At 49.8% G+C, this 57,671-nt stretch carries 60 protein-coding genes (2 of these 60 cut by a window edge); 33 read left to right on the forward strand and 27 right to left on the reverse strand.

Translation table 11 applies throughout. From position 1 onward, the window contains the following. From ABI361_12915 to ABI361_12945, 7 genes are all read right to left on the reverse strand, one after another. On the reverse strand, positions 1–1,357 hold the 5' portion of the coding sequence (locus tag ABI361_12915) for a threonine--tRNA ligase (protein MEO9321560.1). The gene continues 560 nt to the left of window position 1, outside the view; 1,357 of the gene's 1,917 nt are visible here — the first part of the coding sequence; its start codon is at positions 1,355–1,357; its stop codon lies beyond the left edge, outside the window. A gap of 50 nt (positions 1,358–1,407) precedes the next feature. Then, a complete protein-coding gene (locus ABI361_12920) occupies positions 1,408–1,614 on the reverse strand; it encodes a hypothetical protein (protein MEO9321561.1) in 207 nt (68 codons plus the stop codon). Between the two features lie 56 nt (positions 1,615–1,670). Next, entirely contained in the window at positions 1,671–1,844 is a 174-nt protein-coding gene (locus ABI361_12925; protein MEO9321562.1) for a hypothetical protein, read from the reverse strand. Between the two features lie 25 nt (positions 1,845–1,869). After that, a complete protein-coding gene (locus ABI361_12930) occupies positions 1,870–2,655 on the reverse strand; it encodes a sulfite exporter TauE/SafE family protein (protein ID MEO9321563.1) in 786 nt (261 codons plus the stop codon). A 286-nt stretch (positions 2,656–2,941) separates the two neighbouring features. Then, a complete protein-coding gene (locus ABI361_12935) occupies positions 2,942–3,226 on the reverse strand; it encodes a winged helix-turn-helix domain-containing protein (GenBank protein ID MEO9321564.1) in 285 nt (94 codons plus the stop codon). Next, positions 3,216–3,863, reverse strand: coding sequence for a hypothetical protein (locus tag ABI361_12940; GenBank protein ID MEO9321565.1), 648 nt, complete (start codon positions 3,861–3,863; stop codon positions 3,216–3,218). The genes ABI361_12935 and ABI361_12940 overlap by 11 nt, the downstream gene beginning before the upstream one ends. 39 nt (positions 3,864–3,902) lie before the next feature. Further along, positions 3,903–4,073 (reverse strand): hypothetical protein, encoded by a 171-nt coding sequence (locus tag ABI361_12945; protein MEO9321566.1) that lies wholly within the window; start codon positions 4,071–4,073, stop codon positions 3,903–3,905. A gap of 136 nt (positions 4,074–4,209) precedes the next feature. Between ABI361_12945 and ABI361_12950 the strand changes: the two genes are divergently transcribed. Beyond that, a complete protein-coding gene (locus ABI361_12950) occupies positions 4,210–4,896 on the forward strand; it encodes a hypothetical protein (protein ID MEO9321567.1) in 687 nt (228 codons plus the stop codon). Positions 4,897–4,946: 50 nt separating this feature from the next. Here the strand turns inward: ABI361_12950 and ABI361_12955 are convergent, their stop codons facing one another. After that, on the reverse strand, positions 4,947–5,117 hold the full coding sequence (locus tag ABI361_12955) for a hypothetical protein (GenBank protein ID MEO9321568.1): 171 nt from the start codon (positions 5,115–5,117) through the stop codon (positions 4,947–4,949). A gap of 88 nt (positions 5,118–5,205) precedes the next feature. Continuing rightward, entirely contained in the window at positions 5,206–6,594 is a 1,389-nt protein-coding gene (locus tag ABI361_12960) for a hypothetical protein (protein MEO9321569.1), read from the reverse strand. Positions 6,595–6,973: 379 nt separating this feature from the next. Here ABI361_12960 and ABI361_12965 point away from each other — a divergent pair, with 379 nt between their 5' ends. After that, on the forward strand, positions 6,974–7,300 hold the full coding sequence (locus ABI361_12965) for a hypothetical protein (protein MEO9321570.1): 327 nt from the start codon (positions 6,974–6,976) through the stop codon (positions 7,298–7,300). Between the two features lie 195 nt (positions 7,301–7,495). Here ABI361_12965 and ABI361_12970 read toward each other — a convergent pair whose 3' ends face one another. Next, positions 7,496–7,762: a hypothetical protein gene (locus ABI361_12970; GenBank protein ID MEO9321571.1), complete on the reverse strand. Its 267-nt coding sequence runs from the start codon at positions 7,760–7,762 to the stop codon at positions 7,496–7,498. A gap of 171 nt (positions 7,763–7,933) precedes the next feature. Between ABI361_12970 and ABI361_12975 the strand changes: the two genes are divergently transcribed. After that, entirely contained in the window at positions 7,934–8,200 is a 267-nt protein-coding gene (locus ABI361_12975) for a Fe(2+)-trafficking protein (GenBank protein MEO9321572.1), read from the forward strand. Here the strand turns inward: ABI361_12975 and ABI361_12980 are convergent. Next, complete coding sequence (locus tag ABI361_12980) at positions 8,197–8,679, reverse strand: hypothetical protein (GenBank protein ID MEO9321573.1); 483 nt, start codon at positions 8,677–8,679, stop codon at positions 8,197–8,199. The two genes, ABI361_12975 and ABI361_12980, sit on opposite strands and share 4 nt — an antisense overlap. 112 nt (positions 8,680–8,791) lie before the next feature. Here ABI361_12980 and ABI361_12985 point away from each other — a divergent pair, with 112 nt between their 5' ends. Further along, positions 8,792–9,802: an adenylosuccinate synthetase gene (locus tag ABI361_12985; GenBank protein MEO9321574.1), complete on the forward strand. Its 1,011-nt coding sequence runs from the start codon at positions 8,792–8,794 to the stop codon at positions 9,800–9,802. Here ABI361_12985 and ABI361_12990 read toward each other — a convergent pair. Beyond that, positions 9,766–10,239: a hypothetical protein gene (locus ABI361_12990; protein ID MEO9321575.1), complete on the reverse strand. Its 474-nt coding sequence runs from the start codon at positions 10,237–10,239 to the stop codon at positions 9,766–9,768. The two genes, ABI361_12985 and ABI361_12990, sit on opposite strands and share 37 nt — an antisense overlap. A gap of 49 nt (positions 10,240–10,288) precedes the next feature. Here ABI361_12990 and ABI361_12995 point away from each other — a divergent pair, with 49 nt between their 5' ends. Continuing rightward, positions 10,289–10,981: a hypothetical protein gene (locus ABI361_12995; GenBank protein MEO9321576.1), complete on the forward strand. Its 693-nt coding sequence runs from the start codon at positions 10,289–10,291 to the stop codon at positions 10,979–10,981. Further along, entirely contained in the window at positions 10,974–11,759 is a 786-nt protein-coding gene (locus ABI361_13000; GenBank protein ID MEO9321577.1) for an orotidine 5'-phosphate decarboxylase, read from the forward strand. Before ABI361_12995 ends, ABI361_13000 begins: the two co-directional genes overlap by 8 nt. An 8-nt stretch (positions 11,760–11,767) precedes the next feature. Here ABI361_13000 and ABI361_13005 read toward each other — a convergent pair whose 3' ends face one another. Then, positions 11,768–11,920 (reverse strand): hypothetical protein, encoded by a 153-nt coding sequence (locus ABI361_13005; GenBank protein ID MEO9321578.1) that lies wholly within the window; start codon positions 11,918–11,920, stop codon positions 11,768–11,770. Positions 11,921–11,956: 36 nt separating this feature from the next. Here ABI361_13005 and ABI361_13010 point away from each other — a divergent pair, with 36 nt between their 5' ends. Continuing rightward, the gene (locus ABI361_13010) at positions 11,957–12,397 is read left to right on the forward strand and encodes a DUF6659 family protein (protein ID MEO9321579.1); all 441 of its coding nucleotides are present in this window, start codon (positions 11,957–11,959) and stop codon (positions 12,395–12,397) included. Positions 12,398–12,642: 245 nt separating this feature from the next. On the opposite strand, the gene ABI361_13015 is transcribed toward ABI361_13010, so the two are convergent. Then, on the reverse strand, positions 12,643–13,632 hold the full coding sequence (locus ABI361_13015) for a zinc ABC transporter substrate-binding protein (GenBank protein ID MEO9321580.1): 990 nt from the start codon (positions 13,630–13,632) through the stop codon (positions 12,643–12,645). Positions 13,633–13,955: 323 nt separating this feature from the next. On the opposite strand from ABI361_13015, the gene ABI361_13020 reads away from it, so the two are divergent. The 9 genes from ABI361_13020 (at position 13,956) to ABI361_13060 (ending at position 22,467) form a co-directional block, all read left to right on the forward strand. Then, positions 13,956–14,603 (forward strand): DUF4443 domain-containing protein, encoded by a 648-nt coding sequence (locus ABI361_13020; protein ID MEO9321581.1) that lies wholly within the window; start codon positions 13,956–13,958, stop codon positions 14,601–14,603. A gap of 80 nt (positions 14,604–14,683) precedes the next feature. After that, positions 14,684–15,466, forward strand: coding sequence for a hypothetical protein (locus ABI361_13025; GenBank protein ID MEO9321582.1), 783 nt, complete (start codon positions 14,684–14,686; stop codon positions 15,464–15,466). A 390-nt stretch (positions 15,467–15,856) separates the two neighbouring features. Further along, on the forward strand, positions 15,857–17,125 hold the full coding sequence (gene glp / locus ABI361_13030) for a gephyrin-like molybdotransferase Glp (GenBank protein ID MEO9321583.1): 1,269 nt from the start codon (positions 15,857–15,859) through the stop codon (positions 17,123–17,125). Positions 17,126–17,159: 34 nt separating this feature from the next. Beyond that, entirely contained in the window at positions 17,160–18,152 is a 993-nt protein-coding gene (moaA, locus tag ABI361_13035) for a GTP 3',8-cyclase MoaA (protein MEO9321584.1), read from the forward strand. Between the two features lie 8 nt (positions 18,153–18,160). After that, positions 18,161–18,442, forward strand: coding sequence for a MoaD/ThiS family protein (locus ABI361_13040; protein ID MEO9321585.1), 282 nt, complete (start codon positions 18,161–18,163; stop codon positions 18,440–18,442). A 29-nt stretch (positions 18,443–18,471) separates the two neighbouring features. Then, positions 18,472–18,870, forward strand: a complete 399-nt coding sequence (locus ABI361_13045; protein MEO9321586.1) for a molybdenum cofactor biosynthesis protein MoaE — start codon at positions 18,472–18,474, stop codon at positions 18,868–18,870. A gap of 1 nt (position 18,871) precedes the next feature. Further along, on the forward strand, positions 18,872–19,807 hold the full coding sequence (gene moaCB / locus ABI361_13050) for a bifunctional molybdenum cofactor biosynthesis protein MoaC/MoaB (protein ID MEO9321587.1): 936 nt from the start codon (positions 18,872–18,874) through the stop codon (positions 19,805–19,807). A 4-nt stretch (positions 19,808–19,811) separates the two neighbouring features. After that, positions 19,812–20,597 carry a sulfite exporter TauE/SafE family protein gene (locus ABI361_13055; GenBank protein ID MEO9321588.1) on the forward strand — a complete coding sequence of 262 codons (786 nt, stop codon included), beginning with the start codon at positions 19,812–19,814 and terminating at the stop codon, positions 20,595–20,597. A 232-nt stretch (positions 20,598–20,829) separates the two neighbouring features. Then, the gene (locus ABI361_13060; GenBank protein MEO9321589.1) at positions 20,830–22,467 is read left to right on the forward strand and encodes a molybdopterin-dependent oxidoreductase; all 1,638 of its coding nucleotides are present in this window, start codon (positions 20,830–20,832) and stop codon (positions 22,465–22,467) included. Between the two features lie 27 nt (positions 22,468–22,494). Here the strand turns inward: ABI361_13060 and ABI361_13065 are convergent, their stop codons facing one another. The 5 genes from ABI361_13065 to ABI361_13085 all read right to left on the reverse strand — a co-directional run bounded on the left by ABI361_13065 (position 22,495) and on the right by ABI361_13085 (position 27,755). Next, a complete protein-coding gene (locus tag ABI361_13065) occupies positions 22,495–23,184 on the reverse strand; it encodes a redoxin family protein (GenBank protein MEO9321590.1) in 690 nt (229 codons plus the stop codon). Positions 23,185–23,375: 191 nt separating this feature from the next. Further along, the gene (locus ABI361_13070; protein ID MEO9321591.1) at positions 23,376–23,534 is read right to left on the reverse strand and encodes a hypothetical protein; all 159 of its coding nucleotides are present in this window, start codon (positions 23,532–23,534) and stop codon (positions 23,376–23,378) included. A 74-nt stretch (positions 23,535–23,608) separates the two neighbouring features. Then, the gene (locus tag ABI361_13075) at positions 23,609–24,283 is read right to left on the reverse strand and encodes an MOSC domain-containing protein (protein ID MEO9321592.1); all 675 of its coding nucleotides are present in this window, start codon (positions 24,281–24,283) and stop codon (positions 23,609–23,611) included. Between the two features lie 77 nt (positions 24,284–24,360). Next, the gene (locus ABI361_13080; GenBank protein ID MEO9321593.1) at positions 24,361–25,386 is read right to left on the reverse strand and encodes a zinc-binding dehydrogenase; all 1,026 of its coding nucleotides are present in this window, start codon (positions 25,384–25,386) and stop codon (positions 24,361–24,363) included. After that, positions 25,383–27,755, reverse strand: a complete 2,373-nt coding sequence (locus tag ABI361_13085) for a valine--tRNA ligase (protein ID MEO9321594.1) — start codon at positions 27,753–27,755, stop codon at positions 25,383–25,385. The genes ABI361_13080 and ABI361_13085 overlap by 4 nt, the downstream gene beginning before the upstream one ends. 147 nt (positions 27,756–27,902) lie before the next feature. Between ABI361_13085 and ABI361_13090 the strand changes: the two genes are divergently transcribed. From ABI361_13090 to ABI361_13120, 7 genes are all read left to right on the forward strand, one after another. Then, a complete protein-coding gene (locus tag ABI361_13090; protein ID MEO9321595.1) occupies positions 27,903–28,652 on the forward strand; it encodes a 6-hydroxymethylpterin diphosphokinase MptE-like protein in 750 nt (249 codons plus the stop codon). A 2-nt stretch (positions 28,653–28,654) separates the two neighbouring features. Further along, positions 28,655–28,846, forward strand: a complete 192-nt coding sequence (locus ABI361_13095) for a hypothetical protein (GenBank protein MEO9321596.1) — start codon at positions 28,655–28,657, stop codon at positions 28,844–28,846. A 53-nt stretch (positions 28,847–28,899) separates the two neighbouring features. Next, positions 28,900–29,535 carry a hypothetical protein gene (locus ABI361_13100; protein MEO9321597.1) on the forward strand — a complete coding sequence of 212 codons (636 nt, stop codon included), beginning with the start codon at positions 28,900–28,902 and terminating at the stop codon, positions 29,533–29,535. A 6-nt stretch (positions 29,536–29,541) separates the two neighbouring features. After that, positions 29,542–31,074 carry a glutamine-hydrolyzing GMP synthase gene (gene guaA, locus ABI361_13105; protein MEO9321598.1) on the forward strand — a complete coding sequence of 511 codons (1,533 nt, stop codon included), beginning with the start codon at positions 29,542–29,544 and terminating at the stop codon, positions 31,072–31,074. 82 nt (positions 31,075–31,156) lie between these two features. Further along, entirely contained in the window at positions 31,157–31,294 is a 138-nt protein-coding gene (locus ABI361_13110; GenBank protein MEO9321599.1) for a hypothetical protein, read from the forward strand. A 709-nt stretch (positions 31,295–32,003) separates the two neighbouring features. Continuing rightward, complete coding sequence (locus ABI361_13115) at positions 32,004–33,224, forward strand: YncE family protein (GenBank protein MEO9321600.1); 1,221 nt, start codon at positions 32,004–32,006, stop codon at positions 33,222–33,224. 356 nt (positions 33,225–33,580) lie between these two features. Further along, positions 33,581–34,540 (forward strand): hypothetical protein, encoded by a 960-nt coding sequence (locus tag ABI361_13120; protein MEO9321601.1) that lies wholly within the window; start codon positions 33,581–33,583, stop codon positions 34,538–34,540. A gap of 422 nt (positions 34,541–34,962) precedes the next feature. On the opposite strand, the gene ABI361_13125 is transcribed toward ABI361_13120, so the two are convergent. Beyond that, complete coding sequence (locus ABI361_13125) at positions 34,963–36,258, reverse strand: glycosyl hydrolase (GenBank protein ID MEO9321602.1); 1,296 nt, start codon at positions 36,256–36,258, stop codon at positions 34,963–34,965. Positions 36,259–37,009: 751 nt separating this feature from the next. Between ABI361_13125 and ABI361_13130 the strand changes: the two genes are divergently transcribed. Both ABI361_13130 and ABI361_13135 read left to right on the forward strand, forming a co-directional pair. After that, positions 37,010–37,228 carry a hypothetical protein gene (locus ABI361_13130; protein MEO9321603.1) on the forward strand — a complete coding sequence of 73 codons (219 nt, stop codon included), beginning with the start codon at positions 37,010–37,012 and terminating at the stop codon, positions 37,226–37,228. Between the two features lie 215 nt (positions 37,229–37,443). Next, complete coding sequence (locus ABI361_13135) at positions 37,444–37,797, forward strand: DUF1801 domain-containing protein (protein MEO9321604.1); 354 nt, start codon at positions 37,444–37,446, stop codon at positions 37,795–37,797. 607 nt (positions 37,798–38,404) lie between these two features. On the opposite strand, the gene ABI361_13140 is transcribed toward ABI361_13135, so the two are convergent. Next, complete coding sequence (locus ABI361_13140; protein ID MEO9321605.1) at positions 38,405–38,902, reverse strand: hypothetical protein; 498 nt, start codon at positions 38,900–38,902, stop codon at positions 38,405–38,407. Between the two features lie 376 nt (positions 38,903–39,278). On the opposite strand from ABI361_13140, the gene ABI361_13145 reads away from it, so the two are divergent. Beyond that, the gene (locus tag ABI361_13145) at positions 39,279–40,934 is read left to right on the forward strand and encodes a matrixin family metalloprotease (protein MEO9321606.1); all 1,656 of its coding nucleotides are present in this window, start codon (positions 39,279–39,281) and stop codon (positions 40,932–40,934) included. Positions 40,935–41,239: 305 nt separating this feature from the next. Here ABI361_13145 and ABI361_13150 read toward each other — a convergent pair whose 3' ends face one another. The 3 genes from ABI361_13150 to ABI361_13160 form a co-directional block, all read right to left on the reverse strand. Next, the gene (locus ABI361_13150) at positions 41,240–41,635 is read right to left on the reverse strand and encodes a hypothetical protein (GenBank protein MEO9321607.1); all 396 of its coding nucleotides are present in this window, start codon (positions 41,633–41,635) and stop codon (positions 41,240–41,242) included. A 436-nt stretch (positions 41,636–42,071) separates the two neighbouring features. Continuing rightward, complete coding sequence (locus ABI361_13155) at positions 42,072–42,530, reverse strand: SRPBCC family protein (protein ID MEO9321608.1); 459 nt, start codon at positions 42,528–42,530, stop codon at positions 42,072–42,074. Positions 42,531–42,887: 357 nt separating this feature from the next. Next, positions 42,888–44,033 carry a hypothetical protein gene (locus tag ABI361_13160; protein ID MEO9321609.1) on the reverse strand — a complete coding sequence of 382 codons (1,146 nt, stop codon included), beginning with the start codon at positions 44,031–44,033 and terminating at the stop codon, positions 42,888–42,890. A 1,576-nt stretch (positions 44,034–45,609) separates the two neighbouring features. On the opposite strand from ABI361_13160, the gene ABI361_13165 reads away from it, so the two are divergent. The 3 genes from ABI361_13165 to ABI361_13175 all read left to right on the forward strand — a co-directional run bounded on the left by ABI361_13165 (position 45,610) and on the right by ABI361_13175 (position 48,201). Beyond that, positions 45,610–46,731 (forward strand): PQQ-binding-like beta-propeller repeat protein, encoded by a 1,122-nt coding sequence (locus tag ABI361_13165; protein ID MEO9321610.1) that lies wholly within the window; start codon positions 45,610–45,612, stop codon positions 46,729–46,731. Between the two features lie 538 nt (positions 46,732–47,269). After that, positions 47,270–47,629, forward strand: a complete 360-nt coding sequence (locus tag ABI361_13170) for a hypothetical protein (GenBank protein MEO9321611.1) — start codon at positions 47,270–47,272, stop codon at positions 47,627–47,629. A 92-nt stretch (positions 47,630–47,721) separates the two neighbouring features. Beyond that, a complete protein-coding gene (locus ABI361_13175; GenBank protein MEO9321612.1) occupies positions 47,722–48,201 on the forward strand; it encodes a hypothetical protein in 480 nt (159 codons plus the stop codon). 168 nt (positions 48,202–48,369) lie between these two features. On the opposite strand, the gene ABI361_13180 is transcribed toward ABI361_13175, so the two are convergent. Then, positions 48,370–50,040, reverse strand: coding sequence for a hypothetical protein (locus tag ABI361_13180; GenBank protein MEO9321613.1), 1,671 nt, complete (start codon positions 50,038–50,040; stop codon positions 48,370–48,372). Positions 50,041–50,425: 385 nt separating this feature from the next. Further along, on the reverse strand, positions 50,426–50,590 hold the full coding sequence (locus tag ABI361_13185; GenBank protein MEO9321614.1) for a hypothetical protein: 165 nt from the start codon (positions 50,588–50,590) through the stop codon (positions 50,426–50,428). A 985-nt stretch (positions 50,591–51,575) separates the two neighbouring features. On the opposite strand from ABI361_13185, the gene ABI361_13190 reads away from it, so the two are divergent. Together ABI361_13190 and ABI361_13195 are read left to right on the forward strand one after the other, a co-directional pair. Further along, entirely contained in the window at positions 51,576–52,184 is a 609-nt protein-coding gene (locus ABI361_13190) for a DICT sensory domain-containing protein (protein ID MEO9321615.1), read from the forward strand. Positions 52,185–52,266: 82 nt separating this feature from the next. After that, the gene (locus ABI361_13195) at positions 52,267–53,499 is read left to right on the forward strand and encodes an FAD-dependent oxidoreductase (GenBank protein MEO9321616.1); all 1,233 of its coding nucleotides are present in this window, start codon (positions 52,267–52,269) and stop codon (positions 53,497–53,499) included. A gap of 330 nt (positions 53,500–53,829) precedes the next feature. On the opposite strand, the gene ABI361_13200 is transcribed toward ABI361_13195, so the two are convergent. Continuing rightward, complete coding sequence (locus ABI361_13200; GenBank protein ID MEO9321617.1) at positions 53,830–54,450, reverse strand: hypothetical protein; 621 nt, start codon at positions 54,448–54,450, stop codon at positions 53,830–53,832. A 1,590-nt stretch (positions 54,451–56,040) separates the two neighbouring features. On the opposite strand from ABI361_13200, the gene ABI361_13205 reads away from it, so the two are divergent. Then, entirely contained in the window at positions 56,041–57,306 is a 1,266-nt protein-coding gene (locus tag ABI361_13205; GenBank protein MEO9321618.1) for a J domain-containing protein, read from the forward strand. A gap of 60 nt (positions 57,307–57,366) precedes the next feature. After that, positions 57,367–57,671: the beginning of an NHL repeat-containing protein gene (locus tag ABI361_13210; GenBank protein MEO9321619.1), read on the forward strand. It continues 1,021 nt past the right edge of the window; only the first 305 of its 1,326 coding nucleotides appear in the window; its start codon is at positions 57,367–57,369; its stop codon lies off the right edge, out of view.

Raw genomic sequence — 57,671 nt, forward strand, 5'->3', positions numbered from 1 at the left:
CCTTGCCCAGGCCGTCGACAAAGTTAAACTCCCACTTGAGCGTAAAGTAAAAGAACCGCTCCTTCCAGACCTCGGCAAGCACAGGCTTTGAGAACCTCCCGATAAGCTCGTTGATAAAGTCCTTGTTCTCGTTGTAAAAGTCCTCGGTGAACCGGATGGCCATCTCAACGTCCTCTATGGTAAGGCCAAAAGCCGCAAGCACGCTGATTGACAGCTCGAAGCGCTTTCGGAATTCCTCCTTTGCCTGACCGATATCCCGGCAAAAGGCATGGCAGTCCGGCATCGTAAAGGCGCGCAGCCTGCGCAGCCCCACGAGCTCGCCGCTTTTTTCCCGGCGAAATGAATACCTTGTAAGCTCGTACAGCTTTATCGGCAGGTTCCTGTAGGATATGGTAAAGTCCTTTGCCATGAGAAACTGGCCAAAGCACGCTGCAAAGCGCAGAAAGAGCTGCTTGTTGTCGGAGTTGATGTTGTACTGCCTGGCAGGAAACCTGTTAAAGTAGCTCTCCATGGACGGGTGCTTCGAGTCGTACATGATTGGAGTCTCGACTTCTATGCCGCCGTACTCCATCACGCGCCTTGTCACGTACTGCTCGATAAGCGACTTTAGAAGCCTGCCCTTTGGGTAGTAGCGCATGTTGCCAACATCTGACGCGGGCTCATAGTCTGCAATGCCCAGCTTTTTCATCAGCCTGACATGAGCCGGCTCCTGGTCGACCGCCCTCTTTTTGGCGACCTCGTAGTTTGCCAGTACCTGCAGGTTCTGGTCCTGCTTTTTGAACCGGTATTCTGAAAGCGGCGTCATCTGCCCGCCGGGCTGCAGTATGTACCAGAATGACTGGAGTTTTTCCTCCGCCTTGAGAGCGCTGGACTCCTTGTCCGGCATCGGGGTCGCGGCAATTACCCCGTGGTCATGGTCGTGGTGCATTTCAGAGTGCTGCGCGCCGGCGTGGATTTCCTTGGCGTTTTCGGCAAGCGGGTGGCCCTTTACCTTTATCTGAAACGACTTGGTCCAGCCAAAGGGCGAGGAATGAACGTCTGAAAGCGACTGTTTGGCGACCTGTACGAGTGACTTGACAAGTTTTGACGCTTCCGCCGGGCTTGCAAGGTCGGAGCTCAGGTGCGCATAGGGGTAAATCAAAAGCCGGCTTGCCTTGACAGTGTCGAGGTACTTCTTTATCTCTGCAAAAGCGCCCTTGACAACGGATTCGTCGTCGCCGGCCTCGACTGCGACAAAGGCAACGACAAGGTCCTCAAGCCTTACCTTTGCCTTGGATTCAATGTCCTCGGCCTGCTTGATCTCCTTGGCAACCGGCTCGTATTCTATAAAATCAGAGTGTAACTGCAGCAGCCGCATTTCTTTATACGGCAGAGTCAGAGCCCGATGCTAATTTAAGCCATGAAGCCCTAGCCCCAGCGGGCGCGCTCGTTTTCGCGGTCTTCCTTGGTGGCCTTTTTCCACTCCTTGTAATGCTCCTTGCAGAGAAAGACGCGCTTGCTTCCGCCAAGACCTAAGTCTGGATCCATTGCGGCCTTTGTTCCGCTCATAGAGCGCTCGGCCTGATTTTCACAGCCCCCAACGCTGCAATTTACCCCCTTGTTTACCTGGCCCATAAGCCTGCATCACGCTTGAGAGTATAAAAAGCTGACTAGAATGGACGCCAGCTACGTTAATAGACTGATGCAGGCGGACTAGAGGTGCGCCGATGGAGCTTTACAATGACCCGCTCTGCAAGAAATGCCTGCACCCTGAGAACCTGCATACCGAGGTTGTCTCGCGGATAGATGGCCGGGAGGTAAGAAGGTGCATCGTCGGCATTTGCTCCTGTGTGATCCCCTTCCACGTCGCGAAATACAAACCGGCATAATTCACAGTATGCCGCCGGCTTTTAGGAACATGACTGTGCCTACCGCAATCAGGACAATGCCTATGAGCATCTTTAAAGTGTCTGGCCGGAACCGGCTGGTGTATCTTGCGCCGATATAGCCTCCGGCCATTGCGGTTGAGCCCATGACTGCAAGGACGAGATAATCAACCTCCCCATTGATTATGTGTCCTGCCAGACCCGCCGCCCCCATTATGGACGATGCTGCAAGGTTTGTTCCGATGGCAATCCTGGGAGGTATTTTCAGGACGGTTATCATGGCAGGCATCCGGATGCTACCAAGGACGAGTCCGACCATGCCACCGAGGACTCCGACGCCAAAGCCGATTAGCGATTCAACCGCGATATTTGTCTTTTTTTCAGACGGCGAGTTAGACTGCGCTTTCTTTCTCGATGCGCTGATTAAAGAATACGCTTCGTATGACACAATTGAGCCGATGATCGCAAAGAGCAAGTACGATGGGACGTACCTCGTCAGCATCGAACCAAGAAATGCCCCGGCAGCTCCCGTTGTAGCCATGATGGCAAAAATTCTGAGGAGCACGTTATGCTGGCGGAAGTGCCTGATTGCTGCACTCGTTGCGCCAAGTGTGCTTACACCGATGTTGGTCCCTGCGACCACGGCAACAGGAGTGCCGGCAGCGCCGGCGGTTGCCAAGATTATCGGAAATCTGATAACGCCAAGCACCAAGCCCAGGAGGCCGCCTATGAAGCCGATGGCCAGGCCAAGAAGCCCGAGCATTAGCACCACGATGGTGTCGACTGGCATGGAATGCCGCGGATAATGAATCGAGGAGTATAAAATCCGATGACAGCTGGGTGCACTGTCAATTTGTTTCATTGAACGCGTTCAAAATGCTTATAATACTCAGAACTTTTCGTTACGGGCATGTCAAGTACCGACGATGACGATGTTGCTGACGAGGATTTTGACGACGACTTTGACGAAGAGGAAGACGCGGACGAAGGCGACGAAGAATGAAGGCCGCTTTTAGAGTCGCGATGTGACTTCGGTCCGTCCGAAATTGAAGTTCAACGCGTCTAAAGTTTTTGACTCAGACTTTAAGCCCGAATGACTCTGCAAAGCCCTTAAAGTTGTTGTAGGCATTAAGAAACTCCAGGCCCCTCTCGCTAATCTTGTATTTTGACTGGCTGGGCACCTCCTGCAAAAGACCGGACTGCTTTAGCTGGCTTACAATCATGCTGAGCCTCTGGTGAGGCACGTTTGCCTTTCTTATGAGGTGGGTGACTGAGGCACCGTTGTCGTAGCCCTCATAGCTGTACTCCTTTGCAGTCGCAAGGACGTCCGCGATGATGCTTACGTGAGTTCTATACGCCACTGCCAATCTGAGAGTTCACCTTTCCAAGTCCGGTCGAGAGTCCGAATTTTGAGAATGGGATAAAGAGCAGGCCAAAGCCCGCCACCTTGATGGCAAGCGCGGGGTACGCAAAGATGCCGGGGTAAATGAAATCATACCATGCAATGAGCTCTGCCGTTGCCAAAAGTCCAAGCCCTGAACCTATCATCAGGGTGCTGGTCTTCCTGCTCTGCATATATGCTGCCATCGTTTCTATTGACACATATACTAATAGAATAAAAGAAATTGACCTAATGAGGTGCTCAATTGAATTTCCCGGAATGATAAACGGCGTGAGAGCGAGCGGGATGAAGGCAAACCTTGGCGCGGGGGCAAAGTCAAAGGACTTTTTGAGCCCGTGCGATAGCGCAATGAAAAAGTACCCGATTGTCTGCGCTGCAAGTCCTGCCGTCATCAGGGGCTGGCTGTATGCCGGCTGGACAAAAAGCGATCCGACAATGATTGCAAAGCCGGCCGAGATTGAGATAAAAGCAAACGTCAGGCGGAGCAGGTTCGGGCTGCCGACCGCGGCATAGCCGGCAAAGGCGAACCTTGAGATAAACACCGAAATGCCAAGACCAAGGAGGTTCATGACTAGTGCAAAGGAAATGTCCGGCATTGAGTCAGCTTGCCAGCCGGAGCGTCGGGAGTTTATATATTATTTCTTCTCGTAGTCGCTGAGGATGTCGCGGTAGCGTGAGTCTTTGTGGGTTATATACCTGATATAATCGCCGTATGTCATGTCCAGCCCGCAGTGAGAGCATTTGACGTACGAAAAGTCGTCTCCCATCTCGGCTATGTCCTTGCAGTCAGGACAGCGGATTTTCACACCATGGATTATCCACAAAGTCATAATAAACTTGCTTGATTTAGCGCGGAGCTTCGAAAAAGCTCGGCCGATTCTACATCCAAATTCGACACCTGCTGGGGGCAGGTGGGAGAAGAGACAGACAAACTTTACTAACATGAGCCAAATGCTGTCAGACGTGCAGCTTAGCCTCAAGGCCAAGATAATTGCAGGGATTCTCCTGGTTGATGCTTTACTAGGTTTTACGTCTTCCATGGCAGGAGCTCGGTGGCTCGGAGGTTGGATATTCGTTAACGCCATTGTCCTTTTGCCGGGGCTGTACATCCGCCATAGGCTCCAGGCAAGAAAAAAACGACAGAATAGGACCGCAGAGGATGGTATCAAGAGCAAATATCGCCTGCCGCGCACTGAAACCCAGCGATATGGCTCTGGTCAAATTACTTTGAGAGGCGAAGTGGTAAAGAGCTATGGGGAAAAGGCGCTCGCCGATTATTTTTTTCGGAATAATATCGATTATGAATATGAAACGAAAGTAATGGAAAGACAGCGACGCCGCGTCCGCAGCGGTAAAGAGTACTCAACTGCAAGACCAATAGGCAGGCCCGATTTCTACCTGCCTGATTTTGATGTATTCGTAGAGTATTGGGGCTTGGCGGACTCTTATGATCCAGTCATGAGAGAAGAATATACAAAATCAATGAATTGGAAAATGGACAGATATCGTGAAAATGGAATCAAGTTCATCTCCATCTACAAAGACAACCTAGAGGACCTTGACTCAAGCTTCAAGTCAAAACTTCGTGAAGCTACGGGAATTAATCTTAGCAGCAAAAGAAGAGTCTAGTTCACACGATGTTATTTCGGCCGTCAACTGAGGCTTCCCTCCACTTTCTGCTACCTTGACAGCCTGAAGGTTTCACTTGCAGTGCACGTTTCATAACTAGTGCTATCATCCAAAAAGTAGCACTCGCTTGTCAATAATCCGTCCGTGTCGCCCAGTACCTCGCACAGCTTTCCCGGTGTCTGCGGATTGGCTGAAATCTCTGTATTGAGGTTGGCTTTCATTCTTGCCCTGATACATTCAAAGTGTAAAAAACTAGTAGTTGAGGGAAACTGAAAATCAGAAAAAAGAAAAGAAGGGAGTTGAGGTCTGCTATGGACTATAGTACGCATGCGCTATTACGCTTGTACTTGCACTTCCGGTAATGTCTACTGGATACATCCTGTCTGCACTGCCGCCTTCCCAGTGGTTGAATGACTCACTGCCATAGTCTGCCACAGCTACCTGGTACTGCTGGTTGTTGTTTATGGTAAACGAAGTTGGAGAAAAGCCGCTTGCAATGACATTGCCGTTCTGCCATAATGTCACATAGTAGCCGTTGATTTCACTGCCTGCTGCATTGAAGGTCTGGACTGACAATTGCGATGTGGTTCCTGACCCTCCGCCGCCACTTGAGCCCGTGCTATACACTGCAGTTAGCATCTGCTGTGGCACTGGGGCAATAAACGTCCTCTCCCTGTTAGTGCTGCCGTTGTCCTGCCAGTGGTCAAAGTGATAGGAACCAAAGTCCTGCACTTCTACGGTATATTGTTGGCTAGATGTTGTTTCAAACGTAGCCGGTGTAAAGCCGGAATTGACTACCGCGCCATTCTGGTACAGCACTGTGTAGTAACCGGTAAGAGGGTTATTGGACGAGTCAACGGAATTGACTACCAAATTAGAGCCAGGCGGCGGACTGTTGACATTTCTATAATCTGCCTGCAATACCTGGTCGGATGTAGGAGTTACTACTCTATCCCTCGCTGTGCTGCCGTCAACGCCCCAGTGGTCAAAGACGTACTGTCCGTAGTCTTGTGGTTCGACTATGTATTGCTGGTTGGCGTTTAGGTTGAAAGTTGCCGGGGTAAAACCCGAATTTGCTACTGCACCATTTTGATACAGCACCGTGTAATACCCATTAAGTGCTTGATTTCCGGCAAAATCCCATGCATTAACGGTGAGTTGATATGTAGTAGACGATGTGGGAGCGGTCCACTGTATCTGCCAGCTTTCGCATGTGCTGCTAGGATAGTTGACACAAATTGAAGCATTCTGTAAGAACCCCGCAGAAAACGGTGCACTAGCTGTTATTGTTTGCGTAACTGATGTATTCGCACCAGAGACAGGCACGCATACGCCATTGAAATAATTTGCAATGTCCTCGTCTATCCAGATGTTGCCAGCTGAAGTGTTGTTCTGCGCGCTCTTTGATGCAGACTGCATTGTTAGCGATACATCGTAGGTCTTGCCAGAATATACGTCCATTACTTTCGGATTTTTCAAGACATCCACAGTTGTTGTTCCGTTTGAGATTGTCAGCCCTGTAACTGTTCCAGCGTAAGTATTGTCGCATGAAGGTCCTTGTCCCATGGCAAACGCTTTGCTTATGTTGCCGCCTGTCCCTGTCGCCAGTGACAGCAAAAGAAGCAAGCCTATCGCAGACGATGCCATGAGAGTGTTTTTGTTTTTCAGTCTTTGTTTTTCATACTTCGGTAAAGGCATTGGTAGCGCCTCGATCTGCGAAATAATGTGCAACGATTTATGCAGAATCTACTCCGCCTAACTAGAATATTAGAAAGAAAATGAAAGCTATGAATTGATAGAAGAATTTAGAGAAATAATCTCCTTGGTGCCTTAAAGGCGGAGTGAAATAAACTGCAACCATGGGGAGCAAGCAGTGAAGACTTCCTAAAGAATGTCAAGTCCATAGTAATCAGGTAGGCAGTAGCGTCCAAAAGGCAGATAATACTATAAAGTTGTCAACAATAAACTTGTAATGCACTAAATTATTGTGATTCAGTGGTCAAATCATATAAGCACTTGTCAAAATGATTGCAATAGATTGATAAGCCAAGAATGGCATGGATAGTTTGAGCTGAAAATGAATAGCACATTTGGCCCGACTTACAAGCGCCAGCTGATGCTCCTTGGAGCAGTTCTGGGAGCAGGGCTTGTGGCGACCTTCTTCCTAGGCTTCATCATAGGCATGGCCGTAAACGTAGGACTATTGATCGCCGTCTCGTTTTACATTCGCTCAAGGCGCAACAAGGCGCTAAAGTCGCTTGGCTTTAGCAGCGAGAGTGCGGGCGGAGGGTTCATGTCGGGCGAAAACCCCAAGCTAAAGTACGTGTGCCTCTCATGCGGCGCCGAGATGACGGGCTCTAGGTGCAGGGCGTGCGGCTCTCACATGAAAAAGCCCCTCTTCTGAGGCACTTACAGAGGGCATTTACCGGGTCCGGCACACGACGCTTGATTTTGTAAGTTTCTAGATTTCAAGTGGAACCGTTATTGCCATTTGAGGCACGGTTCTTCAGGGGCTCAACAGGCTACCAATTGTCGACACTCAATTCATCTGCCTCTATGCGCCGATATCAAAGGAGCCCAGTGGCGAATGGCAGCCGGCTTATCTCAGGTTCTCTTTATTGGTGAACCAGATGCCTTTTGCTTTTTTGCGCTCGCCGGCGATGATAAAGATACCGCCCAGAGAGACGAGGCCAATGAGCAGGACAGGCAGGGTGAAGTTCTGGGACGACAGCGGGTATCCCCCGTTTGGATCGAACGAGAACTCTAGCGCACTTACGTTTGAAAACATGGTAACGAGAGCAGAAAAGGCACCAAGGGCTGCCAGTGAGGCCACTATCAAGATGCTTGAGGTCCTGCCTTCAGGCACAATCGTCATACCTCACGATATTATTTAATGATTATGCGAAATTCTTAATTTTATGATATTATGTTTGTCCCGGTTTGCAGCGTCAGCAAACTTCAAATACATCTTTTCTACGTTCGGCCTTTTCTTCGGAATTCTTAACCTATAAAATAGCCGTTCATTTAGTTTTCTCGGATGAGCAAAACCTGTCTCAGGTGCGGCAAGTCGTTTGAAGAGATTCCCGACCCTGCTGCAGAAAAATATCCTGCGTGCCCGGATTGCTGGAAGGAATGGACCACTTATGCAGTTATGGTAATGAACGAGATGAGGCTTGACATGTCGCTGCCGGAGCACAGAAAGGCGCTGCGCAAGTACGAGAAATTATTCTTTGAAAAGGCCGAGGGCGAATTGCAAAAGAACCCCGAGCAAAAACCCGACGATCACAGCGGCCACATGCATTAATTCAGACCCAGCGCGGACAGCAGATAACCGGGCGCGACCCGCAGGAGCCTTTCCCTGTTGGGCGTTGAAAGTAGGACCTCGTGTATCGAGTCCTTCAGGACCTGCCTGGCCGGCTCTGCAACAGAGAGAAACACGCTGCTTACAAGGCGCAGGTCGAGTTTCTCAATCTCTGACTGCTGCAGCTTCAAGAGTTCCTGGCAGTACGTATGAAACATAAGCGTCCTCTTGTCCGCGTCGAATTGCGCCAAAAGCTCGAGCCAAGTCTTCAGAAGGACTCCAAGTTTTGCAGGGGCGACGGTCGGCGCGGCTGACAGTGCCAGTCGGATGGTATCGCTCTTTGTGACCGGGTCCATCTGATAGAATTCCTTTAGCCGGCTCTGGAGCATGGGCTTTCGCACAAAGTCGGGCAGGTCGGCGAGAATCTGTATGATGTTGCCGGCTGCCTGGCGCTCCTTGCCGGAATTCGAATTCTTTGACATCTTGACCCTGAAAAGCGCTGCAGGTTGTATTCGGCCGTATTAATGAGTTGTTGGACAGAAGAAAAGCGAACTAGAATTAAATAGGCACGTCCGGTGCAAAGACTTGCTTTTAATGCCAAGCTTGGTTACGGTCGGGGGCTTTTTTGGAGACGAAGGAAAGGGCAAGATTATCGCGTATCTGGCAATGAAGGATAGGCCGGCGATTGCAGTGCGGGGCGGAGTAGGTCCAAACGCGGGCCACACGTTCACCTTTGAGGGCACCGAGTACAAGGTAAGGATGCTCCCAAGCGCGGCGCTAAACCCATCCACAAGGCTTCTGATAGGCGCAGGCGTTCTCGTGAACCCGGAAATACTCCTCCGCGAGGTCCAGATGTTCAAGGCAGACGACAGGACCTTTGTCGATTCGCAGTGCGGCATTATAGAGCAGTCGCATATCGACAGGGACAAAGGAGACCACTTGAAGGGCACCATCGGGACGACCGGCACCGGAACGGGGCCGGCTAATGCGGACCGGGCACTTCGAACCTTAAAGCTGGCAAGAGACGTCCCGGAGCTTTCACTTTACGTCGAGGACGTCAGCAACTCGGTCAACTACGCGCTTGACAGCGGCGAGAATGTGCTTGTCGAAGGGACTCAGGGCACCTATCTGTCGCTCTTTCATGGCGGCTACCCGTTTGTGACATCAAAGGACGTTACCGCGTCGGGGATCTGCTCAGACGTTGGTCTTGGCCCAAAGCGGGTTGACGAAGTCCTTGTGGTTTTCAAGGCATACGTTACGCGCGTGGGAGGCGGCCCACTGCAAAACGAGCTCCCCGAGGAGGAGGCAAAACAGCGCGGCTGGCAGGAATTTGGGAGCGTCACCGGAAGGCAGAGAAGGTCCGCACCTTTTGACATGGAGCTTGCAAAAAAGGCAATCAGGCTCAACAGCGCGACGCAGCTTGCCGTGACAAAACTCGACGTGCTCTATCCAGATTGCGCAGGCGCAAGGACTTTTGACGGGCTTTCATCGGAAGCAAGGAAATTCATTGAAAACATTGAAGGCGAAACTGGCCTGCAGGTAACGCTCATTGGAACCGGGCCTGAACTCTACGACATCGTGGACCGGCGAGAAGACAAGTCGTAGCTTGCGACAAGGAACTTGGCAGCGTCGCGGCAATCCCTGAGAAGTGCCAGCAGCCCTGCAGGATCGCGGAGCTCGTGGGCCGCGATTTGCTCTTCAAGTCCTGACAGCTTGCGTCTGAGCTGCTCCGAGACGTCCGTTTTTGATTGCCTGCGATACGTGTTTCTGGCAGGTGCAGACTTTGCGCCGGCAGGTGACATTTCAATGTGGCTGGTCAGCTTCAGGTACAAGATGGCCCGCTCAAGCGACACATAGGCGCGCCAGCACGATTCAGCTGCCTGCGGGTCAGCCTGATTTTTTGCAATGGATTTGTCGGTTGTTTCAAGAAGAGATGCGGCAGACCGGACATGCTCCAATACCTTTGCAAGAGCCTCTGCCTGGATGTCATCAGGACCGGATTTTTCGAGATCGCCGGTGTCTGACGGCTTACTTCTCGCCATTTCTGCCGTTTCGGATGACTTTAATACCCTTACTATTATGTCTATTCGATTGCGCCTCAAGACTCCCTGGTACGTAAGGTTGGCTGAGCTGAGGGATTTTGGTCGACTCGTCTGCGCGCTTGAGCGGGCGCCGCTTCCTGCTTTCTCGTTTCGATTTGGAGACAGCGACATCTATGCTGTCCAGCTTGACATCATCGACGGGAGACCCGTCATCTATTATGCCGTCACCGACAAGCCGGCTGGCCACTACCTCGCATACAGAGTGAGCAACGGGATAGAGGAAGTCTTTCCCTCTGATGGCGTGGTAAACCCGACGTACGTGTACTCGCCACTCCTGCATATCGACAAACTACCGCCAATACTTACAAAGACAATGCGGCAGACAAAGGGCAAGAAAAAAGAATCCTCCGGCTATGTGTCGGTAAAGCTCAAAGACCTGGCCAGCCTTGCAAAGGTTGCAGCATACAAGACGCTCTATGAGGAGCCGCCGCTGCCGCTCTTTTACTTCAACGACGGCACGAGTCATGCACTTGGCGCGGCAATGAGCATGAGCGAAAACGACTCGATTTCGTACTTTTACTATGCAGACATCAATGGCGAGTCAAAGGAGCCGTTTCTGCGGTACAGCAGCCAAAAGGCCGAGCAGCCGACATTTTCGTCGCGGCTTGACGAGCACGGCTACATTTACCTAAAGGTGATTCATCTTGCGGGCGACCACCCTCTGGTAAAACTGTATGGCTAGTTCCAAAGGGTTTCGAGAGCGAATCAAATCGGCTGCAGTTGAGAGCCCGATTATTGTTGCACTTGATATCGTGTCCGGAACGCAAGCTCCAGATTCTTCGGAGAAGTGGCTGGAGGGGATTCAAAGGTCTGCGACGGACATCATTGACAAGGTGCATGCAAGCGTCTGCGCGATAAAGCTCAATTTTCATCTTTTGCTTCCCCTCTCGGCAACCAAGCTTGCGTCGGTAAACCGCCTTGCGCATTCCTACGGCCTGCTTTCAATAGCAGACATCAAGCTAAACGACATCGAGCACACAAACGAAGTTGCCCTGGATAGTCTTGTCTCGATGGGCTTTGACGGCGTCATTGCAAATCCATTCATGGGATCACAGACGCTCAAGGCCCTTACAGGCAAGGCCCATGCCAAGGGCGCAGGAGTCGTAGCCCTTGCGTACATGTCCCACCCAGGAGCGGCGGAAGGATACGGCCTTGACGTGCATCAAAATGGCAAGCAGATGCCGCTGTACAGGATATTCATTCAAAGGGCTAAGGCAGCCGGAGCGGACGGAATAGTCGTGGGCGCTATGCAAAAGCAGATTCTCGCCGAACTTGCGGCATCCGGTGACAGCCTGCCCATATACTCGCCAGGAATCGGAGCGCAGGGAGCGTCGGTTGAGGATGCCGTTATGAACGGATGCGACTACCTGATTGTCGGAAGGTCGATAATTGAAGCAGATGACCCTGCCGCTGCTGCAAGGGAAATGAAGGCCAGGGCAATCAAGGCTTCCAAAAGATAAGGGGGTGCCTACAGCTGGCGCGATTTCTTGCGCGCCAGGTCGCGCGTGCTGTCCTCCGGGGTCGGAGCGGGCCCTGCTCTTGGCTGCTCGCCAAGCTGGCCTGCGGTCGCATCATTTAGCGCCTGGTCTCGCTTGAGCGGATTTTTTCTCTCTGTACTCATGTCTGTATACTGCAGGTCTTTGTTATTATGACTTGAGTGGCAAAATTCAATAGCAAGGCTCTGAAAGAGAAGTACCAGGGGCAGCTTGAGAGAGAAATGAACAACGATGGCATTAACCTGACGCAGTTGTGCGAAAAGGTACTCACCTTCGACGATGACATCCGGTATGCGGGCGTTATTGATTCAGGAGGTGCGCTGGTTGCCGGAGGAATGCGGAACGGTCTAGACTCGCTTGTCGCACAGACCGACGAGGAATTGTTTCTGGCGCAGACCGCCCTTCGCAGGAGCATGAGGGAGCGCTTTGACTCCACTATGGGGACGGCGAGGTTTGCCTACGTCGAGCGGGAAAAGATTTCCATCCTTACTTTCTACATGAAGGACAAGATCCTTGTGGTGACGCTTGAGCCAAACGTCGAGTCGCACACCGCGATGGACATTGCTGAAGATACCCTGGAATTGTTGGATGGCAAGAAGTAGCAGGAGATTCCAGGCTGAAATTACGCTTTGGAATAGATATGAGCTGCTTACACTATAGCTGTATGTGTCAAGATACCATCAGGTATTCCCATGTTCAAAGGTACCTGAGGTTCACCATTTTGGTCGCATAGCGTTACCGATGCAGTGTGGCCCTCCATTTCTAAATTGAATACGCCACGAACATCCGTCTGATTTCTTCGATATCCTCTTACATGAGTAGGCCTGCCAGAAAAAGGTAGCAGATTTTATGATTGACATCTGAGCGCATTTTTCAGGTTGTCGAGGTTTTCATACCACTTGTCAAGAAAGGTCACGCCCTTTTGCTGTTCTTCCGGTTTAATTCCCTCAAGTGGGCTGAGCACCTTTGTTTGCGCTCCGACGTCTGAAGCAAGCGACTCTGCCAGCTTGGGGTCAACTAGGTCCTCGCTAAAAACAACACTAACGTTATTCTGCTTAATGGCGCTTTCAACCCTGGCCAGATCCTGCGGCGACAGCTCAGAGTCCGGCGCCAGTCCAGACAGCCAATAGTCTGTCAGGTTGTACTGTCGGTCGAAGTAGCTGAAGGCATTGTGAAATGAAACAAAAGTGTGCGTCTGGCAGTTTGAAAGTTGTGATTTGACGTCGCTGTCGAGCTTGGCTAGTTTTGAGATATAGCTCTGGGCATTTGCCTCATAGTACTGCGCGTTAGCCGGATCGGCTTTTTCCATTGCATTTGCTATATTTCGTACCTCCTTTTGTGCCAACACTGGGTCATTCCAGATATGCGGGTCTTGTCCTCCCTGCGCTATCATGGGCTTTGCCTCGTCTTCTGGGAGGCTGCTTGTGTCAGCTGCTATGGTCGGTATTCCTTCGGATGCCTTGACAAAGGTCGTGTGCTGAAATGTGTCTGAACCATTAGCCAGAAAGTTTGGAATGAATGCTTCCATCCCATAGCCGTTGTAAACAAAGAGCTGTGAGTCCTGGACTTTTTGAATCTCTTGTGGGGTCGGCTCCCAGCCGTGTGGCTCATCCCCAATCGGGATAAACGAACTAACATTTGCGCGGTCGCCTGCTACGGCGCTGGTAAATTCATACATTGGAAAGAAAGAGGCCACAATTGTCAGCCTTGAGCCTTTAGCCGCGTTCTGGGTCTGGTTTGATATGTTCGAGCCGATTCCAGCAGGTTTGCCGACTCCCGCCGATAATGCAACTACTGCAGCGATTGCAATTGCAATTCCAAATGAAAGACCTATCACTAAGTTAGTATTCATACCGTCGACAACGGCTATTAAGGATATATACTTATGTTAATAATTCTTATGTGTATGAATATAAAGTGCTAATAAAATGGGCTGCGAAAAGCATGGCCCAATGAGACTGGCACATTGTCAAATGTAATACTGTTCGCTTGCGCTGTTCCAACTTTGGGACGGCAACTATGGCAGAGGGAGTTCCTAATTCACGTTCTGGCAGATAATATCGGCTCATGGAATAGCTGCCACCAGCTACATCAATGAACGAAATACACCGAGCGCGGCAGGATTGGAATTTATAGAAATCACTTTCACATCAGGATCGGATGCACAACGTTGTCAAGCTGCTTGACAGAGTATCGCAACGCTACTACCCAAGCAGGATGCTGACGTTTGAGCCAGCACACATCTTCAAAGTGCTCCAGCTCCTGGACACAAATGCCAAGACTAGCCGAGCGACTCTGATCCTAAAGCTTGGACTAGGCGAGGGTTCAATCAAGACCCTTGTGAAGCATCTAAAGATGGAGAATCTCATCTCAACAACCAACGCCGGAATGACGCTTACCTCCAAGGGGACTGCGCTTTACTCGAAAATCAAGGCCGCCATCCCGGCGGAAACCGAAATTGATCAAAGTTACATATCGTTTGGAAGAGCAAACCATGCGGTGCTGGTTAGAGGTATTTCTGACGAGGTGGGTAGTGGGATACTCCAGCGAGACGCTGCAATAAAGATGGGGGCGCTTGGAGCAAGCACCATAGTATTTCAGGACGGAAGATTATTCACCTCTGATAACAGACACGGGAGTCCAATTAGTGACTCTGCCCTGACAGGCACGTTGATAGAAAGAATGCACCCTCAGGACGGAGACGTGATAATCATAGCAAGCGCAAACGACCCCAAGGTTGCAGACCTTGCGGCAAAGCGAGCGGCTCTTGAGACCGTATCAGCCCACGAAAAGCACGTCGTCCATTGACTTGCCGGCGTGGATAACTTAGGACAGGTTGGATAAACTGTTCAAGCTCTTATATATCAGACTTTGGGCTGTGAACACCTATGGTAGACCTGGGGGCTGTGGTGGCAGTGTCTGTGCCCACAATGCTTATCCTCGGTCTACGTCACGGGCTGGATGTCGATCACATCTCTGCGATCGATAGCTTGGTGCGCTTGCACAACGCGTCAAAGAGGACGAGACTGGTAGGCACGGCCTTCAGCGCGGGCCACATGGCTTCAGTCCTTGCGGAATTGCTTATCGTGGTATTTGTAGTTGGCAATATCGCCAGGAGCGAAAGTTTTGGATTGTTTAGCAGCCTTCTTGGCGCGGTTGCACTTGGCAGTATTGGACTGATTAATCTATACGCAATGAAAAAGTGGGGAAGGACCGGCACCGCCATGCTCGCCGGCAAGGTGCTAAACAGGACTGGAAAACTCGGCCCTTACGGATCTTCATTCATTACAGGAAATGTATTTGGAATAGGCTTTGAGACTGCTTCGCTGATTGCTGCAGTTTCGCTTTCCGCCGTCGCGTCGGCGACCCAGGGACTGCAGGTCTCCCTCACACTGGTAGCCGTCTTTGGCATCGGCATGACTGCGATGGACACCCTGAACAGCGTTCTTATCCGCTCGGCTTTCTGGAAGATATTCCAGACCAAGGCTTTCCGGTACATGGCGTACGGGCTGAGCGGGGTCGCCCTCACCGTGGCGATAGCAGAAGGAATAGGCGCGTTTGCAAATTTCGACATTCCAGAGTGGTCAGGGCCGGTCTTGGCCGCAACAGTAATCTCTTCTTCCTTCTCCTATGCATTTGTAGCAAAGAGGAGAATTCAGTCAAATGCCTAGAACCCATCTCATAAGCACCTCCTGAGCAATTTCATTTGCTAATTTGGCTATCACAATATCCACGGTTACCGGCACTTATGAGATTATTTACATCAACAGGCAAGGCCGCGGTAACCAAGCAAGGAATATGTCGAACCCTCCTAGGCGATCTCGGGCTTCCAGATCATCTTGAAATTGACTGCCCAGCATCCGAAATCGCCGACGGATTGCCTTAAAAGAATGATCTGGAAAAAAGGCTTTATAGCTTCCGAGGGCGATGTAGTTTGCTTTTCGCGAATGCTCGAATTTGTAGTGGCCGGGGGCACAATACAATGTTGCTAAAATCTAGAACTATTAGTCGTGCTATGACTCGCTGCTGCGCGATTTCGAAGACTCTAGGTGATTGAAAGTTTGCGCGAGCCTAGAAAGGGCCCCAAAGGCCACATGCGCGTTGATGCGGCTACAGAAAAGTTCTTCTCCTTAATCAACTGGTCAAAGTTGGAGCCTGCCATAGAAGGGGCAAGCCTGCTCGCTTCACACGGGAGGGTCCTTGCCAAAGACATCATCACACCTTTCGATATCCCTTCTTTTGCCAAAGCATCAATGGATGGCTATGCGATAAGGTCCAAAGACGTAGCCACTGCGTCTGACAAAGAACCTGTTATCCTTGCAATAATTGGCAAGTTGAGTGCAGGCGAGGCGATGACGTACGAAATCAGAGACGGGGAGGCCCTTTCTATAGCTACGGGGGCACGGCTCCCTATGGGAGCTGACGCGGTGGTTATGTCTGAACATACCCGCCTACGTGGGTCTGACGTAAAGATCTTTAACAAGGTGAAATCCGGCGAAAACGTCTCGCTCGTTGGCGAGGACATGAAGAAAGGCCGCGTTATGTTGAAAAATGGAAGGTGGCTGGCCTCGCAGGACGTCGGCCTTTTGGCCACGATCGGGCTCGATAAAGTTCCTGTCTTTCGAAAGCCCAGGGTAGCAATAATTGCTACTGGCAGCGAACTCGTAGAGCCGGGTGGCAGGCTTGACCGGACTTCTATTTTTGAGAGCAACAGGTACATGATCTCCTGCATGGTACAAGAGTGCGGCGCAGAGCCAATCGATCTGGGATTGTGCAAAGACGACAGGCCTGCCATATCATCCAGGCTAAAGGAGGCGGCTGAATACGACATGGTCGTAGTATGCGGGGGGACCTCTGTGGGGCCAACAGATTACGTGCCAGAGCTCGTAAATGCTATGGGAAAGCCGGGACTGGTAGTTCATGGAGTTGCCATGAAGCCGGGCTCGCCTACGGGGCTTGGAATAGTAAATGGCAGGCCGGTAATTCTTGTTCCTGGATTTCCTGTCTCGGCCTTTGTCGCTTTCTACACCTTTGGCAGGCCGGTGCTCCAGAGGATACTGCAGACTTCCGGCCCTGCCAAGGCAAACCCTGTAGCAAAACTCACCAAGTCGGTCAGGGTGCATGCGAAGATGCGGACATTCATCAGAGTAAAGGTGACAAGAATAAGTGATTCTCTCGCAGGTGGCTACGCTGCGGAGCCAATAAGCGCCGCCGGTGCCAGGCTTTTGTCTACTCTGGTAGACGCTACCGGCATGGTAATAGTAGACGACAGGGAAATGCTGAGGAAGGGTGAGAAAGTCGAAGTTATTCCATTCAGGAGCATCGACTAGATGACGAGATTCTTGCTTCAGGAGGACGGACGGCGTGGCTAGCCAGCTGGTCGATGGCTTTGGCAGGGTCGCCAAAAAGTTGCGGATCTCAATTACCGACAGGTGTAACATGCAGTGCGTCTACTGCATGCCGCAAGGAAACAACAAATGGATCGATTCTGCCGAGGTTCTGAACGATGAAGAGATCATAAGGCTTGCCAGGATTTTTGCGAGTCTTGGAATCGAAAAGATAAGGATCACCGGAGGGGAGCCGATGCTGAGATCCGGAATCGAGAAGATGGTAAGCAAACTCGCAAAGATTGATGGCATAAGGTCAGTCAGCATCACCACTAATGGCCTGTTGTTCGGAGATAAAATCAATCAGCTTAAAGAGGCAGGCCTTGCCAGCGTAAACATCAGTCTCGACACGTTCCGGCGCGAAAGGTTCGAGGCCATGACCGGCGTCGACGGCGTGGCAAGAGTCGTGAATTGCATCTCATTGGCCCGCAACGCGGGCCTTGAAGTGAAGGTAAATACCGTGGTAATCAGGGGCTGGAATGACGACGAGGTGGTTGACTTTGCAAAGTTTGCAGTGGATACCGGGCTTGCGGTAAGGTTCATCGAATTCATGCCGCTTGACGGATCCGGGATCTGGGCGCCAAACCTGGTGTTTGGCAAAGGCGAAATAATTGAAAAACTGAGGGCCGCTCTGGGCGAGCCGATCGCTCTTGGAAATCCCGGCTCGGAGCCTGCCCAGCTTTACTCGATCGGCGGGACCGGGATTGTAGGTTTTATCCCCTCTATCACCGAGCCGTTCTGTGGAGGCTGCGACAGGGTAAGGATAACTTCGGACGGCCGGTTCCTGACATGTCTCTTTGAAAACCCCGGCCATGATGTCAAGAACCTGCTTCGCGGAGGAAAAAGTGATGGCGAGATAGCAGACTACATCGCGGAGGGCATGAGGAACAAGCCTGAAGGCATAGCCGCCATCATAAGACTTGGTCGGCTCAGGCCAAAGTTGAATATGATGCACGAGATAGGAGGATGATGGCAGAAATGCTGGACAGAGATGGGCAGGATCATCCAGGCGTAAAGGTAAGGCTATTTGCATCTGTCCGCGAGATGGCAGGAAGAGGCGAGGTGCTGATAAGACTGGATGGCACCCGGCTGTCGGCAGAGAAGCTCAGGGAGAGGGTTTTTGCGATGTATCCAGAACTTGTGTCAAAACAGGTACCGTTTGTGCTGGCCGTAAATCACACTGTTGTAATCGACGAATCCAAGGTTTTCATAACCCAGGGCGACGAGGTGGCCATTCTTCCCCCAATCAGCGGAGGTTAGCGAAGTTCATTTCGATAGTCAACAGTGTCATTGACGTCTGCAAGATGCTCGCCGAGGTGGGCGATGCCTCTGCCGGCGCCACCGCATTATTTGTAGGAAGCGTCAGGGATCATAGCGAAAAGGGCCGCGTTTTTGAAATCCATTACGAATCATACAGAGAGATGGCAGAGAAAGCGATCGCCGAAATTGAAAGCGAGATTATGAAAAGATGGCATGTAAAGAAAGTGTTGATTGTGCACAGAATCGGAACTCTTGGCGTTGGCGAGGCCAGCGTCGCAGTCGCGGTGTCTGCGGAGCACAGAAAGGAAGCCTTTGACGCGTGCAGGTACGGAATCGATACCGTAAAGGCCCGCGTTCCAATCTGGAAAAAAGAAGTGTTAGAAAATGGCGCGGCGTGGGCGGAAGGAGTTTTGCCAGAGGGTGATTGACATGGCAGGCGAAGGCACCCCCGGCATGGTAGACATATCCGCCAAGCCCGATACGCTGCGATCGGCAGTCGCACGGGCGACAGTAAAGATAGGCTCCCCTGCAACGATGGAAATAATCAACGAAGGCAAATCCCCGAAAGGAAACATTTTCGACGCAGCAAGGATTGCAGCCACCATGGGGGCCAAGCGGACATGGGACTTGTTGCCGTACTGCCATCCCCTGCCGCTGGACTCGATAAAAGTTGACATTGCTGCCAGGAACCTGTCTGTTGAAATCACGGTGAGCGTGAAAGCTGTCTGGAAGACCGGCGTGGAAATGGAGGCTCTCACAGGAGCCTCGATTGCCGCGCTCACCGTCTATGACATGCTAAAGCCAGTCGATGACGGTCTATCTATAGAGTCGATAAAGCTGATAGAAAAGCGCGGAGGCCTCAATTCCTTTGCGGAAAAGTTCGATAGAAGGCTCACGGCCGCAGTGCTGGTTGCAAGCGACTCTCGACATGAAAAGGACGACGTGTCAGGCAAGGTTGTCGCCAAGAGGCTCGGCGAGCAGGGGTTTCAGGTCGTCTCTTTCAAGATAGTACCTGACGACGTCCATCGCATTGCGGCCGAGCTGAAGGAGTTCTGCGATGATCTAAAGGTTGACCTTGTCATGACTACTGGAGGGACGGGCTTTGGTCAACGTGATGTAACACCGGAGGCAACAAAGGCAGTAATTGAAAAAGAGGCGGCCGGGATCATGGAGGCGCTGCGGGCCCACGGCCAGAAGAGGACTCCTTTGTCCATGCTTTCAAGAGGGGTTGCGGGCGTGAGGGGAAAGACGGTAATTGTGAATTTGCCGGGTAGCACAAGAGCAGTCTCGGAGTCGCTTGATTCAGTGTTTCCAGGATTACTGCACCTATACAGAATGATGGAAGGACTGGGCCACAATCATTAGCGCCGTGAACGATTCGGCAACCAATACGATATTTCTGCTCGCCCCCTTATTCTTCGGGGTAAGCTTTGTCTATTCCAGCGTCGGGTTTGGCGGCGGGAGCAGTTATATCGCAATTCTCGTTCTTGCGGGAATAAGCCTGTTCATGGTGCCTCCGATTTCACTGATCCTGAACATAGTGGCGTCATCGATGGCGCTGGTTAACTATGCAAGGGCGGGGTACCTGTCACTCAGCCTGTCCGCCCCGTTCCTTTCTTCCGTGCCGTTTGCGTTTGCCTCCGCACTCATTGTGCTCACGCAGAAGGAGCTCGCACTCATTTTTGTGTTAACGATGTATGCCGCGTCCGCAGCCCTCTTGATATCGGGTACTTTGATCAAGAGGCAGCGCGAAAAGGTAATGAAACTCAATGTAAGTCGCATGAAACTTGTGGTGGTAGGCGTGCCAACGGGTTCGGCCTTGGGTGTCCTCGCCGGCGTAGTTGGCATTGGGGGCGGGATCTGGCTCTCTCCGCTGCTTATCCTGACCGGCTTGGCGGATCCAAAAAAGGCTGCTGCCACTGCTAGTCTTTTCATACTTGCAAACTCGATAAGCGGATTCGCGGGGCATTCGATTGGAAAACCAGTTGACCTCTCGCTCGTGATCCCACTTGCATTGGTGGTCCTTGCGGGCGGGCTGATCGGGTCAAGGTTTGGGGCATTCAAGTTTGACCATGACAGGATCAGGATTATAGTAGGGGCGCTTGTTGCAGTCGCCGCAACTCTATTGCTGCTGAACCAGCTGCTTAAAGCCTAAGGACTGCGTCCTGCGCGGACTCAGACATGATACTTGGGCCCAAGATCTGGAATAATCGATAAATAAGTCGCGCAATTAGCCTCTGCATTGTACAGAATTGCAGCCCCGCTTCCCGCTGTTGTTCTGGCGGTGTGTCTGGAGCAAGTCGCGCCCCAGCGTATCCCTGGCATTTATTCTAATCGACTAGTAACTACGGACGTAGGGAGGGATCGGTCTGCACTCTGTCATTAAGGTGTTTGTAGTCGGCGTCATTGCCGGCGCCGTAGCTCTGCTTTTTTCATATGATCTCCGCACGCTTGGAGGAATATTTGTACCAGAACTTGCCTCGCAAGCTCTGTTCTCGGTGACGCCAGGCACGATCGAGTCGCAGGCCATTGCAGAGCTTGGCTCCCTCGCGAAATACTCCGCGTTTTCAGGCGCCATAGTGGGCTGCCTAGTGGTGTATGGCGCAATTGGAGTGTTGCTCCTTCCTCTCTACCGGCGGCTTCAGTCGAGGGGAAAGGCACTCAACATGCTGGTATTCATGCTTGTCCCGTTTGCCATAATGCTTGCAATAGCGGTAGTCCTTACAAAAATAACCGAGATCGCGTCGCAGCCTCTTACGTTGCCCTTGATCGCCCTGTTTCTGGTGCCCCCACACGTGGCTTTCGGCCTGGTATTTTATTACCTGTTTGCAGCACCTCCCAGGCGCAAGAAACCGTCACCGGTTGTACGCGCCGGGACAGATCAGCCTGACCTTGCAGCGAGCCATGTATCTCGCAAGGTGAGCAGGAAGGAATTCATCAGCATCATGGGGGTTATTGCTGGAGGCTCCATCGCTTCTGCGCTCTTTTACCAGTGGTTCTCTAGCGGGAATGCAGGCGCAGGGTCCGCTCCCCTTGCCCCAGCTTCTCCCACGTCGCTTGCCAATTCCACGTCCATGCTGCCCGCCGCGGTACAATCACTCTACCGCTCGGAGATAACCCCGAGTGATGAGTTTTACAGGGTTGACACGAACATTGTCACTCCGCTTATCGACGCGAGCATGTGGAGCCTGATGGTGGGAGGGCTGGTGAACAACAGCCTCTCGCTTTCTTATGAGGATCTAAAGTCCATGCCCTCGGTCGAGCGTTACGTGACTCTCGAGTGCGTCAGCAACCAAGTTGGAGGAGACCTCACGAGCACCGCGCACTGGAAAGGTGTTATGCTAAAAGACGTCCTGGAGAAGGCGGGGATAAAGAATGAAGCGACCTATATTGTATTCAGGTGCTACGACGGCTACGACGTCGGAGTGCCGCTCGACCGAGGCCTTGGCGGGGCCTTTCTGGCCTACGAGCTGAACGGATCACCGCTTCCAAGAGACCACGGCTACCCCCTCAGGGCAATCGTTCCAGGCCTTTACGGAATGATGAACCCAAAATGGATAACGTCTATCGAGCTTGTCGGGACAGAATACGAAGGGTTCTGGCAGAGGAGGGGATGGAGCAACGACGCAATGTACAAAATTCATTCGACCATAGTGGTGCCTGGAAACGCCCTGGCGAAAAGGTTTGGCGACCTGGGTGTGCCGACTACGGTGAAAGTTGGAAGCAAGGTGCCAGTCGCAGGCGTTGCGTTCGCTGGAGACAGGGGAATATCGAAAGTCGAGCTCAGCACTGACGGAGGGAACACTTGGCAGCCGGCCCACATAAAGCAGCCCCTGTCAAGTGCCAATACATGGGTCCTGTGGTCCGCGGAATGGAGCCCACCCTCCGAAGGTAGGTACGAGATAACCGTGAGAGCTTTTGATGGGAGCGGAAATATGCAGGGGATGGGGTTTCAGCCGCCATTTCCTTCAGGCTCGTCGGGCTACCACACTGTCAGCGTGACAGCCACGAGGCAGGCTGCTTGAAATACTAGTACGTTGGTTGGCAACGGGCTAGCCTGACTGAACAGGGCGTTCCGCCAGCAACGTCTGGATCATGTTCTCGGTCACATCATACGACCCCTCTCCAATGTGATCGTACCTGATGTATCCAGCGGAGTCTATCAGGTACATGTGTGGCCAGTAGTGGTTGCCATATGCCTGCCATGTCTGGTAGCTGTTATCCTGGAGGACCGGAAATTGTATCCCAAATCCCTTGACGGCCGCCTGCACAGTTCCCATGTCTTTTTCAAAGCCAAACTCGGGAGTGTGCACCCCGACTATAACCAGCCCTTTGCCCGAATACTTGCTGTTCCAGTCAACAACGTAGGGCATCGTGTGCTCGCAGTTTATGCAGTCAACGGTCCAAAAGTCTACAAGAACAACCTTGCCTTTCAGGTCGCCGATGTTTACTGGACCGGTGTTTATGTAGCCGGTTATCCCGGCAAAATTCGGCGCTTTTCTGAATTGCGTTTCGTCCACTACCACTGAAGCCGTCGCGGAAGTAGCGTTGCGCGAAAGTGTTACCGTCGCGGGGCTCGCCTTGGGTTCGGCGGCCTGCGAGGATTGGTTAACGGGAACCTTTGGCTGCGAAATCTGCCGATTGCTTACGACGGAGGATCCCTCGCCGCTTGGATATAGTGCGACGACAACAAAGGCGACCGCTACGCAGGCAATACCAATTAATGCGGCAGGTACCTTCATGCGGATCCGGCCAAATACCATCCTAAATAGATTTTTCCAGATCTCTTCCGCAGCAACATGCAGTCAGCTAAAAGCAGAACCGGACTTTCTCGCGCTGAAGAATGCGTACGCCACGCCACCAACTTCAAATACAAATCCTGCCTGTTACCGATCGGTTGAACGATCAAGACGGCACATACCGCTTTCACCTGTTAAGAAGACTGGTTGGTAGCGGCCTTCCAGTCGAATGCAGGGCGTGCGGAAGGCAGATTTCTGCCATGCAGGTATGCTACACCATCTTTGTTAGACGAGAGCGCGAGTCCAACCATCTGAATTTCTGCCACAATTGTTACGAGAGCCGGATAAGTCAATTTTTTGGGGCCTGTTCGTTCACGACCTCTACCGAGCAGCCCGGGCTGATGGAATCGCTTTCTTTCTGAATTCTCTAGTCCACTCTGCCTGAAAGCAGTTCACGAAATTCTTGCCGCCAGCCTTCTGCAAGCGCCTTGACGCGAATTGCGCGCTCAAGCATCCGGGTATCAACGCGTTCCCCGGCTGCAATTCTGACGACATCTTTGACCCTGATATCATTCTCATCGCGATGTATGTTTTCGATCGCGTCTCCGACTCCAACATCTCCCTCCCGCAGAACCCTGAAGTAGATGCCTGTAAGCCTGCTTTCCATGAACTGTCTGACAATCTCCATGTTCCCAAACTTTACTCCGAGCTTGTAGCAAGGCATTCTGGGCTGCGTGGCGACTATTTCGCTCGAGCCGACCCGAAATATGTCACCGATATCGACTTGGTCTTCAAGCAGACCTTCAGTCGTCAAGTTCTCTCCAAACATGCCCCATGGCAGGTTGCGGCCAGTCACCCTTTTTTTCCAGTAATCGTAATGTTCTGCAGGGTAGGCATACACGGCCTTGTCGAATCCGCCATGAACAGTCAGGTCAGCCTGCCTGTCACCGTCGAAGTTTAGCCTGCTCAGCTTCAGCCGCCCCTCTACTGGCTCTTTGAAGATTCCGGTGGTCACGGGCCTTCCATGAAATTCGACGGTGCATGGAAGCCCCACGTTTAGCGAAAGAACCTTCGCCATCTCTACCTCTGGGTCTTGCCTCAATATTAAATTGAGAGGAGATGCATTATTGGATCTGGTACGTGAACTTCACAAGGTCGAAAAAAAGGATTCTAGCGGGGCTACATGCTCCTGCAGTCTATCAGTATCTTGCCCATGTGCCTGCCACTCTCCATCCTCTCCTGTGCCAGCCTGGCGTCTTTGAGTGCAAACACGGAATCAATGACCGGGTGGATTTTCTTGCGTGCCACAAACCGCACGAGCTCTGCCAGCTGGGCCTTTGTGCCAAGGAGGGCTCCGGTCATTATCAGCTGCTTGGTGTAAAAGGCGCGTACTGGAACAACGGCGTCGTTGCCCGAGGTCATGCCGCAAACCGCCATGCGCCCGCCTTGCTTCAGGGAGCTGATGCTCGCAGTCCATGTAGCGGCACCGACGTGGTCTATCACGATGTCGACGCCCCTGCCTCCGGTGATCTCGGAAACTCGTGCAGCAATGTCTCCGGTAGTGTCAATGACATAGTCTGCGCCAAGGTCCTTTGAGAAATCCCTTTTCTCTTCCGTCGAGGCGGTGGTAATCACCATGGGTACCCCCAGAGCCTTTGAGAGCTGTATGGTTGCCATTCCAATTCCGCTTGAGCCACCGTAAACCAGCAAGGTGCTGTTTTTGCCCGCCCCATTGGTCCTGAGCATGTTCCAGGCAGTGAGGTACGAGACTGCCAGCGTCGCCGCAGCCGCGGTCCCAAGCGAGCTCGGAATGTCAATAATATTTCGCGCCGGGACTGACACCAGCTCCGCATAGCCGCCGTCATAGTCGCTCATCCCGCCAATAATCGCAAACCTGCTGCACAGGTTTTCCGCGCCTGACCTGCATGCGATGCACCTGCCGCAGCTGATGCCGGGATAAACGAGAACGCGTCTTGTCCTACCTTTGGCCCCCTCGACGCGGCCCACGATATCGCAGCCGCAGATATGTGGAAGCCGGATCGTTCTGCCCTGTATGCCCTGGCGCGTCCAGATGTCAAGATGGTTTACGCCGCAGCACTCGACGCGGACGGCTACATTGCCCTTGACGGCCGCAGGGTCGGGAAACGAGTCATGGTACCTGATTACGCCGGCGGGCCCATGCTCGAAAAACGGGGCGGCCCTCATTGAGGTCTCTTGATGTTGTGCATTGCTTCCAGGTCGGGCCTGAAGGGGGCGAGTTTTTCCGGCACCTCGATGTCAATCGAGTCTTTAAGTGAGAGCGGCTTGCCCGTCTCCTTTGAAATGGTCTCCTTCTTTTTGTTCCAGACAAGGGAGTTAAAGTCCGTGATGGCCTTTGTGGTCTCGCTCTGGCCAGTTTGCTGCGAGCCGGATTTTATCGAGCTCAGGTAATCGTGGAGGTGTATGCTCTTGCCGTCTGCGTAGATCTTGTCCCAGAGCTCCTCCGTGGCAAAGGGCGTTATGGGTGCAAGGAGCAGGAGTATTGTAGAGAAGCACTTGTGCAGCGTATAGAGCGCTGACTGGTGGCCCGGATGGGCGGTGTCGTAGGCGCGCCCCTTGACCATCTCGACATAGTGCGCCGCAAAGACGTTCCACGTAAACTCCCTGATTGCGTTGGCCGGTATCCAAAAGTCATACCCGTCATATCCCCGCTTGCACTCCTGTTCGAGCCTGCCTAGCTCGGCAAGAATCCATGCGTCTGTCGGCACCAGTTCCGCTGGTTCTTTGGCCACCGGAAATGAGGACAAAAAGCGCGCAATGTTCCAGAGCTTTGAAAGGAACTTTTGCGCTCCGGCGATCCTCTGCTCGGAGCAGCGAAAGTCATAGCCAAGGCCTGTCTCGCTCGCGGACCAGAAGCGGAACGTGTCAGCGCCGTACTTTTGAATCACGGGAAATGGGTCAATGACGTTACCCTTGCTCTTGCTCATTTTTTCGCCCTTCTCGTCGACACCGTAGCCCATTATCCACGCCTCATGCCACGGGATTTTGCCGGTCAGCTGCACGCAGCGGAGCATGGTGTAGTGCAGCCAGGTGCGAATGATGTCCTTTGCCTGCGGCCGAAGCGCCGTGGGATACCCGTAGGAAAACAGCTGCTCGTCTCGCCCGTACCTGGTAACGTAAAGAGGCGAGATGCTCGAATCCATCCAGGTGTCAAAGGTGCGGTCCTCGCCGGTAAAATCTGAGCCTCCGCACTTTTCGCAGCGCTCAAAGGGCGGCTTTTCCTTCCACGGCCGGTAGTAGCCGCCTGGAGATGGGAGGTTTGGCGTACCGCAGCTGTTGCAGTACCAGATTGGGATTTCGGTTCCGTAGAACCTCCGGCGCGACACGGGCCAGTCAATGGCAACCGAATCGAGCCAGTTGAGGAGTATCTGGCGGTGCATCTCGGGATGGAATTTGAGTTCCGTCATGGCAAGCTCTCTGAGTTTTGGCACAAACTCTAGCTGCTTGACGTAATAGTCGTGCAGCGGGATAATCTCGATGGGGGTCTTGCTGCGCTCGCAAAGCGGTGTGCTGTGCATGATGCTTTCCTCCTTTTCAACAAGCCCCGCCGCCTTTAGGTCGTCTACGATCCGCGTCCGCGCCTGGTTTATCCGCAGGCCCTGGTACTGCCCGGCGGCCTCCGTCGTGACGCCGTTTTCGCTCAGGGCCACTATCTCCTTGAGCCCCAGCTCGCGGAATACCTGCACGTCGTTCTGGTCGCCATAGCTGCACACCATTACGGCTCCTGTTCCAAACTCGGGCTTGGCCGAGTGGTGCGGTCGGATTTCCACCTGCCTTTCAAAGATAGGAATGGAGGCGTGCTTGCCCTGAAGCGCCCTGTAGCGATCGTCTTCGGGGTTTACTATTACCGCCTGGCAGGCAAAAAGAAGCTCCGGCCGCGTCGAGGCAATGGTCAGCGTGTCGCCGGTTTCCGCAACTTTGAACTTCATGTGCACTAGCTTTGTGGGCAGGTCGTCGTGGATAATCTCGGCATCGGCTATCGTGGTTCCGCAGTCAGGGCAGTAGTTGTTCGGCCTGTTTGCCAGGTAGACGAGCCCCTGCCGCCAGAGGCGGATAAAGGTCGCCTGGGTGAGCGAGCGGTAATCGTCAGAATCAGTCCTGTAGTAATTTGCAAAATCCCCTGACAGCCCCATGCTCCTCATAATCTCGAGCATCTCGGCTTCAAGGTCGTCCAGCGCGCCCTTGCAGAGGTCCAAGAACTTTTGCCTGTCCATCTGGCGCATCCGGATCTTGTACTTTTTCTCGGTGTAAATCTCGACTGGAAGGCCGTTTCTGTCAATGCCTATGGGAAAGAGCACGTTCTTGCCAGACATCCTTGCGGTGCGGGCGATCATGTCTATCTGGGCATAGTGCGCCGCGGCTCCAATGTGCCAGGGCCTGCCGGATGGGTAGGGAGGCGGCGTGTCAATGACAAATGCGGGCCTGCTCCTGTCGGCCGGCAAAAATGCATAGGTATTATCGTCCTGCCACCTTTTGAGTATAGACTTTTCAATTTCCGGGTTCCAGGAGGTCGACTGGATCTTGGGTTCTGGCATCTCTGTTCCGTGCTTTTCCTCACTGAACCTGGTGCCGTTATTAAGGTTGACCTGAAAGGTGTCGCCGGCTGGCTGGTGGCAAAAAGAACGCGCCGCCTCGCACCCTGTGCACAAGATATTAATATTAACCTCCGCGCAGTCCATTTCGTGAAGTTTGCAGACTGGTTCCCTTACTATCAGGGAATTCGGGCGGAATTTGGCTACAGCACAGAAAAGGACCAGGAAGCCGCAAGGATCCTGTCGGAACTGATAAGGAAGAAAAAGACACCAGGCGACACCAAGGTCCTGCAGAAAAAGATCTCCCGCAAGAACGTGATTGTAGTCGGGGCTGGCCCCAGTCTGGACGACGAGGCTGAAAGTGAAAAGATAGTAAAGTATCTGAAGAAGAACAAGGTGGCTGTCAAGATAGCCGCAGACGGCGCGGCGCTGTTTCTGCTTGAGCACAAGATAAAGCCGGACATTGTCGTTACGGACCTTGACGGCAGGCCTTCGGCGCTTCTGGACGCGGAAAAACGCGGGGCCATCATGGTCGTCCATGCGCACGGCGACAACGTCGAACTGATAAAAAGGATTGTACCCAAGATGAAAAAGCTGGTTGGCACGACCCAGGTAATGCCGCTTGACAACGTGCATAATTTTGGCGGCTTTACGGACGGCGACAGGGCGGTCTTTCTTGCTGAAGAGTTTGGCGCCAAAAAGATAGTGCTTGTCGGCATGGACTTTGGCAGTGCTCCGGGCAAGTACTCCAAGGAAGATGTCAAGGACCCGGAGCTGAAAAAGAAAAAGATGGACGCAGGCAAGCGCCTCCTTGAGATGCTTGCAAAGCAGTCGCGCTCAGAGCTTGCGGACGCCTCCAAAAAGCCAATCAGGGGCTTTGCACCGCTGGTAACGCGCTAGCCATGGTCAAGCAGCGCCAGGCACTGTCCATAGTTGGGATGGTCGTTGCAGTACTTGGCGCGGTGGCGTGGTATTACCACCAGTACTTTCCGGCAGCCATCCTGTGGATAGGCGCGGGTGCGATAGCAATATCCATAAACAGGCGCAAGCGCGCCAGCGTGCAGAAAAAGAAGGACCGGCAGGCCGGCAGGTAACGACGGCAATATTATAAATATCATTTAAACAGGAGATTGGACGTAATCAGTGGATGTCAGGTTATACTGAAGAGGATATCAGGCGCGCCGCCGACATCAGGGAATGGCTTGTCAAGCAGATTTCAGACAAGCAGGACGAGGTCGACAGGCTGCGCATCACGCTGTCGGTGATTGACAGTCTGCTAAAACAGGGTAGCTTCAGGGCTGCCGCAGCGTTCTCGGGTACCCAGAGAAGTCCGCCTGCCGCACAACCTTCCAGGCAGAATCCGGCTGCAGCTTCAACGGCGGTGCCGCCTCAGGCAACTCTGCCTGCAATGAAGTCAAGCGACAAGGAAGTCAGGCCGCTCAAGAGGGCCAAGGACGACATGATGCTTGCAAACGCAGAGGTGACGCCGGCAGCAGTCACGATTACGCCGGTACAGGGAATAAACCTGAACTCCAACACGCCCCCGTTCAAGTCGTTTTTTATCAACAGAATAGTCGAGGGCATGAAGAGCAAGGACGCCACGCTGGTTACGCAGGGCTCGCTCAAGGAGTCAGACGCCCTTACGTACATCGTGGAGGAAGACCCGGCAAACGTTATCAGGAAAATAACGATAAACAACTACAGGGACAAGGAGAGGCTTAATGAGATATTCAACACCAGCTCGTGGGTATTTACCAGGATGCTGGAAAAGGGCGGTCAGTAGGCCGCCATGGACAAGATAGTAGTACTTGACTTTGGCTCACAGTACAGCCACCTTATCTGCAGGCGGATAAGGGAGGCAAACGTCTACTGCGAGCTTCTGCCATACAACACGCCTCTGAAGGTAATCAAGGAGATCAATCCAAGTGGCATCATACTATCCGGAGGCCCTGCAAGCGTCTATGCGCAAGGCGCGCCCAAGCCGGACAATGGCATCTTTGCGATGGACAAGCCGATTCTTGGGATCTGCTATGGCCACCAGGTCCTTGTGGACAGCTTCGGAGGCAAGGTGAAAAAGGCCGCGACAAAGGAGTTCGGGCGCGCGGGCCTGAAGATTGACGACGGGTCAGACCTATTCAAAAGCGTTGGGCAGAACATCAACTGCTGGATGAGCCACGGCGATGCGGCCGAGCAGCTGCCCGAGGGCTTCAAGGTGCTTGCGCACACGGACAGCTCTTTTTCGGCTGCGATTGGAAACCCGGCCAAGAAATTCTACGGAATCCAGTTCCACCCTGAGGTGGTGCATACGGACAAGGGCACGCAGATTCTGAAGAACTTTGCGCAGCAGATTAGTGGCGCCAAGCCGGACTGGGACATGGAGAGCTTTATCGAAAATGCGATCCAGGAAATCCGCAGCCAGGTGGGAGATGAAAAGGTGCTTGCCGCCGTAAGCGGCGGCATTGATTCAACAACCGTAGCGGCCCTGATGCACAGGGCAATTGGCAGCAACCTCAGGTGCCTGTTTGTGAACCACGGCCTGCTGAGGCAGGACGAGGAAAATGAAGTGTTGAAGCTGTTCCGCGACCACCTTGGGATAGAAGTCATTTACGCGGACGCGGAGAAGCAGTTCCTTGACAAGCTCAAGGGGGTTGCGGACCCGGAGCAAAAGCGCAAGATAATCGGAGAAGAGTTTGCCCATGTCTTTGCTGACGTGGTAAAGAAGGAAGGGCCTTTCCAGTGGCTTGCACAGGGCACGCTGTATCCCGACGTGATTGAAAGCGGCGTGTCAAAGGGGCCGGCGGCGGTGATAAAGACCCACCACAACGTGGGAGGCCTTCCCAAGTGGCTGCAGCTCAAGGTTATCGAGCCGTTACGCTACCTGTACAAGGACGAGGTGCGCAAGGCTGCAAGACTTCTTGACGTGCCGGATGAACTGTTAAAGAGGCACCCGTTCCCCGGGCCCGGCCTTGCCGTCAGGATTATCGGCGAGGTCACGCCGGAAAAAACTAGGGTATGCAAGATGGCAAGCAAGATTGTCGAGGACGAGCTTCGCATTGCGGGGTGGTACGACAAGGTGTGGCAGGCTTATGCGGCAGTAGGGGACGACAGGGCCGTTGGGGTGCTTGGAGACGAGCGGGTGTACGGGCACATTGTGATGATAAGGGTTGTCGAGTCGGTCGACGCCATGACCGCGGACTGGTCCAGACTGCCATACGAAGTCATTGAGAAGATGAGCAACAGGATAACGAACGAAGTTGAAGGCGCAACGTGGGTAACGTACGCTGTGTCAAGCAAGCCACCGGCGACGATCGAGCCTCAATAAAAATAGAGATCCCCCCTTTTGTGCGGGAAAATCCGCGTATTCTCGTAAAGCTTAGGTACATAGCATAGCAGCAAATGCGGCAGTGAAATCGCTATTTCTGACAGGCTATGGGCTGTCGGTAAGGGTACAGAATACGAGGCTAGTATTCAGGCAGGGCAGCAATGACCCGTTTGGTAAAGAAAAACCGGAAGTGCTGGAGAGGCTGTCTGCGTATCCTTGATACACCTAGCAACAGTTCTCTCATCCTAACCAAGCTCCCTTGCTACCTTGGTGTAGCTCAGGTGAAGTTGGTAGACTTCCCGGATTTTATTTTTCATTTCGACGGTAAGTGTCCCCATTAGCTCTTCACACGGACCCCAATGCTGGCATGTGGGTCAGTATGTAGTAGTTACCAAGCTAGACGCAGCTATAAGCATTCGTGACGATTCATCTGCATGATTCAACGGCGTTAGTGAGACGCTCCATTTCATGTTCGAACGGCTTTGACTCCCGGTTACATTAAGCGTCATAGCTTTGATTAATGGCAAATTGCTGCAAACGCAAGCAGGTAGCGACTGGTGTGCTAGTTTCAACTGATAGCAATGTGCCAAAGTGCAGGATACGCTAGGTGTCCCACCTATCTCACCTTAATGCCCTATTTGCTTTCCTAATCCGTCTGATAGATAATATGCCCATAATTAGCGCCACTCCACAACCTATCAAGACTGCAGAAATGAATGGGTCAGGAGCTGATGCAGCATGGGAACCGCCGCAAACCGTTCCCGGTCCTCCAATGCATACATTAGGCAGAGTTTGGTTTCCGCCATACAAATCGCTAGCCAAGACGATTGAAAACAGGGCTGATAGGGCAATCAATCACAGTAATTATGTTTTACATAGTTATAGACTTCTCGCAAGCTTCATTTCTATGTCCTGGCGCTCTCGCAATTATGCCTCAAGGCAATCCCTTAACAGCTGCGGTGGTTGCGGGTCTTTTGCGAGTAAGGATGAACTGGAAGCAAGCACTACTTGCAGTACTGGCGTCCCTCTCGGTGATTGCTTCTTTCAATATTGCATATGCTCTGCAAATTCCAATGAAAATCGAGAGGTCATTTCCTTTCGGTTCAATTCTTAATGTATATGATGTTGGTATCGATTCAAACTCCGGTCTGCTATTTTTCAGTGATGATGACAATCACGCATTAGTCGCGATCGACATGAAAGAAAATCATACCAAGAGTATTGCAATAGGTGGATATCCGTATCGGATTGCGGTCAACCCTGCAACGAATAAGGTATACGTCACACATGCTTGCAATTGCCAAGCGGGTTATTCGGTCAGTGTAATAGATTTCTCAAAGGGGTTTAACGGCTCGAAGGTAGTTCAGATTGAGAATGCAAGCATACCGTACTCAAGGATAGCCGTGAACCAGAATACGAATCGAGTGTACGCCACCTCATCCGATTCCATTACCGTTATCGATGGCTCTGCCGACAGGGCAATAGGCATTATCAATGTCCCTGCATCGGACGTCGCTGTAAACTATAACACGAATACTATCTACGCAATTGACAACAATGATACACTTTACAAGATTGACGGCTTAACAAACGCAATAATTTCAAGAATTACAGTTGGGAGTACCAGCTACTCAAATACCTCGCAGTCATGGAGCACAGTTAGACCGTTCATGCTGGCAGTAAATCCAAATACAAACGTCGCATATTTGCTAAATTCCATAGATTCGTCAGCGCAGCAAGGTGAGTTTTCTCTTTCCCAGTATCACTTGATGGCAGTTAACGGTAGTTCAAACACGATCATAAACCCAAGTATCACCGTGATAAGCGGATTGAATACTGAACTCAGCATGAATCCGAACAACAACCGGCTTTACGTTATTCAAGGTGATAGCGAAATACTGACGCTTGACGGGAGGACAAATCAACTCGCATATGCACTGGCAAATCCTGTGCCCCCCTACTATAGAGGGGTGGTTATTGATACCTCGACGAACAAATTGTACATTCATAGTCAAACAGGCATATTCCAAATATCAGACAGCGGAATTGCGGCGCCTGAATTCGAGTCATTTCCCTTAGCAATTGCATTTGCTTCAGCAGTTATGACTATACTAATATTGCAAAAGCACAGAAAGTCAGAGCGAAAATAATTCCATTTGGAGAACGCAAGAAATCAACTGACTATTCAACGATATAGGATATTCGTTTGGGCGAGAGCAGGCAATCAGGGCAGACACAAGCATTTGTGTCTATCACTGACGAACGTTGAATATCAGGATCTTTGCACCAACATTGCAAAGTGTCAAAGCAAACAAATTCCTCGGTACATCTCACACACTGCTTGAGCATGCGATGGTAATCAGGTTGGTGCCCTTATGTTTTTTGCATAAGAAAACCTGCTTTCTTGGAATCCAGTCTCAAAAGAAGATTTTGCATTAGGACTTATCACTCGCAAGATTCAATTCTATCACCTTTCAATAACGCAGTTGTGCCTAAGGGTAACACCTTGACTGCTGCGGTGGTTGCTGGTTTGACAGCAGGAATTATGTTCATTGTTGCAATTGGAATACTTTCACCGACCTTACAAATGCCCGCAGAACAAGACTATTCCAAGGTTTCCATAAGTGGCGTAAATGACACCTACTTAGTCAATCAAGAGGTTCACTTTGCGGCAAGCGTTGAAGGGTATGGGCTTAGCTGCTTCACAGGACATGCTTATGTCAGGCCTTATAATGGTACAAAATCAATAGCGGGTGATTCGTACTTTTCACCATCATGCGCTGCTAATGAAAAGCCGAACCGTTATGCATTGGGCATTTTTGGAATGAACCAGCATGGCTTTACTATTAGCCAGCCGGGGAACTATACACTCGTAGTGACGTTTGGAAATGCAATGGCTGAGAAGAACTTTGTGGTAACCAAAGCAACAGTGGGTTCAAACGCTGGCGTTTCACAGATTGATTTGGCACGGAGTCAGCTTTGCGTAAATCCGTATCATGAAAACGCATTTTCCAATAGCAGCATATTGACAATTCGCACTCCTGTCTTTCTCATGAATGAGGGACAGTCCGCAATGATATGTCTGCAATACCATCCAGATTCAGGACCTTCAGGTAATCTGAATGGTGACACCGGAGTCTTTACAAGCAATGCAACTGATCCCAATCCGACAAATAAGGTCCATGTCACAGGCAAAGTCTTGAACGTGACTGCTTCAGGAGCGTTCTCGATTTACAATCTGACATCTGACAGCAACTCAAAGGGAGTATATCGTATACTAGTTGACTCATTCTGCGCAGGTCTGCCATTAGCTGTTGGATACAACTCAACAAGTGAAATTGACCAATCTCAATTTTCTTGGTTAGAGGGGACTTACACTTGTGCGTCTATGTCGGGTTACTGGAGCGTGACTGGCACAACTGGATTGGAAGTTCAAGGGTATTCACTAAATGCAACGCAACAGTAACTTTGTTTTTTAAACAAGAAATCTGCCAGTTACTTGCGATGTGTCATGATGCAGTTAGTCACTATCAGGAAGCCAGCCTTTCCCATCGCATGTCATGCACTTTGCTATTTGTGCTGGATTCAAAAGCCGAGCTGATGGACCACCTCCTGATAGCAGTCCAGTGCCTAGGCATTTAGGACATAGTTTTGGCATTACGAGTTATTGCAATTTCAAAGACTTAAAGTGACTGTCGAGACCCTACATGATCTTTCAGGACGTGTACGTTCAAAAACAGGTTCAAGAGGTCTGATGGTTTGTCGATGTGTCAGGAAATAACTATTGCCTAGATTCGCGCTCAAATGTTAACATGGCACTGTGCTCACGATGTCTAAAGGAATGCGTCGATTTTCTGTCTTACGCATCAGATACTAGTTCTGTGTTGGCTAAGGAGAAACAGTCACAGAATAATACGCATTATGAGCAAATGCCGTTTTGAACCCTGTAAGCGATGTCGAGGTGGTGTCTATCCTCCACGCGTGTGTTGAGGTATTGGAATTGAAATAAACATATGCTGCAATGGAAGGCATGGAATTCTGCATGGAAGTTGCGGCGTCGACGAACCAAGCAGATTTCAAGTTGCCGCCGTCTCCGGCTTCTATAGTTCCAGTTTCGGCTATCATTATAGGCTTGGTCGCCTTGTAATCATTGTATACGCTCTGGAAGATGCTGGATGTCATTACCCACGGCGAAGGATCCCTATTGTACCCGTCTATGCCAACCCAGTCCACATATGCGTCTCCAGGATAGTAATTCTTCCAGTTGTTCCAAGAATCGCGTGGAACACTGCCGGCATTAGGCGTCCATACCCAAATTACATTGGTTGCGCCTTGAGCAATGAATAGGTCATGGATGTGTTTGTAAGCGGCGATAAAGTTTGAAGGACCGGTCGATGAACCACCATTGTGCGAGCCATCGATAGCAGGAATCCAGTTGCCATTCATCTCTGAGCCCCATCTGAGAAATACGTGTTTACCTTGTTGTTTGAACACATTGGCATAAGCCTTCAGACCTGTATCGTAACTGCCAGATATTATGGAGGTGAGAAGAGGAGTGGTCCCAGGCATATCCCATGTGATAAGAGGGATATGACCGGTTGCAAAGTCGTTGCTCATAATATTTGAAAGATCAACGCCGACGGTCTGAAGTCCACTGTAGAAGTGCTGGTTAATGACCACTGACCTGCCAAGCTGGCCCTCAAAATGCGAAATTCCGCTGTCATCGTAAGCCCCTAGCAGCACTCCTGTCGTCGGGACTAGTGTCCCACTGGGTCTGCTGGTTCCAGAGCTCCCGGATGGAATGTATTTCAAAGCCTCGTTAAGGTATACGTAATATGGAGAGGGAATATTATTCCAGTATACCACCCACATTTTGTCGGCAAGTCCGAGCTTGGTCGCAATCTTTTGAATGTCGTCCCCTGAAACTACCGTATAGTAGCTGTACGCCAAGTTAGTAGGCAAATACCAGAGCTGTTCATTCAAATAGACATAGTACGGAGAAGGAATATTGTTCCAAGTTGCAAGGAGCGTCTTGTCGGCAAGTCCGAGCTTGGTCGCAATCTTTTGAATGTCGTCGCCAGCGACCACGGTGTACCATAATGCACCAGGAGGCGCGGACGACCCAAGAGCGACAGGGATATGCGGCCAAAAGCTTGAAACGAGAATTCCTGCCATAACAGCCATTATAGGCACCTTGAAATTTCGCAAGAATGTTTTGTGCATATTTACTATAGATAAAGCTTATGTAAGAATATACTATGAACATCACTGACTCCGATATCCCAAGAACTGAAAGAGCAGCTAGAATATTAGTTCGGGCGCTCAAATTTTGCACGAACGATATCTTGTTTGAGCGCCTTTCTTGGAACAGGCGCGGCCATTTCAAAAAATTGCATTTCTGCAGTTTTCATAAAACCATAACCGACTAGACGCTGCTCACATTTGCCGTTAGAAGGCTCCCGGATTTAACAGACGGTAGGTGGATATCGACGAGGAAAACCCCTCCAAGCAGTTCTCTGGGTTTCTTTCACATCATCGCCACAGTCTCAGACTCGATAGAGGTTGCACCATTTCCATTCAGAACAAAGAATAGCATGATAATGTTTCCAACAGGCTAGTTCGAAACTTTTGTCACACTTGAGGAGTTGAAATGGTTTGTAAGCTCAATCATTTCTAGCTCTAGAAAAATATTACGTCTTCTTATTCTTGTCCTCATTTCGTCTAGTTTGAAGTCTCTTCTGTACTCTTTAGCTTCGTAATCTTATACTTCACCATCTTCCGGTAACCATCTGACCTCCTGTAAAGTAATGCCGGGCTCTGTAAGGCATTCGCTCATACATAATGCTGTGAGCTGAGCATATACCGTTCTATCCGCGCACCTCAAGTACGCTGCACAACATTTTTTATTGGCTGGCAGGGCAGTCGCAGTTAACTGATGCACGCATCACTGACTGAGCAATCAGTAAAGATCCTTCAGCTTGTCGGCAGGAGACCGGGTATGAGGATTTCAGACATCGTCCTTCTGACCGGCGTGAATCTGATAGAGTTGCTCAAGACGTTGGCGCAGCTGGAAGAAGGCGGTGCTGTGACGGTGGCTCTTGACAGCCCGACACAGAACTTCCTAGATTACAAGGTCTATCTGAAGCCTCGATGATTGTAGTTGACGCCAGCTTGTTTCGGCCAGAGTAGGTATGTGCAGGTGTGTCGCGGTAATGCAAAGAAAGATCCCCCTTGCAACCCAGAAAGGATGCTTCCAATTCTTGACTCAGATAGTGTGCTTATCCAAGGCTTCCAGTATGCAGGTAATCTTGAAAACTTGTTAACCAACATATTATTAGAATGAGTGCAAACCTTTGCTATATCAAAAATATGAAAGGTGCAGCAAAAGACGTTGATTCGTACATAGCAACTGCTCCAAAAGAACTTCAAGCAAAACTTGAAGAACTTAGGGCGGCGATTAGGCAAGTCGCACCGGAAGCGACAGAAAGTATTAGCTATAGAATGCCTTTCTACAGTTACTGTGGTCGGCTTGCATGGTTTTCGCTCATGAAGAATCACATTGGACTTTACCTGAGGCCGCCAATAGTGGAATTGCACAAAAAAGAGCTGGCAAATTATACAACTACCAAATCAGCGATCCACTTTCCGCTTGACCAGAAACTTCCAATTCCCCTAATCAAGAAGGTGGTAAAGGCTCGCATGAAAATGAATGCAGAAGAGTAGAGAGCGTGTACACGGTGTAATCTTAAAGTGGTTTTTTGTCGTCATCTCAAACTGTAGCGTGCGTGCTCATGCATTAGCTGAAGTGCATGTGCGCATGGCAATCCTAAACTGATTATGGCACTCAGACCCTGCTAAACTTGTTATCCTTACTAGCCCTCGTCTGACCAATACAGATGCAATGAATGCGGCCCCTTGGCTATGAACACATCCATAGAAATGGAGTCTCAATATGCTTGAGGTGCGAAAAGAGAAAGTGAAACAGACCTGAAATGCTAAAGTGAACAAACTGCAAGAGTTTCAAAAGTGCCAAAACATGTTCGAAGGTTTTGAAATAAAGCGTGTTTCTTGATTCCATTTGATTGGAAAGGTGTAGTCCACGGAACATTGCACCAATGGCTTTAAGTAGTGAATTTCTCTTAGCCAAAGGATGTCAGTTTCAAAGCAAGTTGAGAAATTGGACAAGCTCTACTTTTACAAGAATTGTAAAGCAGTCTTCCTGTTTAGTAGCGATTTTGCTTCCATGTAAATTGAGAAAGCTTTAGGATTACTGGCTGACGTACAGATTGGAGTTACACCCTTCTTCTTTTAGTAGCTATCGTAGCGTGTTTCACTGAATATAGGACTGATTTTTTGTATCGAATTTTTTCACTAGCTGGAATTGCTTGCCAAACTGTTGGGCAGGAAGGTTAAGGTTGCGAAAGAGGCTGGTCGGGTCTTCTTTGGCCATTCTTGCTGCCATGTGAGTCGGTCCAAGAGCCGAGCTACAAAGCTCAAATGTCATTTGCCTGACAGTGTTCTCGTTTGTAATTCCAAGGCTGTGGAGGTATTCGTGTGCAAGAACCATGAATATATACGCGTTATACTCTTCAAGCGAACTAGCGGCTCTTTTAATTGCATTTAGGACATAGCTGTTTACCACTATTGCGTTTGAGCCAAGGACATGGTATGCACCCACGTGGCCCGGCATTACCTGTAGAATAAGGCTAAGCCCTGCCCTGTGCATTCTAAACTTTGCAAATACAGCCGACTTGACAAGCTCGAAGGCTGCATCAAAATCGAGTGTCTCTGCCAGCCTCGCCTGCAAATCGGTTATTCGACTATCCAATATACTCGATATTGCCATAGCGAAGGTATAAACCCTCATGGCTCAGCAAGCTTTTTTGTGGTCAGACTCAGCTGACGGGACAAACGGAATTTGAAATCTGGTTAGTCCTAAGTATAAGATCCCTCAATTCAATGTATTTCATTCTCATTATTGTAATCTTTTTCGTCCTTTGAAATCCGTCAGCTCGTCTAATTCCAGTTATTGACTTGTCGTCTCGCTTTCTATCACCGATTGTGAATAGAAAACAAAGAGGTGATTATAATGAAATTCACGGTTTATGATCCCCTTATGACTTCCCAAAATTGCAGGCCTCAAGATAACTTTAAGTAAATCTTACAGAAGAGAATTCCAGAAGTAATTGCTCTTTTGGTCGAAGGTGTTAAGCTTGGTTTTACTCGTTACGTTAGGGACTGCAGCAGTTTTACAGACTTCAGTTCGTACTTTGAATGCTTATGCCCAGCAGACTAGAGATTACTACATTTACACCGATCCTGTTCCAGATTATGCACCAAGCTACGCAAATGGAACAATTTACGCCGCTACTCAGGCATGGGAGAAGGCAAATCCGGATATCAGATTCTACCAAACCAACTCACCCGAGCAAGCAGATATTTTGGTTTCCTGGATACGTGACTCTGGACATACGCATCTCGGCGAGACATTCTATAAACAAGATATCCAAATGGTGCTTGGCGATAGCTATTGTTATGGCCAGTGGCAGCCATACTCTGCCGATACCTTGCTAAATGTAGCGGAACATGAAATTGGACATGCTCTGGGTCTTGAACACAGTACAGATCCTAATGATGTCATGTACCCTACATTCAATGCGACCTATGGCGTCGTAACATGGCAGCAGGATATGGCTCCAAACTACTACTGGTTTGTGCCAACGTGTGATTATTACAACAAAGTAAATACGTTTAGCTATTCCGTCAACACAACTGATTCCACCTACGGCATAGACGAGTACTTTATTCCCTCTCAAACTGAATACCAGCAGGCACTGGCTGGCGGTACATTCCAATACTATACTGATTCAAAGTGTTCTGAAAAGAACATCCTAAGGCATAGCGGTACCTGCAATGGCGTAGCAAACACAGCAGGCATAATGATAATCACTCATGATCAGAGCCACCCTCTTGAGAGAATTACAGTACTGTTAGTAGATGAGACTCCTACAGTCGAGCCTCAAATTCCAACTTTGCAGCGGTCTTCAGCCGATGACCCACAGGCTGGATCGCAGCCTCCTCAGGTCGGCTCTATCTCGATATCGCTATCGAATTATACTGTACTAGTCGGTCAAGATGTGACAGTCAGCGGCACAGTTTATGACACAACCTCTGAACCAATGCCAAATGTAAGCCTGCGAATAGTGCTCAATTCCGCTACTACAGCGGTAACTTCTGACTCTAATGGCCAGTTCTCCACTTCTATGCAGGCGACTACGCCAGGCATAACTATCGTATCTGCCGAAACAATCGACAAGAATGTCACCTCATTACCCCTAATTTTGACTGCGACTGCCGCATCGACCAAGCCGCTATATTATGAGCCTGCTCCGATCGTGACTCCTCTTGAGACAAGCTCAGGCACTATTACAGTTGACGGCACCACAGATTCAGTATTCACAGAAATTACAGGAGGCAAAATAACAAGCATTTCTGCTAATCCTGATTCAAACTCTCTTGTAGTAAATCTCAATTCTAGTAATGACGGCAAGCTTGTAATTATACAACCCCGGGAACTGATAGATGCGCGGCAAAATGACAATACTGACAGCAACTTTATTGTCTTGGCGCACAATCAAGGGTCAGATACAAAGCAGCAAGTGAGCTTTTCAGAGTCGAAAAGCGACTCAAATAGAACTCTGACAATTCCATTTAGCCAAGGTACTGACACAATTCAGATCGTCGGAACTCATGTAATGCCGGAATTTCACATATCGCAATTGGTTCTAGTCTTACCTTTGACTGTCGTCGTCGGCTTAACTGTAGTTATAACAAAGAGTCGAAAGAGGCCTGTTACCTAACTTTTGTTATCCGGCTACTAGCTGCGCGGCTGCCAACTAGTCCTTAGAGTACCATGGTTTCAAAAGATGATTACTCGACGCCCAACAATCCGAATCCTCAAGGAATACTGAGATAAGATGCTTCATACATGACCAAGCAGTCCACAAATATTACCGCCATAATTCCCAAGAACCCTTTGCCGGCCGAGTCTATCGAGCCGAACGTACGTTAATCCATTGAGGTGTTGCAGAAAAATGCCTTTTTGAAGCCCTTTCCAGATAGTCTGTTCATCCGGCTAGGTAGAAGATCGCTGCCTAGTCTAGTACTACTTCCATTCCCAAACCTTCAAGCGGAACTCGCCTGCTTCGTCGATTTCCAACTCCCATGCACCCGGCAGGCCATTTAGCCTTGAGAATCTTGGAGAGGAAGTCTGCCAGATAACTCCACCTCGCCAGCTTGCTTTGAGTCCGCTTCCGGTAGGTTTTCCCCTTCCATGAGCCCACACATTTACATTGTCGCCGTCTTTGGTTGTGCAAATTCCGTTGAACTCTGCAATCAAAGTTCCTCCGTGTGGGGTTGCGACGCCTGTGTAAACAGATGAATATTCCACACCAAACAATTTGCCAGCTCCCTGATATGTTGCTTCAATTTTTCCTTCGGGCAGCGCCCTTATTCCTGAAAATTTTCCAGTTTCGTCGAAAGCTAAATCTCCTACCGCCATGTCACTCTAGCAAATTGTGAGTGTGTACTTGTGTATTATAGGTTCCTGCTTGGACTACCACAAACTCTGCGAATTCAGATGTTTCGATTTCCGGTGACTTGAGTTTATGGTTTACATTGATAAGCTATGGAGTGTGAACCAAGGTTTTCTAGGTCAGTTTGAAATGTTTGACTTTACTTTTACGAATCCAGACAGCTATGCGTATCACGGTGCAGGCTGCCCATCATTACGCGGAAGTTTGATTGTCTTACCCCCAGAGAGCTGACTAAACCAAATTCTCACGTGGAAAGCAAAATGTCATTTCTGTCTATATCCCCTTCACAACTCCAGGGGAGTATATACAACCGCAAAATTTAGGCCACTGTGCGCCAATCCGGGAGAAATGCGTAAGTTCAGTCCTAAACTTCAATATGGTCGAAATGAGTTGTCGGTGACCCTACGTTAGGGATTCCATCTTATGCTTTACATTTTGAATATAGTCTTCTAAACCCTGTCTCATTATATGGTCCCCATCAGAATGACTAACCATTTTCATGAATCTGCCGGTTCGAGGTAGTTCATAACGAATCGTATATCTCAGATTCGTGACATTGTCGTGACCTTCAAATTCTTGAATACTTTCCCATTTCTTGAAAGGTCCCTCGGTCTGCTTTGTCCTAATTTTGCCATTTGGCCATTTCTCCGTCACCATCATTCTCATCTCTTCTTCTTTGCCCGAGTACATGCCTCGTAACTTGAAAGTAGATCCCTTTTCTCCTTTTGTTCCAGAAAGCTGCTGTGATCCGGTGATTACATCGGACGGCCATGATTCCATAAAGTTCTCTGGGTCAGCGCAATATTGGAAGACCTTTTCCACTGGGGCCTTTATTTCCATTTCATAAGACAGAGTGGTCATATTTGATGCATGATTGCTTGGTATTTAGTAAGTTCGAAGACAAATTGGGTCAGATTTATCTCAGTGATTATACCGATTGTATCTTAGAATAAAAGAAGGACGGCTAATAATACTCAAGGTGCATTTTGAACTAGCCTTACAGACCTTGAAGACAGCCCAGACCATATTCATCAATACTCTTGAAAAGGAAAATGAATTAAATTTGAAATTTCGTTATACTGCCACTCCCAGAAAACCTCCTGAATGCCAGACAAACGTAGCTAAATATCGAGCAACTCACCTTGTCAGGAGCATGAATGATTGAAAGGAGTTTAGGGAACCCTTGAAGGGTCATCGAAATCCACCACATACTCATCCTCAGGCTCTGCTCTTAGCAGGATCTACTTCAGCCGTTCTCGGAGTTTGTGGTGTTTGTTCAAGATCTTGCTCTATGGCCTTGACCACGATATCTTTGAACAAACTGACCAATTCGCATCCAATCATGCACCATGCATTGGATATTTCCGTGCATTTCTCGTATGGTACGCCATCAAGTTGTTCGCCTGGCTTAGAGTGCTCTAGGAATACCCTAATCTCCGGATTGACCAACAAATTCTGCGTCGATTGAATGAGCATGTCTTCAACTTTAGGCTTGTTGATCGATTCTTTGACTATCTCAACGAGCTCGCGGCCTTTGAGCGAATATGCACGCTCTATACGCTCGAGATTGCCCTTTGCTTCCGACAGTTCCTTGCTTGATTGCACAAATTCTTTCATTCTGGAATGTATTTTGTTTTCCAAGTCATGCAATCTTTCTTCTCCTTGTTCAATGCGATTGTCAAGCTCACTACATTGCTTTGAGATCTGTTCCTTCTCTGACACTTTGATTTCAATTTCCTGCTGCGACATCTTTAAGTGGTTGTTTAGTTCTTCGAGCTTTCTGTTTGTATAGTCAACCAGTCGTCTATTTTTCATTGACTCGAAAAAAAGAATGGGATCTATTTTTTCCTCTTCCATTCGTTCTTCGAGTTTCCGGATCGCTCTTACTCGCTCAGGCTCTAGCGCGTACAGTTCAGCTTCCTCATGTCTACCCTTAAGTGTCAGATACTGCCGTCGAAAATCGCTAAGTTCAGATTCAGAGAGCTCGAGCTTTATGGCGACATCGAGGTCAGGAAAACCTTGTTCAAACAGCTCAAATGCTGCCGAGCGCCTCTTTCTTGACGCGGTATCGTTCTGTTCTGCTTTATCCATACTTTGCACTATTGGACTGTCAGATCTTTTGTCCGCGCTTGATACCACAGTATCCTTGGTTGTATCCTTCGAACGAGCTTCACCTAATGCAGAATTTTCCAGTGGCGGCTGGGCAATATTTCCCAGCTTTCTTAGACGGCGCGTTTCATTATTTACATACTCGATACTAACACCAAGTTCCTTCGCGATTTCACTATGGCTTTTGCCTCGGGTATACATATCTCGAATATGTTGTCCTTTTGTTATTCGACCTTTGGCTGATTGCGTTGCCATCCTGGCGAGGGGACTAATATGGTTGCTAATATAGTTTCCCGCAGGGCATATGCCGCAGCAAATCGCGGGCTGTTTTGTTTGCTAACTGTTAGTCTAATATTGTTAGTCCTAACACTTGTTAGTCTTGCTAATACTAGCGCATTAACGCTGTCAAAGGGTTAGAGACATAGCACTTGAAATTACTGTACTTTAGCCGTATGCCTAGCTAACCAACCTATTGCAAAACCTGCCATTTGACAGATTGGTTAGCTTAGCTGCTCTGAACAGTACCGAAACAATTGGTACAATGTTCAGATATACTACGACCTAGTCCGCCATTGGTGGACTGGCTGTGCGGAGGTACAATTGCAACGAGCTGCTGGACCCTTAAGGCCCTAGTATACTGGCCTAGAGTAGCTGCTAGATTGCCAAGCCAGTTTTCCACACAGTTTTGCGGCCTTGACAGCCTGCCCTGCGCCAAACCCATAGCACTATTACACGTGGTCCTATCGAAAATACAGCGTGTTCTCTAGCAGAAGAAGGGGTCCGCTACCCTGCTGTATTGAGCACGGGGGCGGGGTAATACGCCGCAAAGCCGCATTTTGTGTGCAAAACCCTAGCTGTTGGGTGATAGAATCACCCTTTCTCAATCTCATTGTATCCATACTAGCCATTAAAATCAGGAGGGTCTTTGACCGCTAGGGCCTGTCTGTAGGCTTGGCTGATACAATCACCTTTCTTTCTTTGAATACAATAGCCATGATGGCGGCTGAAAGTCTAATGGAGGCCTTGGCCTTAGCAGCCTGCAAAGTGCCAGCAAAGTGTCACTTGGCACTTTGGTCGCTTTGGAAGGCCTAGGGCCTCGGGCATAGGGCCATAGCCAGCTCTTCAAGGCCTAGGCCTTATTGTACACTACCAGGCCTGCCAGCTAACAGGCAAAGTGGAACCACATTTGCAGGGCCAATAAAAGGGCCATAAGCCGGGGCAAAAGAATGTGTCTGCAGCCATTTCAAGCGGCCATAGAAATGCGGTGAGCTGTTAGTTATCGACATCTGGACTGTTAGAAATGAATTTGGCTAACACACTAACAAATCACGGCAAACTAGTACAATCTAACATGTTGGATTATGTTAGTCCGAAGTGTTAGTGTTTCTTGCCTACAGACTAACAATAAGCCAATCTATCATAATATGACATGCCAAGAACATTCACAGTCTAACGACCACGCGCCGATGATACCCTCCAAAGTACCGCTTAAAATTGGCTCAATCTACCAAGCTGGCGAGGGGCAGGGTACGAAACTACTTTGAGTATGCAGTATTTTTCTTCAATGCAAAATAACCGAGCAAAATCTGGAATATATCAGCTAAAATATTCGATACAGGTCATCGGCAACAATAGCAAGGTGTTAAGCACCGTTCTATCATGGTTCAGGGCTCGCAGTGCTTGAGCTGGGAGTGTCATCGGGACAAATCACGAGCCAGCTCGCGTAGCTGATTTTCTATCAGTGTGTTATAGAGTCCGATTCCACATTGATTTCCGAAATTGGTATTTGTCATCTGTTCTTATATCGTTAGCCAAGCGTAGACCCAATACCATGAGAGGACGATTTTTTGTACAAGACGAACGATCTGGTAAAAAGGCAATCAGTGCGATGCTCGCTCTGACCGTGGCCGCATTTTTGTTAGCGCCCATGGCATTTGCCATCCAGATTAAACAGGGCTACGCGGCAAGCGCGGATGGAGTCGTAACTCAGAGCGCGGGCGCATTCAACAAGCCAGGCAACTTGCTGATAACTGATCAATTCAACAACAGGGTGATTGAGGTCGATCCTGCAACCAAGCAGATAGTCTGGAGCTTTGGATCGGGCAACTCTAATCTTTGCAATCCTGGGCCGCATTCTGTCATAGGTTCTAATGATGCGGAGCGTCTAGGCGATGGCCTGACATTGATAGCTGGAACAGGAATACCTCCGGGCGTCAACGGGACTACTGCATGTGCAGACAATAGAGTAATAGTTGTGGATCAGGCTGGAAATATCGTATGGCAGTACGGCCAGGCCGGAGTTGCAGGAAACGGCACAAATCTTTTGAACGTACCGGTATTTGCGATACAAACTCCTAACCATGACATAATGATCACAGATCAGGCTAACAACAGGGTAATAGAGGTCAACAAGGCAAAGAATGTAGTCTGGTCTTATGGGCCCACTTCAGGTCCAGGAGCTCTAAACAGTCCCAACAGTGCGGAGCTGCTGCCAAATGGTCATATCCTTATCGCCGACGAGGGAAACAATAGAGTAATAGAGATTACAAGGGCAGGTCAAATAGTCTGGCAATTTGGCGCTGGAATTAGCGGAGCTGCGTTTGCGAGCCGGTTGCCCAATGGAGACACTTTGATCACAGATGCAGGCAATAGCAGGATCTTTGAGATAAATGCCGCAAAGCACATAGTATTCCAGTACTTCACAAACCGCGGACCTCATAGCAATCCAGCCCCTACACCAACGAACGCGGTTAGATTGTCAGACGGGAACACAATAATTGCTGATCAGAACAACGACCGTGCAATCATTATCAATCCAAGCAAACACATTGTGTTCCAGTACGGAATGACGAATGTCGCTGGGAACGCACCAAACCAATTATTCGGTCCATACACCGCATACATTGTTGGCGACTACACTGGTCAGACTCCTCCACCAATTCATTTTGGCTAGATCGTCTCAGAATGACAAGTCATCAGGGCAACTGACTAGAGGAGTAGTGCCCTTCTCTTTTTTTAATAATGTACTTGGCGTTATGCCATTACCAGTTCATCGTAAAGCGGAGTAAATAATCAAAGCCATTCCTGCCTCGATTCCAACAATGACAGATGCAGGAATGCCCCTTTCCATAGACCCCCCAAGCTTTGAGTTATTCATTAACCTACGCTATGTTGTTCGGATTTCATACCTTGGATGTTGGAATTCAATGTCTTCAAGCATCCAAAGGATAATGCTTATCTAAATGCCCTCTTACGCATTGTTGTTGGATGCCTCCTCTAATCTCATTCAGTCATTGCAAACTGGCTTGTCAGAGATTGTTAGCATAAATAAAAGGATCTCAGCTGCAAAAGAACTAGGGAATACCGACAAGAATAACGATGGTCTAACCGAAGTCTACAAGCGCTATTTTGACACTAAAGCGCAGACCATTGACCGATACCGTAACAAGCTAGCTGATTTAGACAAGCTCTTAGAATCAAACAGAATTGCATTGGTTCGTCAACAACGCCAAAAAGACTCTATTCAAGCCGAGCTGGCAATAGAAGAAAAGGTAGCAGACGATGAACACAAAATTGCCAAGCTGAAAGAGGATCTATCAGAATGCAAGGAAGTGTTATGCCAGCTAACCACGGAGCGGAGCAGCCTCGAAGCTATCAAGAGTCAGTTTCTTGATGCAGTAGAGCAGCATGGCTTTGACAGAAAGACATTGACTGCTCCTTACGATGTAGTTGGAATTGCAGCCGCAATAATGTGTCCACGGTGCAGATCCAGAGGCACGGTATCTTACTTGGATAAATCACCAAATCCGCAGGCTAAATGCTCGAGCTGCGGTAACGTATGGAAGACATAAACAAGCATCTAGTGATTACGATCATCGCAAAAGACTGAATCGGGCCGAACTTCACTTCAGCATACAACTTTAGGTAGAGGATGCTAAAGAGCATGTGGTTTCCAGAGAATCGAAGAGATTACAATTACGAAAATGAAATGTATGGAGCTGAGGGACTACGTGATGGCAAAAGAAGCGACCTATCGCTAGACCGAACAGGATACTCTAATAGTACCAAACCTATAACCACTATTACGTTTAGAGCAATGCAATTCAAGTCCAGGGTCTTCTTGATTTTTATCATTGGGCTTGTTGTGGTCTCCCTATTTGAAAGACCTGCTACGGCTCAAACTTCAAACTCCTCGGCTGCTCTTGTTAAAGAGTGTAATCAGGCGGGAATAAGCCTTGAAGACTGCTCTGACCAAGCAATTTTGAAACTTCGCGGCGAGCCAGCAGCAGTCAGAGAAGAAAATGCCACGAAAATGACGTACTTTTGGAGCACGATTGCTGTTATCACTATAGCGGGAGGCGCTGGTGCAATTGTTTTCTTTGTCAAGTCCGGTGCAAAGAGACGGCACCTGAAAGCCCAGTAAAGAGGGCGACACTAAACATCAGTCGGCTGACCTTTGAAAATCGCACTGTTATATGGTATCGTCTTTTTCGTGAGAACTTGGACGAACGGTTTCATCGTTAATCACGCGCTGTCAGTATAATGCTCGACAAAGACTCATGCAAAGAAAAAGGAGGGACCGGAGCGTGGCCTAGCTTATTACGACAAACGGGCAGTTGACCACGAACCCTGCTATCTGTGTCGTTAGCATGCCGCTTGAAGCTGCCATGTTGATTTGATACGACATGGTCAGGAACTTGGCTTGTGATGCATCGTGCCATGTTACGGCGTTTATCCTCCACATCGGGCTGTACAGTGCGTCGCCCACGTTGCTACTTGCTATGCTTGCCTGGTACCCCATCGGACCGGTGCCTATTATGCCGTTTGTAAACACATAGAGGTCGGAGGCTGCTGCAGTAAGCGTCACCGCGGCGGTCTTGTTTACGTAAACCACTCCCAGCGCCTTTGCGACATCGGGGTTTGACGCGTCAGTAGCGATGTAGTATATTGTCTCGCCGTCAGGCGCAAACCCCCTGTGCGCGACAAATGTGACTGCCTTGTTGTCAGGGCTTATGGAAAGCACCTGTCCGGGGCCATAAGGAGAGGTATCTGTAAGCGTGGTGTTTGCCCTTTGCATCAGCGAGCCGTTATCCCACTTTATCACCGGGCAGTTGACGACATTGGTTGTAGGCGTCAAGGTCACGAGTCCCTGCGAAGCTGCGGCGCCTATGGCCTGCTCCGACTTGAGCTCCGTCGGCGAGGTGCCATTCTTCCATTCCACGAGCACAAGCCTCCAGAGCGGGCTGTAGTTCGGATCGCCGGGCTGCGAGTCGGCAACGTTTGGCTGGAATCCTAGTGGGCCGGAGCCCTGAACGCCGTTCTTGAACGCATAGATGTTAGAAAGAGCAGATGATGGAGTCCTTGCAAGCGAAGGCGCGTAAGCGACTCTGGCGCCAGTCCAGTTCGTCATTAGCGACGCAAGACCCTTGTCTGATGCCTCGGTTGAAATGTAGAATATCTCATGTCCGTTCTCATACCCGCGCGTCAGTGGAATCTTGACTGGAAGGTTTGTAGCTGTAAGGTTCTGGTGCACGCCTGACATCATGGTCATATTGTGCATCATCGAACCACCCATCATGCCGTTGCCCATCATCATGCTCCCGGGCTGCGACTTCATCATCGCGCCGTAGCTGCCTGCAACGGGCGAGAGGAGGCCGAATATTGGGCCAGTGCCAAAGTGGCTGTTTACCTTATCAGGCCCTATCCATAACGCGAATACCTTCAGGTTGAAAACCTTGATGGTGATGGGGACGTTGTCGACCGGGCCTCCGGGCATTGTTACAGTTGCAGTGCCATTCAAGACGCGTGTCGCGCCGTTATTCTGCGCCCCGATCCCGGTCGGCTGGAAATTATAGATATTATGTATGTGCAAAGCAGTGCCATCCGGCTTGACCATCGCAAAGCGAGCAATGAAATGCGCTGACTTTAACTCCGTCATATTTGTGCTGGCGTTGTGGCCAAGATCCACGCGGAGAACCCAGATGCCAGACTCTATCCATGCCGGGGCACCTGACGAGTCTTGCTGCACGCTGGAAATCTGTCCCTTTATGACGTGGTAGCCAGTCATTCCCTGGTCAGACATCATGTTCTGTTCATTTTGCATCGTCATGCCGGAGTGTGACGAGCCGTCATTTGACATCATTTCTGCCTGAGCAGCCGTTGCAAAGCCGGCCAAGACAAGAAGGCCGGCAAGAAGGACTGCAGCTGATGCAAGACTAATTGCAGCGCGTTTTCTTGAGGTATCGGATACATCCTCTGACATATGTCGACGGGTTCTATTCTTGTGTTAAAAGGTTATTTCCAGATCTATTCCAATTCGGTGCTCCACAGCGCTTGATTTTTGGGTTTGAGGAACTAAGTATTGCGTTTCTTATGGCTGGGATTTACTTGTGATACTGACTCGCAGACTTCAAGGCTTCAGAGAGACAGCATACCTGGACACTTTTTAGCATTCATCTCGGGCATCAATAAAACTAGCAAGGTCGGTGCCTCCAGCACCACCTTCTGGATACTTAAGAAATTTTAAGCCTTCTTGTCCTGCCGTGTCTGGCAGCAGTCCGTCGTGGCATCCGTTGAAAACGAAAAATTTCAGCCACGTCCGCGTAGACGCGTGGCACGGTGCGGATAGAACTGGCAATAGGCCTTTTTTAAACTGCGACCAGATTCTGCTCAATCATGGTGTGAACCTGCGATACTGGAATAGTTGGTTCACCGGGATGTTTTTCCTTCATGTGAGCTGCTATCGTTGATTCATTCATCATGGTCTTCAGCTGAGACACTGCCTGTTCTCGCGTTGGGCTGTCTACTTTCATCGAGTCTCCACATGAACATGTCATCTGAAAAGATGTCATATGCCTCAAACATGTTCTCGTGCCTTTAACCTTATCGAAATTTCGTACGCTGCTGAAAGACCAAAACGCGCCTGCCAAGAGCTGGTGGAACACCAACTGCGGGCATCGATATCGTTCTGGCACTAGGATCTTTCCTTCCGATCGTACACTTGGGTTGTAGATAACCTGTACTTGAGGCATCGCAAGAATCAGGTGATACAACTCTGCCTAATTAGGAATGAAAGCAGAGATACAAGCGGGCAGATGGAATGTCCATGTGTCAGGAAATCACCATTGCAAAAATACACGCTCAAACTCTTGCAGACTTTTGCCTGGGAAAAATAGCGCGCAAGTAATAGTAGCTTATACCAACTACAGTACTTGCCGCCATCATTACAAATCCCCCGATCATGTATGCATCAGGAGCATAGACAAGCAATGGACAGCTTGAACCTGGTCCACAATTTGCCCTGTCAAACCTTGCAACTTCTGAAGCTTGGCGGGTATAATCAAATGCAACTATCAATAAGCCTAGTGCAAACGTGACGAGTGCTAGAATCTCAATTTGGCTGAACGTCATCTGGTATAGGACCAAAAGACTATTTCTACCACCTAGGCGCGTTAGTAATGCATGCTAGCTTGCCCCATATCTTGACAATGACGCTATGACTGATACGACTCACTATATCGGATAAAGGCCGCTAGCAGTATTCGATTCAACTATTGACTGATTTCTTGATTTTCCTAGCTCCTTGTGTGGAGCCACATAGAACTTGGCTGTCCCTAACGAGCTACTAAACAGTGCCAAACACTTGCTGGGGCTGAAACCTCAGACTCGAAATAGAGAAGTTAGCCCTAGGTCTTGCGGTTAGCACGAGTTAATATACTACTGCCGCACTGGGATCGTCATGGAAACCAAACGAATTGTTGAGAAACTCGCTGGCGAAGATGCCAGGAGGGTCAGCTGATGCAAACAAGCGCCGCTGCGTCGTCAAGTGAATACGAAGTCCGCCGCACGCCGTTCACACGCCTGATACTTGACTTCCAGGGCCGGAATCTGGCATCAGACGAGATAGAGTCTGATTACCGCAATACCATCAATTACCCGAACAACTATTTTGTCGCACCGGCTAGCTGGCGGGAGTCATTCTATACGCTGTCAAGGCGGAGCATGCTGCAGGTAAGCCGGGGCATCGAAAACATTGCAAGAGTGCGGCCCCCGTTTAACAAGTTTGTATATCTCGCCCTGTTCCAGAAGCCGTCTAACTTCCAGGCTGTAAGGAAGCAGTATGAGACGATTGCGCCACTCACAAAGGGCACCTACATTATCGGCCCGGCTGGCACTGGAGCGGGGTCAAGACCCACAAACGCTTTCATTGTGAATGACACCGGCAGCAACCTTGAGCATAACTGGCTTGTGATAGCGCTTGCCGAAGATGAAGCGTGCGGGCTCGTGGCCGAGGAATTTGAACCAGGCAATTACAGGGGATTCTTTACTACCAACAAAAGACTGGTTGTTAGGTCGGTCCAGATCCTTCAGGCGCTCATGCCGGCGTTGGGCCCTTTTTCGACATGAAATTGGGTTCTGGCGGACAATCCGCAGTGCAAGTGCCACTCTTCATGACCTCATTTAATGCTGGCCAAAGGAGGCACCGGTCTTGAAAAAAGTCCTGGTACTGGGCGGAGGATATGCTGGACTTTTTGCTGCATCTAACCTGAGCAGCAACAATAACGTTGAGGTCACGCTTGTTAACGATGGAAAACAGCACCAGCTTCTCCAGAAGTTACATAGAGTTGCGTCCGGCGAGCTTGGCTCCTCGGACGTTTGTCTGGATATAAAGGGAACCCTGGGAGGCGGCGTGGAGTTTGTCGATGGCAGGGCAACTGGCGTTGACCTTGGGTCAAAGCAGGTGCAGGTCAAATTGAATGGAATGGACAGCCACCAGCAAATGCAGTATGATTACCTGGTGATAGCACTTGGTGCTACAAACGAGTATTATGGTATCAAAGGCGCGAGTGAAAACTCGTGTTCGATGAGGTCAGTTAGGGAAGGCATGGAGCTTGATAGGAAAATTAATGCGCTAGAGCACGGGTCGACCGTGTGCATTGCCGGCGGAGGCGCCACCGGAATCAGCCTGGCAGGGGCAATTTCTGATAGAATGCGCGACAGGGGCAATAGCATCAAGGTGATTGAGGCCAAGAATGAAATTCTTCCGGGATGGGAGCCGGTGATAGTAAGAATGGCAAAAGAAAGGCTTGAAAACAAGGGAGTCGGCATACTGACAGGAAATGCGATAAAGGAAATCGGCAGGTGGACCATAACCCTTCAATCCGGAGCCGAAGTGAAAACGGACCTCACCGTCTGGACAGCGGGCGTCAGGGCCCGTGACCTGGATGTTTATCCAGCGGTGAGAAGGACGCCGTCGGGGCGCATTCTTGTGGACAGGTTCTCAAGGGTTCTGGATTTGCAAAGCGGGCTCCCAGAACAGTCCGCCTTTGCAATCGGCGATATCAGCGCGTTTCCATTGGATTACACCGGAAGGTTATCGCCGCAGCTGGCCCAGTTCGCCGTAAGGCAGGCGAGGAACGTTGCCAAGAACATTTTGCGGCAAGTCGACGGTCTTCCGATGACAGAACTAGAATATGTGCAAAAAGGAGAGCTGCTGTCATTTGGGACCGACTGCGTAGGCACTCTAAACGGCTTTCCGGTCTCTGGCTGCCTGTGTGAAAAAACTGAGGATTTCATTATTGACAACTATCTGAGGGCTCTGTCTAACAAAGGCGAGGGTATTGAGGGCATGGTATATGACGGAAATTCGATGGGCTCGCAAGTGGCTCTGTCATTTAACTTTCTAAATTACATTTGGAGGAGCGCAATGATTCCGTCTTGATGCGCTTCCGGAAATGCTCTGAGGACTCGAGTTTAGCTCTTGAAATATGGTCAATGAGCGGTTCAATAGATTCATTGAAAGGAACGCGCAACCAATGTTGTGTGGGCATGGTCGCCTAATGCCGGCAGCATTCTACAAGATTCTTGGAATAATTGGAAGAATTACTACCTCGGAGATGCATATGCAGGCGGGGTTGGCATAGACGGATACAATAAGCAAATTTCTCCACAGGGAATGACATCAAGCATCTTACAGAACGTCTACAATGAATGCAACGCGATCAAACCAATGATCATAGCCCAACAGAAAGGTACTACCACCATCTGGTCCTTATTTGGTTATGCATGCGGTTTTCGAATGCAGGCTAGTCTTAAGTACCTGCTTCAAACAGTCAAGCAAGTAGTCTGCAAACATATATCGCGCCCATGAGGCATCTTGTTTATTCTCTTGAGATATCGAATCAAGAGGCTTGCTTAGCTGAGAGTGCTCCACGAGCTCCTTGACGTATGGATTGCCAAAAAACTCGTGCAATCCTTCTAGCAACTGGCTTTCAATTTCAGAATTGCCAAGTAATTCTTTGATCCTATTCTGAAATTCTTGGTCTTGGAGAGAACTCAAGTGCTTCATTCCCTCTAAACTGATTTTTGCTTCTTCCGATTGTTTGTGTGCTTCAGCTGCTGCCTGGTTTGCTTCTCTCTCGGCGGATCTCTTCAAGTGTATCTGCTCTTCCAAGTCGTTCAGCTTTTTTTCTGCCTGAGATAATAGATCTTCTTGCTCATTGCAGTGCTTGGCAATTTGCTCTAATCTTGATTCTGCCAACGCAATTTCCTTCTGCTTTATCTCAAGAGTCTGGCTTGCTTCTTCTATTCTTCTGTTTGTAAAGTCTCCCAGTCTTCTGTTTTTCATGGCCTCTACACAAATAGACGGAGTCATTTTCTCCTTTTCCATCATTTCCTCCAGCTTGAATAACGCCTCAACTCGTTTGGGTTCTCGCTCGTACAGTTTGACCATCGCTTGCCTGCCTACGATAATCAGATATTGTCTTTTGTAGTCTGCTAGCTCTGCTTCAGATAGATTCAGCTCCATTGCAACTTCTAGGTCATTCTTCATGCCTTCGCGGAATAGAGCAAATGCCGTCGACCGCCTCTTCCTGGATTCATCATCTTCCTGCTGCCTGCCAGACTTCCTTTCTTTACCAGCGAGTTTGACTTCAATCCTCTGGTTAGATGTATCTTCCCCATGTTTGTCGCCTTCTGCAATTGCAGCTGACGATACAGCCTGCTGAACTTTGTCCTCCTTTTTTATTCGGGATATTTCGTTATACACCTGTTGTACGCTTATGTCAAGAGCTTCTGCAGTCTCTTTGGGCTTTTTGCCTTGAGCACGCAGAGTTCTGATTTGCTCTCTCTTTGTTTGTGAGCATGAGCTTTTCAATTTCTGTATCGCTCGGGGCGAAAATAAACGATACTAATATACTTTTAATAGACTACTATTAGCCAAGAGCCTAACAGCCATAGTCATAGTCAATGTTATTAGCTAATACTGTTAGGTCTGCTTTTAGAGTCTACACTGTTAGGTTGAGTGATTTTAGATTTCTAATATTGTCTGCTCAATAGCTATTGAGCACGATGGGCAGGAACTATCTTAGCAATTAAGCTAAAGCCGCAAACATGTACATGTTTGAAAGGCCCGCTAGGGCATTGAAACTGCCATTTTGCAGTTTGCCAGCTAGCCACTGGGGAATAACTGTGGCAGACGGTCTGCTGCACAATATCCATTCCAGAATGCACACCTGTTATGGAGCCCTTGCCTGCAGGATGGTATGCTAGTCCTATAGGGATGGCAAGAATAGACTGTGCTTGTACTGAGCGTGAATTTGGGCTCAAAGGGAGGCACATTCACCTGTCAACTGGGGGATAAGTATGCCATAGTTAGCCGCTATTTTGGCCTCGATTCAGTATGTGCAACAACAATCGCAGGTAACTAGGCAGCTGCATATAGAAAGCTGGATCCGCAATTGCGACCGGTCAAAGTTACAAGAATGGGGGCAAAATTAGAGGCATAATTACGAAAGTGGAGCCCGTTGCATTTCAGGATACGAAGTGCGAAAATAAATATTATATCTACGACTTTAATCCTTGTCTATGTCCGATACTAATGTTATTTGTGAGTACTTGGCAGCCTACTAAACTAACATGATCTAACATTTTAGATTTTGCTAACTCGGATTGTTAGATCATGGCGTCTTATAGTGGATCAAACTAGGATATATCCGCGGTAACAGGCACAAGCTATGAAGTTAGACATTATTACAAGCGCGCAATGTTTAGAATAAGCAGGTCATTGACAAATTAACCTTTGTTTTGCGATTCAAGGATTAAGGATGAGTAATACGACTTACGCTTCCAGTAGCCAGTGAGATCTCGTGGTCTTCGGTCGAATCCAAATCATTAGGTTCCTCAGCCAATAATTAGAAGCTTCAACAAGAGAACTGAATTATTGACATGATTAAATAAACACAACAGCATTAGATCAACTACCGTGCGATGGGGCAGAGACAAGAAATCCCAAGACAGTTCTGAAGGCAAGGACAACTCTGCAAATGATAACGCTGGTAAGAGCCCCCAGGACCTGAGTAAGTATGACTGTTATTCTATCCTTGGCGTTACCTACAACGCCAGCGAGGCGGAGATAAGAAATGCGTATCGGCGCCTTGCATTGCAGTATCATCCTGACCGCAACAAGTCGCCCGACGCGCCAGCCGTCTTTGTAGTAATTCAGATGGCATACGATACCCTTGTAGACCAAGGCAGGAGGAGACGCTACGACTCCACAATACCTGTCCTAGAGAGCAGGAGAAGGACGGGCCTCAAAGCTATCCTCGAGGGGGCATACACTGAAGGATTTCTGCTGGACGACAGAGCGGCAATTTTCGTGGAAGACAGTGACGAGGCCATAGTGTTTGAAAACGGAGTAAGCATTCCCACGATTTGGATCCACAAGAATAACCAGCACCGGCAGTTCGCGTTGTATTCTGACGCAGCCTTTGAGAGGCTATTCAGGACGTTGTATGCGATAATTGAGCCTCAGGAAAAGCTAAAGGGACTTGTTATACTGGGCACGCCGGAGCTTCGCGCGCACTTTGATGCTCGATTTTGGAACAGGGGCCAGACCAACGTTTCGCTTTACTGCCACAGTTCGATCACCTTTTCAATTGTCAGTGGCATCCCGTACCTGTACCTGAGTGGAGCAAGATACTACAATACCCAGCAGGAGATAACTGTCGAATTCTATTCAAAGATGGCGGAAGCCATTAGCAGTCTTCTCCAGAAGGAGCTTGAAGGAGCGGTTGAGCCGCCTGAGCATATTCTCGAACCTGCGACTCTTTTTCAGCCGGTTAAGGTCATTGCCGAGCTAAAGCTCCCCCCACGCGAGATATGCGAGAGCTTTGCCCGACTATGCAGGGTCAAGTCGGCGCAGGCTGCATTGGAGATGCTGTCAAAAGTTTACGGCGTGCCTCCGATGCAGGCAGTGTTCCAACACAGGTTCCCGGTGAAGGATATGGTCTGCGAGAATTCACTAGCAGTGTATTACTCGGATAAGCTTACTGCTTACTTTAGGCCCGAGGGCACAACAATGATGACAATCCTGCATGAATTTTACCACCACCTAGTAAATTGCTACGGCGCCAGGCTGGATTACGACGTGTTGCCGGATGTCAACACCGGCTACTATGCAAGAAACGCAAGAGAAGAAGCTGCTGCAAACAGTTACGCTGACGCGTTTCTTCGGCGTGCCGTCGGTTGAGACACCTGCAAAACGCAAGATTTTTCAGTATCTGTCCCCAGCTTGGAATTTTAGATGGTTATGCCGGTAAGAATTACAGGAAGGCTATCAGCAGCTTTCCTCCTTTTGGTTCTGCTTGCGATATCACCCGCGTTTTCGTGGCGAGCCGCAAGCGCTGCGACGCAAGACAGCTCCACGACTGCCTCTCTTTCGATTTGCCAGCCTTCCGTGTTTTCCCCTTATGCAATAGATCAAAAGGTTCCATTGTTTGCAGGAATCTGCAATCCAAACGATGCTGTTTTCGATTCGCAGGGTAACCTCTGGGTAGCCGACGACCTTGGCAGGGTGCTGCAGTTCAAACCGCCATTTGTCAACGGTGAGAACGC

The sequence above is a fragment of the Nitrososphaera sp. genome (assembly GCA_039938515.1).
Taxonomy (GTDB): domain Archaea; phylum Thermoproteota; class Nitrososphaeria; order Nitrososphaerales; family Nitrososphaeraceae; genus Nitrososphaera.

What these genes read in the sequence shown, in the direction of transcription:
- ABI361_13005 (MEO9321578.1), bottom strand. Translation starts at nt 11,920, where the DNA reads ATGAGTACAGAGAGAAAAAATCCGCTCAAGCGAGACCAGGCGCTAAAT.
- ABI361_13190 (MEO9321615.1), top strand. Translation starts at nt 51,576, where the DNA reads ATGCAAACAAGCGCCGCTGCGTCGTCAAGTGAATACGAAGTCCGCCGC.
- ABI361_12985 (MEO9321574.1), top strand. Translation starts at nt 8,792, where the DNA reads ATGCCAAGCTTGGTTACGGTCGGGGGCTTTTTTGGAGACGAAGGAAAG.
- ABI361_13095 (MEO9321596.1), top strand. Translation starts at nt 28,655, where the DNA reads ATGGTCAAGCAGCGCCAGGCACTGTCCATAGTTGGGATGGTCGTTGCA.
- ABI361_12975 (MEO9321572.1), top strand. Translation starts at nt 7,934, where the DNA reads ATGAGCAAAACCTGTCTCAGGTGCGGCAAGTCGTTTGAAGAGATTCCC.
- ABI361_13200 (MEO9321617.1), bottom strand. Translation starts at nt 54,450, where the DNA reads ATGATGGAAAAGGAGAAAATGACTCCGTCTATTTGTGTAGAGGCCATG.
- ABI361_13185 (MEO9321614.1), bottom strand. Translation starts at nt 50,590, where the DNA reads ATGAAAGTAGACAGCCCAACGCGAGAACAGGCAGTGTCTCAGCTGAAG.
- ABI361_13115 (MEO9321600.1), top strand. Translation starts at nt 32,004, where the DNA reads ATGCCTCAAGGCAATCCCTTAACAGCTGCGGTGGTTGCGGGTCTTTTG.
- ABI361_13160 (MEO9321609.1), bottom strand. Translation starts at nt 44,033, where the DNA reads ATGGCAACGCAATCAGCCAAAGGTCGAATAACAAAAGGACAACATATT.
- ABI361_12930 (MEO9321563.1), bottom strand. Translation starts at nt 2,655, where the DNA reads ATGCCAGTCGACACCATCGTGGTGCTAATGCTCGGGCTTCTTGGCCTG.
- ABI361_12990 (MEO9321575.1), bottom strand. Translation starts at nt 10,239, where the DNA reads ATGGCGAGAAGTAAGCCGTCAGACACCGGCGATCTCGAAAAATCCGGT.
- ABI361_13020 (MEO9321581.1), top strand. Translation starts at nt 13,956, where the DNA reads ATGCACAACGTTGTCAAGCTGCTTGACAGAGTATCGCAACGCTACTAC.
- ABI361_12965 (MEO9321570.1), top strand. Translation starts at nt 6,974, where the DNA reads ATGAATAGCACATTTGGCCCGACTTACAAGCGCCAGCTGATGCTCCTT.
- ABI361_13080 (MEO9321593.1), bottom strand. Translation starts at nt 25,386, where the DNA reads ATGAGGGCCGCCCCGTTTTTCGAGCATGGGCCCGCCGGCGTAATCAGG.
- ABI361_12955 (MEO9321568.1), bottom strand. Translation starts at nt 5,117, where the DNA reads ATGAAAGCCAACCTCAATACAGAGATTTCAGCCAATCCGCAGACACCG.
- ABI361_13150 (MEO9321607.1), bottom strand. Translation starts at nt 41,635, where the DNA reads ATGGCGGTAGGAGATTTAGCTTTCGACGAAACTGGAAAATTTTCAGGA.
- ABI361_13065 (MEO9321590.1), bottom strand. Translation starts at nt 23,184, where the DNA reads ATGAAGGTACCTGCCGCATTAATTGGTATTGCCTGCGTAGCGGTCGCC.
- ABI361_13135 (MEO9321604.1), top strand. Translation starts at nt 37,444, where the DNA reads ATGAAAGGTGCAGCAAAAGACGTTGATTCGTACATAGCAACTGCTCCA.
- ABI361_13180 (MEO9321613.1), bottom strand. Translation starts at nt 50,040, where the DNA reads ATGTCAGAGGATGTATCCGATACCTCAAGAAAACGCGCTGCAATTAGT.
- ABI361_12920 (MEO9321561.1), bottom strand. Translation starts at nt 1,614, where the DNA reads ATGGGCCAGGTAAACAAGGGGGTAAATTGCAGCGTTGGGGGCTGTGAA.
- ABI361_13085 (MEO9321594.1), bottom strand. Translation starts at nt 27,755, where the DNA reads ATGCCAGAACCCAAGATCCAGTCGACCTCCTGGAACCCGGAAATTGAA.
- ABI361_13130 (MEO9321603.1), top strand. Translation starts at nt 37,010, where the DNA reads ATGCACGCATCACTGACTGAGCAATCAGTAAAGATCCTTCAGCTTGTC.
- ABI361_13000 (MEO9321577.1), top strand. Translation starts at nt 10,974, where the DNA reads ATGGCTAGTTCCAAAGGGTTTCGAGAGCGAATCAAATCGGCTGCAGTT.
- ABI361_13125 (MEO9321602.1), bottom strand. Translation starts at nt 36,258, where the DNA reads ATGGCTGTTATGGCAGGAATTCTCGTTTCAAGCTTTTGGCCGCATATC.
- ABI361_13040 (MEO9321585.1), top strand. Translation starts at nt 18,161, where the DNA reads ATGCTGGACAGAGATGGGCAGGATCATCCAGGCGTAAAGGTAAGGCTA.
- ABI361_13165 (MEO9321610.1), top strand. Translation starts at nt 45,610, where the DNA reads ATGAGAGGACGATTTTTTGTACAAGACGAACGATCTGGTAAAAAGGCA.
- ABI361_12980 (MEO9321573.1), bottom strand. Translation starts at nt 8,679, where the DNA reads ATGTCAAAGAATTCGAATTCCGGCAAGGAGCGCCAGGCAGCCGGCAAC.
- ABI361_12940 (MEO9321565.1), bottom strand. Translation starts at nt 3,863, where the DNA reads ATGCCGGACATTTCCTTTGCACTAGTCATGAACCTCCTTGGTCTTGGC.
- ABI361_12950 (MEO9321567.1), top strand. Translation starts at nt 4,210, where the DNA reads ATGAGCCAAATGCTGTCAGACGTGCAGCTTAGCCTCAAGGCCAAGATA.
- ABI361_13155 (MEO9321608.1), bottom strand. Translation starts at nt 42,530, where the DNA reads ATGACCACTCTGTCTTATGAAATGGAAATAAAGGCCCCAGTGGAAAAG.
- ABI361_13175 (MEO9321612.1), top strand. Translation starts at nt 47,722, where the DNA reads ATGTGGTTTCCAGAGAATCGAAGAGATTACAATTACGAAAATGAAATG.
- ABI361_13025 (MEO9321582.1), top strand. Translation starts at nt 14,684, where the DNA reads ATGGTAGACCTGGGGGCTGTGGTGGCAGTGTCTGTGCCCACAATGCTT.
- ABI361_12960 (MEO9321569.1), bottom strand. Translation starts at nt 6,594, where the DNA reads ATGCCTTTACCGAAGTATGAAAAACAAAGACTGAAAAACAAAAACACT.
- ABI361_13100 (MEO9321597.1), top strand. Translation starts at nt 28,900, where the DNA reads ATGTCAGGTTATACTGAAGAGGATATCAGGCGCGCCGCCGACATCAGG.
- guaA (MEO9321598.1), top strand. Translation starts at nt 29,542, where the DNA reads ATGGACAAGATAGTAGTACTTGACTTTGGCTCACAGTACAGCCACCTT.
- moaCB (MEO9321587.1), top strand. Translation starts at nt 18,872, where the DNA reads ATGGCAGGCGAAGGCACCCCCGGCATGGTAGACATATCCGCCAAGCCC.